This is a genomic window from Rhodobacter sp. NTK016B (genome assembly GCF_017303295.1).
GTDB lineage: Bacteria > Pseudomonadota > Alphaproteobacteria > Rhodobacterales > Rhodobacteraceae > Pararhodobacter.
This window is the reverse complement of sequence record NZ_JAFKOK010000021.1, coordinates 1-56,621: the sequence shown is the minus strand read 5'-3', so window position 1 is coordinate 56,621 and position 56,621 is coordinate 1. Positions and strand designations below refer to the sequence as shown.

At 66.0% G+C, this 56,621-nt stretch carries 49 protein-coding genes, 1 tRNA gene and 1 pseudogene (1 of these 51 running past the window's edge); 25 read left to right on the top strand and 26 right to left on the bottom strand.

Going from position 1 to position 56,621, the window contains the following annotated elements:
- The 5 genes and pseudogenes from JI664_RS21890 to JI664_RS21870 form a co-directional block, all read left to right on the top strand.
- Positions 1-402, top strand: partial view of an ABC transporter ATP-binding protein gene (locus JI664_RS21890; RefSeq protein ID WP_207015920.1) — the final stretch only. The gene continues 714 nt to the left of window position 1, outside the view; 402 of the gene's 1,116 nt are visible here — the last part of the coding sequence; its start codon lies beyond the left edge, outside the window; its stop codon occupies positions 400-402.
- Positions 392-958, top strand: a complete 567-nt coding sequence (locus JI664_RS21885) for a formyltransferase family protein (RefSeq protein ID WP_207015919.1) — start codon at positions 392-394, stop codon at positions 956-958. The genes JI664_RS21890 and JI664_RS21885 overlap by 11 nt, the downstream gene beginning before the upstream one ends.
- 134 nt (positions 959-1,092) lie before the next feature.
- Positions 1,093-1,293, top strand: coding sequence for a hypothetical protein (locus tag JI664_RS21880; RefSeq protein ID WP_207015918.1), 201 nt, complete (start codon positions 1,093-1,095; stop codon positions 1,291-1,293).
- Positions 1,294-1,442: 149 nt separating this feature from the next.
- A pseudogene (locus JI664_RS21875) lies at positions 1,443-1,547 on the top strand (IS481 family transposase); the annotation flags it as partial.
- A gap of 134 nt (positions 1,548-1,681) precedes the next feature.
- On the top strand, positions 1,682-4,606 hold the full coding sequence (locus JI664_RS21870) for a valine--tRNA ligase (protein ID WP_207015917.1): 2,925 nt from the start codon (positions 1,682-1,684) through the stop codon (positions 4,604-4,606).
- Positions 4,607-4,657: 51 nt separating this feature from the next.
- On the opposite strand, the gene JI664_RS21865 is transcribed toward JI664_RS21870, so the two are convergent.
- From JI664_RS21865 to JI664_RS21855, 3 genes are all read right to left on the bottom strand, one after another.
- Positions 4,658-5,968, bottom strand: a complete 1,311-nt coding sequence (locus JI664_RS21865) for a DUF3422 family protein (protein ID WP_207015916.1) — start codon at positions 5,966-5,968, stop codon at positions 4,658-4,660.
- 143 nt (positions 5,969-6,111) lie between these two features.
- Positions 6,112-7,065 carry a YcjF family protein gene (locus JI664_RS21860; RefSeq protein ID WP_207015915.1) on the bottom strand — a complete coding sequence of 318 codons (954 nt, stop codon included), beginning with the start codon at positions 7,063-7,065 and terminating at the stop codon, positions 6,112-6,114.
- Positions 7,066-7,068: 3 nt separating this feature from the next.
- Entirely contained in the window at positions 7,069-8,457 is a 1,389-nt protein-coding gene (locus tag JI664_RS21855; RefSeq protein ID WP_207015926.1) for a YcjX family protein, read from the bottom strand.
- Between the two features lie 123 nt (positions 8,458-8,580).
- Between JI664_RS21855 and JI664_RS21850 the strand changes: the two genes are divergently transcribed.
- Entirely contained in the window at positions 8,581-9,402 is an 822-nt protein-coding gene (locus JI664_RS21850; RefSeq protein ID WP_207015914.1) for an SDR family NAD(P)-dependent oxidoreductase, read from the top strand.
- A 104-nt stretch (positions 9,403-9,506) separates the two neighbouring features.
- Positions 9,507-10,274 carry a tRNA pseudouridine(38-40) synthase TruA gene (truA, locus tag JI664_RS21845; protein ID WP_207015913.1) on the top strand — a complete coding sequence of 256 codons (768 nt, stop codon included), beginning with the start codon at positions 9,507-9,509 and terminating at the stop codon, positions 10,272-10,274.
- A gap of 162 nt (positions 10,275-10,436) precedes the next feature.
- Here the strand turns inward: truA and JI664_RS21840 are convergent, their stop codons facing one another.
- The 4 genes from JI664_RS21840 to JI664_RS21825 all read right to left on the bottom strand — a co-directional run bounded on the left by JI664_RS21840 (position 10,437) and on the right by JI664_RS21825 (position 17,132).
- The gene (locus JI664_RS21840) at positions 10,437-13,916 is read right to left on the bottom strand and encodes a DNA translocase FtsK (RefSeq protein ID WP_207015912.1); all 3,480 of its coding nucleotides are present in this window, start codon (positions 13,914-13,916) and stop codon (positions 10,437-10,439) included.
- A gap of 7 nt (positions 13,917-13,923) precedes the next feature.
- Positions 13,924-15,102 carry an aminotransferase class I/II-fold pyridoxal phosphate-dependent enzyme gene (locus JI664_RS21835; RefSeq protein ID WP_207015911.1) on the bottom strand — a complete coding sequence of 393 codons (1,179 nt, stop codon included), beginning with the start codon at positions 15,100-15,102 and terminating at the stop codon, positions 13,924-13,926.
- A 253-nt stretch (positions 15,103-15,355) separates the two neighbouring features.
- Entirely contained in the window at positions 15,356-15,916 is a 561-nt protein-coding gene (gene rsmD, locus JI664_RS21830; protein ID WP_207015910.1) for a 16S rRNA (guanine(966)-N(2))-methyltransferase RsmD, read from the bottom strand.
- 10 nt (positions 15,917-15,926) lie between these two features.
- Positions 15,927-17,132: an NAD(P)/FAD-dependent oxidoreductase gene (locus JI664_RS21825; protein WP_207015909.1), complete on the bottom strand. Its 1,206-nt coding sequence runs from the start codon at positions 17,130-17,132 to the stop codon at positions 15,927-15,929.
- A gap of 103 nt (positions 17,133-17,235) precedes the next feature.
- On the opposite strand from JI664_RS21825, the gene JI664_RS21820 reads away from it, so the two are divergent.
- Positions 17,236-17,721, top strand: coding sequence for a peroxiredoxin (locus JI664_RS21820; protein WP_207015908.1), 486 nt, complete (start codon positions 17,236-17,238; stop codon positions 17,719-17,721).
- Positions 17,722-17,820: 99 nt separating this feature from the next.
- On the opposite strand, the gene JI664_RS21815 is transcribed toward JI664_RS21820, so the two are convergent.
- From JI664_RS21815 to JI664_RS21785, 7 genes are all read right to left on the bottom strand, one after another.
- On the bottom strand, positions 17,821-18,714 hold the full coding sequence (locus tag JI664_RS21815; RefSeq protein WP_207015907.1) for a mechanosensitive ion channel family protein: 894 nt from the start codon (positions 18,712-18,714) through the stop codon (positions 17,821-17,823).
- A 144-nt stretch (positions 18,715-18,858) separates the two neighbouring features.
- A complete protein-coding gene (locus tag JI664_RS21810) occupies positions 18,859-19,158 on the bottom strand; it encodes a 4a-hydroxytetrahydrobiopterin dehydratase (protein WP_207015906.1) in 300 nt (99 codons plus the stop codon).
- 18 nt (positions 19,159-19,176) lie between these two features.
- A complete protein-coding gene (locus JI664_RS21805; RefSeq protein WP_207015905.1) occupies positions 19,177-20,352 on the bottom strand; it encodes a GNAT family N-acetyltransferase in 1,176 nt (391 codons plus the stop codon).
- A gap of 69 nt (positions 20,353-20,421) precedes the next feature.
- A complete protein-coding gene (locus JI664_RS21800) occupies positions 20,422-21,201 on the bottom strand; it encodes a glycerophosphodiester phosphodiesterase family protein (RefSeq protein ID WP_207015904.1) in 780 nt (259 codons plus the stop codon).
- Positions 21,201-21,665 (bottom strand): RidA family protein, encoded by a 465-nt coding sequence (locus tag JI664_RS21795; protein WP_207015903.1) that lies wholly within the window; start codon positions 21,663-21,665, stop codon positions 21,201-21,203. Before JI664_RS21795 ends, JI664_RS21800 begins: the two co-directional genes overlap by 1 nt.
- Before the next feature lie 446 nt (positions 21,666-22,111).
- Positions 22,112-23,410 (bottom strand): HlyD family type I secretion periplasmic adaptor subunit, encoded by a 1,299-nt coding sequence (locus JI664_RS21790; RefSeq protein WP_207015902.1) that lies wholly within the window; start codon positions 23,408-23,410, stop codon positions 22,112-22,114.
- On the bottom strand, positions 23,403-25,106 hold the full coding sequence (locus JI664_RS21785) for a type I secretion system permease/ATPase (protein WP_207015901.1): 1,704 nt from the start codon (positions 25,104-25,106) through the stop codon (positions 23,403-23,405). Before JI664_RS21785 ends, JI664_RS21790 begins: the two co-directional genes overlap by 8 nt.
- Before the next feature lie 109 nt (positions 25,107-25,215).
- Here JI664_RS21785 and JI664_RS21780 point away from each other — a divergent pair, with 109 nt between their 5' ends.
- Together JI664_RS21780 and JI664_RS21775 are read left to right on the top strand one after the other, a co-directional pair.
- On the top strand, positions 25,216-25,953 hold the full coding sequence (locus JI664_RS21780) for an MlaA family lipoprotein (protein WP_207015900.1): 738 nt from the start codon (positions 25,216-25,218) through the stop codon (positions 25,951-25,953).
- Positions 25,931-26,548 carry an MlaC/ttg2D family ABC transporter substrate-binding protein gene (locus JI664_RS21775; protein WP_286174236.1) on the top strand — a complete coding sequence of 206 codons (618 nt, stop codon included), beginning with the start codon at positions 25,931-25,933 and terminating at the stop codon, positions 26,546-26,548. Before JI664_RS21780 ends, JI664_RS21775 begins: the two co-directional genes overlap by 23 nt.
- 105 nt (positions 26,549-26,653) lie before the next feature.
- Here the strand turns inward: JI664_RS21775 and JI664_RS21770 are convergent, their stop codons facing one another.
- Positions 26,654-28,882, bottom strand: a complete 2,229-nt coding sequence (locus tag JI664_RS21770; protein WP_207015898.1) for a transglycosylase domain-containing protein — start codon at positions 28,880-28,882, stop codon at positions 26,654-26,656.
- Between the two features lie 282 nt (positions 28,883-29,164).
- Here JI664_RS21770 and JI664_RS21765 point away from each other — a divergent pair, with 282 nt between their 5' ends.
- The gene (locus JI664_RS21765; RefSeq protein WP_109532723.1) at positions 29,165-29,503 is read left to right on the top strand and encodes a P-II family nitrogen regulator; all 339 of its coding nucleotides are present in this window, start codon (positions 29,165-29,167) and stop codon (positions 29,501-29,503) included.
- Positions 29,504-29,531: 28 nt separating this feature from the next.
- Positions 29,532-30,884: an ammonium transporter gene (locus tag JI664_RS21760; RefSeq protein ID WP_207015897.1), complete on the top strand. Its 1,353-nt coding sequence runs from the start codon at positions 29,532-29,534 to the stop codon at positions 30,882-30,884.
- Between the two features lie 143 nt (positions 30,885-31,027).
- Here JI664_RS21760 and JI664_RS21755 read toward each other — a convergent pair whose 3' ends face one another.
- Positions 31,028-32,062 (bottom strand): LacI family DNA-binding transcriptional regulator, encoded by a 1,035-nt coding sequence (locus tag JI664_RS21755; protein WP_207015896.1) that lies wholly within the window; start codon positions 32,060-32,062, stop codon positions 31,028-31,030.
- Between the two features lie 250 nt (positions 32,063-32,312).
- Here JI664_RS21755 and JI664_RS21750 point away from each other — a divergent pair.
- Positions 32,313-32,389 (top strand) — tRNA-Arg (locus JI664_RS21750).
- A gap of 299 nt (positions 32,390-32,688) precedes the next feature.
- Here JI664_RS21750 and JI664_RS21745 read toward each other — a convergent pair.
- The 5 genes from JI664_RS21745 to JI664_RS21725 all read right to left on the bottom strand — a co-directional run bounded on the left by JI664_RS21745 (position 32,689) and on the right by JI664_RS21725 (position 39,550).
- The gene (locus tag JI664_RS21745) at positions 32,689-34,377 is read right to left on the bottom strand and encodes a carbamoyltransferase family protein (RefSeq protein ID WP_207015895.1); all 1,689 of its coding nucleotides are present in this window, start codon (positions 34,375-34,377) and stop codon (positions 32,689-32,691) included.
- Positions 34,374-34,631, bottom strand: coding sequence for an acyl carrier protein (locus JI664_RS21740; RefSeq protein WP_207015894.1), 258 nt, complete (start codon positions 34,629-34,631; stop codon positions 34,374-34,376). Before JI664_RS21740 ends, JI664_RS21745 begins: the two co-directional genes overlap by 4 nt.
- Complete coding sequence (locus JI664_RS21735) at positions 34,628-36,826, bottom strand: cytochrome P450 (protein ID WP_207015893.1); 2,199 nt, start codon at positions 36,824-36,826, stop codon at positions 34,628-34,630. Before JI664_RS21735 ends, JI664_RS21740 begins: the two co-directional genes overlap by 4 nt.
- Before the next feature lie 237 nt (positions 36,827-37,063).
- Complete coding sequence (locus JI664_RS21730) at positions 37,064-38,050, bottom strand: hypothetical protein (RefSeq protein ID WP_207015892.1); 987 nt, start codon at positions 38,048-38,050, stop codon at positions 37,064-37,066.
- A gap of 423 nt (positions 38,051-38,473) precedes the next feature.
- Positions 38,474-39,550 carry a calcium-binding protein gene (locus JI664_RS21725; protein ID WP_207015891.1) on the bottom strand — a complete coding sequence of 359 codons (1,077 nt, stop codon included), beginning with the start codon at positions 39,548-39,550 and terminating at the stop codon, positions 38,474-38,476.
- A 296-nt stretch (positions 39,551-39,846) separates the two neighbouring features.
- Between JI664_RS21725 and rpsO the strand changes: the two genes are divergently transcribed.
- From rpsO to JI664_RS21705, 4 genes are all read left to right on the top strand, one after another.
- Positions 39,847-40,116: a 30S ribosomal protein S15 gene (gene rpsO, locus JI664_RS21720; protein WP_207015890.1), complete on the top strand. Its 270-nt coding sequence runs from the start codon at positions 39,847-39,849 to the stop codon at positions 40,114-40,116.
- Positions 40,117-40,258: 142 nt separating this feature from the next.
- Complete coding sequence (locus JI664_RS21715; protein ID WP_207015889.1) at positions 40,259-40,918, top strand: potassium channel family protein; 660 nt, start codon at positions 40,259-40,261, stop codon at positions 40,916-40,918.
- A gap of 98 nt (positions 40,919-41,016) precedes the next feature.
- On the top strand, positions 41,017-42,351 hold the full coding sequence (locus tag JI664_RS21710; RefSeq protein WP_207015925.1) for a TrkH family potassium uptake protein: 1,335 nt from the start codon (positions 41,017-41,019) through the stop codon (positions 42,349-42,351).
- Positions 42,352-42,490: 139 nt separating this feature from the next.
- Positions 42,491-43,657 (top strand): HWE histidine kinase domain-containing protein, encoded by a 1,167-nt coding sequence (locus JI664_RS21705; RefSeq protein ID WP_207015888.1) that lies wholly within the window; start codon positions 42,491-42,493, stop codon positions 43,655-43,657.
- 7 nt (positions 43,658-43,664) lie between these two features.
- On the opposite strand, the gene JI664_RS21700 is transcribed toward JI664_RS21705, so the two are convergent.
- Positions 43,665-44,288, bottom strand: coding sequence for a nuclear transport factor 2 family protein (locus JI664_RS21700; RefSeq protein ID WP_207015887.1), 624 nt, complete (start codon positions 44,286-44,288; stop codon positions 43,665-43,667).
- A 113-nt stretch (positions 44,289-44,401) separates the two neighbouring features.
- Positions 44,402-45,634 carry an aminopeptidase P family protein gene (locus JI664_RS21695; RefSeq protein WP_286174235.1) on the bottom strand — a complete coding sequence of 411 codons (1,233 nt, stop codon included), beginning with the start codon at positions 45,632-45,634 and terminating at the stop codon, positions 44,402-44,404.
- Between the two features lie 375 nt (positions 45,635-46,009).
- Between JI664_RS21695 and pnp the strand changes: the two genes are divergently transcribed.
- Positions 46,010-48,145, top strand: a complete 2,136-nt coding sequence (gene pnp, locus JI664_RS21690; RefSeq protein ID WP_207015886.1) for a polyribonucleotide nucleotidyltransferase — start codon at positions 46,010-46,012, stop codon at positions 48,143-48,145.
- Positions 48,146-48,369: 224 nt separating this feature from the next.
- Here pnp and JI664_RS21685 read toward each other — a convergent pair whose 3' ends face one another.
- Positions 48,370-49,476 (bottom strand): aspartate-semialdehyde dehydrogenase, encoded by a 1,107-nt coding sequence (locus tag JI664_RS21685; RefSeq protein ID WP_207015885.1) that lies wholly within the window; start codon positions 49,474-49,476, stop codon positions 48,370-48,372.
- A gap of 285 nt (positions 49,477-49,761) precedes the next feature.
- Positions 49,762-51,273, bottom strand: a complete 1,512-nt coding sequence (locus JI664_RS21680; protein ID WP_207015884.1) for a hypothetical protein — start codon at positions 51,271-51,273, stop codon at positions 49,762-49,764.
- Positions 51,274-51,430: 157 nt separating this feature from the next.
- Here JI664_RS21680 and JI664_RS21675 point away from each other — a divergent pair, with 157 nt between their 5' ends.
- From JI664_RS21675 to JI664_RS21660, 4 genes are read left to right on the top strand one after another with little or no spacing between them, the layout of a single operon-like run.
- Complete coding sequence (locus JI664_RS21675) at positions 51,431-52,198, top strand: SDR family oxidoreductase (protein WP_207015883.1); 768 nt, start codon at positions 51,431-51,433, stop codon at positions 52,196-52,198.
- The gene (locus JI664_RS21670) at positions 52,195-52,821 is read left to right on the top strand and encodes an enoyl-CoA hydratase/isomerase family protein (RefSeq protein WP_207015882.1); all 627 of its coding nucleotides are present in this window, start codon (positions 52,195-52,197) and stop codon (positions 52,819-52,821) included. The genes JI664_RS21675 and JI664_RS21670 overlap by 4 nt, the downstream gene beginning before the upstream one ends.
- A gap of 32 nt (positions 52,822-52,853) precedes the next feature.
- The gene (locus JI664_RS21665) at positions 52,854-53,210 is read left to right on the top strand and encodes a hypothetical protein (RefSeq protein WP_207015881.1); all 357 of its coding nucleotides are present in this window, start codon (positions 52,854-52,856) and stop codon (positions 53,208-53,210) included.
- A gap of 38 nt (positions 53,211-53,248) precedes the next feature.
- Complete coding sequence (locus JI664_RS21660; RefSeq protein WP_207015880.1) at positions 53,249-53,731, top strand: copper chaperone PCu(A)C; 483 nt, start codon at positions 53,249-53,251, stop codon at positions 53,729-53,731.
- Positions 53,732-53,761: 30 nt separating this feature from the next.
- Here JI664_RS21660 and JI664_RS21655 read toward each other — a convergent pair whose 3' ends face one another.
- Positions 53,762-54,388, bottom strand: a complete 627-nt coding sequence (locus tag JI664_RS21655) for a TetR/AcrR family transcriptional regulator (protein WP_207015879.1) — start codon at positions 54,386-54,388, stop codon at positions 53,762-53,764.
- Between the two features lie 89 nt (positions 54,389-54,477).
- On the opposite strand from JI664_RS21655, the gene JI664_RS21650 reads away from it, so the two are divergent.
- From JI664_RS21650 to rpmB, 3 genes are all read left to right on the top strand, one after another.
- The gene (locus JI664_RS21650) at positions 54,478-54,855 is read left to right on the top strand and encodes a hypothetical protein (RefSeq protein WP_207015878.1); all 378 of its coding nucleotides are present in this window, start codon (positions 54,478-54,480) and stop codon (positions 54,853-54,855) included.
- 90 nt (positions 54,856-54,945) lie between these two features.
- Positions 54,946-55,965 (top strand): methylmalonyl Co-A mutase-associated GTPase MeaB, encoded by a 1,020-nt coding sequence (meaB, locus tag JI664_RS21645; protein ID WP_207015877.1) that lies wholly within the window; start codon positions 54,946-54,948, stop codon positions 55,963-55,965.
- Between the two features lie 105 nt (positions 55,966-56,070).
- Entirely contained in the window at positions 56,071-56,352 is a 282-nt protein-coding gene (rpmB, locus tag JI664_RS21640) for a 50S ribosomal protein L28 (RefSeq protein WP_207015876.1), read from the top strand.
- Positions 56,353-56,621 lie beyond the last annotated feature (269 nt).

Here is a 56,621-nt window from a genome sequence, read left to right as displayed (position 1 = left end):
GCGGGGTTCGTCGAAGGGGCACCGGTGGCCCATCTTGCGGTCTCGACACGCCCCGGGCTGAAAGAGGCGCGCGCCTGCCGGCTGGTCATCATGCCGGAATGGCAAGGAGCCGGGCTTGGACTGCGCTTTCTCAATGAAATCGCCGCCCTCTGGCGCCGGGGTCTGAACCGTTACGAAAAGCCAATGCCGATGCTGTTCCACACCTCCCACCCGGGCCTCTGCGCGGCGCTTCGGCGCGATCCGCTCTGGGCGCAGGTTTCCGCGCATCTGGTGGGTGAGGCTCGCGCGAAATCGGCCGCTTCGCTGGCGGCCGCCCGGCTTCGCAAGGGCCGCCCCGCGAACTCCGGAGGCGGCTACGGGGGACATTTCCGAGCCGTACAGGGGTTTCGCTATGTCGAGTAATCCACCGCGCATTGCCGTTCTCGGGACCCGCTGGCTCGGGGCGGAGATCCTAACGCGTCTGCACGCGCACGGCTTCGACCTGGCGCTGCTGACAACGAGCGACCAGGACCGCGCCGCCTCGGCCGCACGCGCGCTCAAGATAACGGTAACCGTGAAACCCGATGCAATCGCCCTGATGGCGTCGGATTTCCCGTGGCGGCCGGATCTTATCCTCTGCGCTCATTCCTTCCGGATCGTGCCGGGCTGGGCGATCTGGTGGTCGCGGCTTGGGGCTATCGGCTACCACCCGTCGATCCTGCCCGCCCACAAAGGCCGGACCTCGGTCGAAGACACCGTGAGATCCGGCGCGCGGATGACAGGCGGCACGGTGTATTGGCTGACCGACAGCGTCGATGGCGGGCCTCCCGTCGTGATCCGGAAAGAGGGGGTTTCAAGGCGCCTTCAACACCGGGTTCAAATCCTTCCCAACGAGACGGCCGGGCAACTCTGGCGCCGTGCGCTGGCGCCTCTCGGGGCGCAGATGCTGGAGGAAGCAGCGCTCGGTCTCCTGCTTTGAAGATGCCCGTCGAAGCGCGTTCGCCAAGGATAAGAATGTGCTGGGAACGCCATGAAAACAGCAATCTCCGAGCCATTCAATTCCGGCTCCGGGCCATTATCTATAGGGTATCAGAGTGAAGAGGAGCGGCACCCATGGCCTTCGTGAAAACCACCCCCGGACACGCGTGCAAAGTGGCCGAAGGCTTCGACGCCCGCTGGGCCTGGTCGCAGGCAAACTCGATCGTCAAAGAGGCCCGCGACCCGGACGGTTTCACGATCGCCTATTATGACGAAGAAGGCTGGTTCGTGCATGCCTCGCTGGCGGGGTTGGATATGAGGGAGGTGGCGGCCTGAGCGGCGCAAGGACGTAGCGTCTCTGCCTTTTTCAGCGTCTCGGCTTTCCCGGCCCCGCCCACGGCGGGGCCTTTTCATCTCCGGGCCTGACACCAAACGCGTTCGCTGAAACTATTCCTGTCACGGCCTGAAAAAATTTTTGTCACGCTACACTCAGCCGTCTCACGCCCTACGAATACATCTGCAAAATCTGGACTTCAGAGCCAGACAGGCTCAATGTCGGTCCGATCCACCAGATGCCGGGACTGAACACCTATGGGGTCCTGGGGTGGATCCCCCGGCCTCTCCATCCCGCGCGCCTGTCGGAACGCAGCGCCACTCTTTCCCTTTCAGCCCGGCCCCGCTAAACAGCGCGAAAGCCCGCCGAACGCCGTGAGGGAAGACGAAGATGACGATGGACAAGACCTTCAACGCCGCCGAGGCCGAGGCGCGGATCGCCGCCCTTTGGGAAGAGCGTGGCGCGTTCAAAGCCGGCGCCAATGCCAGCCGCGACGAGAGTTTCTCGATCATGATCCCGCCGCCCAACGTCACGGGCAGCCTGCATATGGGACATGCGTTCAACAACACGCTGCAAGATATCCTTGTGCGCTGGCACCGGATGCGGGGCTTCGACACGCTCTGGCAGCCCGGACAGGACCATGCCGGCATCGCCACGCAGATGGTGGTCGAACGTGAGCTGGCCAAGGACAAGTCGAATGCGACCCGCCGGGAAATGGGGCGCGAGGCGTTCACCCGGAAGATCTGGGAATGGAAAGCGCAATCGGGCGGCACGATCATCGGTCAGCTGCAGCGGCTGGGCTGCTCGCTCGACTGGTCGCGCAACGCGTTCACCATGTCCGGCGCTCCGGAAGCGCCTGCGGGTGAGGAAGGCAATTTCCACGACGCGGTGATCAAGGTCTTCGTCGACCTTTACAACAAGGGCTACATCTATCGCGGCCAGCGGCTGGTGAACTGGGACCCGCATTTCGAGACGGCGATCTCGGATCTTGAGGTCGAGAACACCGAAGTCGCGGGCCATATGTGGCACTTCAAATACCCCCTCGCGAATGGTGCGACCTACGAATACGTGGAGCGTGACGAGGATGGTCGCGTCACCAAGCGCGAGACTCGCAATTACATCTCGATCGCCACGACCCGCCCCGAGACCATGCTGGGCGACGGCGCGGTGGCCGTGCATCCGTCGGACGAGCGCTACAAGCCCATCGTCGGAATGCTGTGCGAAATCCCGGTGGGCCCGAAAGAGCACCGTCGCCTGATCCCGATCATCACCGACGAGTATCCCGATCCCGATTTCGGCTCGGGCGCGGTGAAGATCACCGGCGCGCATGATTTCAACGACTATGCCGTCGCCAAGCGCAACAACATCCCGCTCTACAACCTGATGGACACCAAGGCGCGCATGCGGGCCGATGGTCTGTCCTACGAGGAAAGCGCGCAGATCGCCGGGGCCATTGCGCGCGGCGAGCGCGCGGCGGGCGATGTCAGCCAGATCAACCTTGTCCCCGAAGAGCTGCGCGGTCTCGACCGCTACGACGCGCGCAAGGCCGTGGTCGAGGCGATCAATGCCGAGGGGCTGGCAGTCACCTATCTGAAGAAAACCATCGACCCCGAGACCAAGGCCGAGGACCTGAGCCGCGAGCCACTGGTCGAGGAAAAGCCGATCATGCAGCCTTTCGGCGACCGCTCGAAAGTGGTGATCGAGCCGTTCCTGACATGGCAATGGTTCGTCGATACGTCGAAGATCGTGGGCCCTGCGCTGGATGCCGTGCGCAAGGGCTGCGAAGCCGATCGCAACGGGACTTTCGACCCGGAGGCGGGCTATACCCGCATCCTGCCGGAATCGGGCGAGAAGGTGTATTACCACTGGCTGGAGAATATCGAGCCTTGGTGCATCTCGCGCCAACTGTGGTGGGGGCACCAGATCCCGGTGTGGTACGATGACGAGGGCAACCAGTATTGCGCGCCCTCGGAAGCCGAAGCGCAGGCGATGGCGCCCGGCAAGGCGCTGCGCCGTGAAGAGGACGTCCTCGACACGTGGTTCTCGTCGGGCCTCTGGCCGATCGGCACACTGGGCTGGCCAGAGCAAACCCCGGAACTGGCGAAGTATTTCCCCACCGATGTGCTGATTACCGGGCAGGACATCCTGTTCTTCTGGGTCGCGCGGATGATGATGATGCAGCTGGCCGTCGTCGATCAGGTGCCGTTCCACACCGTCTATCTGCATGGCCTCGTGCGCGACGCCAAGGGCAAGAAGATGTCGAAATCGGTGGGCAACGTCATCGACCCGCTGGATATCATCGACGAGTTCGGCGCCGATGCGCTGCGCTTTACCAATGCGGCGATGGCCAGCCTTGGCGGGGTGCTTAAGCTCGATACCCAGCGCATCACCGGCTATCGCAACTTCACCACCAAGCTGTGGAACGCCACCCGCTTCGCCGAGATGAACGGCGTGTTCGAGGGCGCGCCCGCGGCGCAGGTGCCGCAGCCGCAGGCCACCGCCAACCGCTGGATCATCGGCGAAACCGCGCGCACGCTGGCCGTGGTCAACGAAGCCTTCGCCAATTTCCGCTTCAACGATGCGGCGAACGCGCTTTATGTCTTCGTCTGGGGCAAGGTCTGCGACTGGTATGTCGAATTCGCCAAGCCGCTGTTCGACGGCGATCAGGCCGATGAGACCCGCGCGACGATGCGCTGGGTTCTCGATCAGTGCTTTGTCCTGCTGCACCCGATCATGCCCTTCATCACCGAAGAGCTGTGGGGCCTGACCGGCCCGCGCGACAAGCTGTGCGCCCATGCCGACTGGCCGGACTACACGACCGATATCGCCGATGCCGCAGCCGATCGCGAGATGGGCTGGACCATCGGCCTGATCGAAAGCATCCGCTCGTCGCGCACGCAGATGCGGGTCCCGGCGGGGATGAAGCTGCCGATGCTGGTGGTGGATCAGGACGAAACCGCCAAGACCGCCTATGGCCGCAACAAGACGCTGATCGAGCGCCTTGCGCGGCTCGACGGACTGCATGAGGATGCCGAGATCCCCAAAGCCGCGCTGACCGTCGCGGTCGAGGGCGCGACCTATGCGCTGCCGATCGAGGGCGTGATCGACATCACCGCCGAGGCCGACCGGCTGGAGAAATCGCTGCAAAAGCTCGACAAGGAAATCGGCGGGCTGAGCGGTCGGCTGAACAATCCGAAATTCGTGGCCAATGCCTCGGAAGAGGTGGTCGACGAGGCGCGCGCCAATCTGGCCGAGCGGTCAGACGAAGCCGCGCGCCTGCGCGAGGTGCTGGAAAAACTGCGCGCAATGGCCTGAGGCGAGCGTGACGGAACGGAAAAAAGGGGGGCTTCGCGCCCCCCTTTTGCGTCAATGCAGCTTGGACCGGATGCGCCGCAGCGCCAGCCAGACGGCCAGCACCACGACCGGCGTGACAAGCGCATAGACCGATGTCTTGCTCAGCCCCACGGGTTCGGCCAGCGGCGTCACCATGTTCGACACCAGCCCCACCGCGTAATAGCTGATCGCCACGACCGACAGTCCCTCGACCGTGTGCTGCAGGCGCAGTTGCAGATCAGCGCGGCGGTCCATGCTTTGCAGCAATTCGGCATTTTGCGCCGAGCGCGCCACCTCGACCTGCGTCGACAACAGCCGCCCCGCCCGCATCGCGCGTTCCGACAGCAGCGCCAGCCGGCTTTCCGCCGCGCGCACCGTGCGCATGGCCGGATTCCAGCGGCGGCGCATGAATTCGGCCAGCGTCTGGCGCCCTTCCAGCCGGTCCTCGCGCAGCACCTCAATGCGGTCATGCACGATGGCCTCATAGGCGCGCGTCGCCCCGAACCGGAAGGACGAGGCCATTTCCAACCGCTCCAGTTCAGCCGAGACCGCGATCAGCGCGCCCAGAACCGCCTCGGCATGGCTGGCGCCGCCGGCCATCTCGGCCTGCAGATCGCCCAGCCGCCGGTCCAGCGCCCCCATCTGTTGCGAGACCTGCCGCGCGCGGGCCAGCCCCAGCATGGACATCGCGCGATAAGTCTCGATCTCGCAGAGCCGCTGCACGATCCGGCCCACCCGGCGCTGCCCGGTCTGGGGCCGGACAAAGATCGCCATGCGCAGATGCCCGGCCGGATCAATGCGGAAATCCGACGCCACGATGGCTGTGCGATCAAGGACATAGACGGCGGCAAGGCTTTCGGCCACGAACCAGTCGTCCAGCTTCGGACGGATCGCCGCCGTGTCGCAGGCGCCGCCGCTGAGCGGCATTTCCTCGATACGAAACAGAATAGAGGTGACGCGCATCCCCGGTACCCGCGCCAGCCAGTCGGCGGGAAAAACGTCAAAGGCGGCGGGATCGAAGGGCCGCTCTGTCAGCCCCTCGGAAAACGCCATCCATGTCGTCATCTCGGTGTGGTTTTCCCATTTCAGCCCGTGGCGCCCGGCCTTGACCGAATGATGCGTGGCATCGGGCGGGGGATGCGACACCCCGTGACGGTCCAGCAGATCCAGCATATGCGCCCGGTCCTCGCCCCGGTCGCGCGCCACCGCCTCGTGCGGGGCTTTGACCGCCAGAAAAACGGCGGTCGAGGGCACGGGCACCACCGGCGAGGGCCGGGCGTGCAGCTCGTTGGTCAGCGCATAGCGCAGCGGGTGGTCCTGCAAGGGAGGCGTGGCGGGGGGCATAGGCAAACCGGCTGTCGGAACAAGGTTCGCCCATAAGGACGGCTCGGACAGCGCGAGAAAAGGCCGCTTTGCGTCGCAGCCCGGCCATGGCGCAGTATGCAATCGTGTCCTTGTAAATCGGCAACAATGCGATCAGCGCGGCCCTAGCCCCGGTCGAACAATCCCCGCAGCGCATTCGCCGTGACCGTCGTGACCGCCGGTTTACGCCCCATGCGGAAGGGAAGCGGGCGGCACAGCTCCATCGCGGCCAGTCCCACGCGGGCGGTCAGCGCGCCGTTGACCACGCCTTCCCCAAAGCGCCGCGAGAGCTTTGACAGCAGGCCCCCGCCGGCCAGCGACCCGACCAGATCGTCGCCCACCGCGACCATGCCCGTGGCCATCAGATGCACCGCCACCGACCGCGCCAACCGCCAATTGCCGAAGGTGCCGGGCCGCCCACCATAGATCTCGGCGATCCGCCGGATCATCCGCAGATTGGCGGTCAGCGCCGCTGCGACATCGGCGAAAGCCAGCGGGATCAGCGCGGTCGCCAGGGCCACCTGCCGGGCCGAGGCCTGAATTTCCATCTGCGCGCGCTGATCGAGACCGATCAGCAGATGCGCCTCGGCCCCTTCGATCACCGCCTCGGCGTCCAGCGCTTCTTCGGTCGGGTCCTTTGCCCCGTACAGCGCCGCGACCGAGGCCGCCACGGCGCGCGCCTCGGTCAGGTCGCCCATGCCGACGGCCTTCTCGGCACGGATGCGGATCGCGTCTAGCCTGCGCACCCGCAGATAGCCCAGCGCCTCTTTCCCCGCCCAGAGGATCAGCGCTACGACCAGCGCAATCGACAGCGCGGCAGCGAGCCAGCCCAGCACCGGCACCCGCTCGATCAGCCGCGCGGCGAAGTCCCACGCAGCCACGCCCAGCATCAGCGAGACCAGCGCACCGCCCACGCCCAGCACCCAGCGCCCGGGCCCCGAGGATCGCCCTTTGGCCATGCCGGCCACCGCCATCTGCATCGCCGCGCCTTCGGGCGGGCTGTCGATCTCGGGTGCGCCCGCCACGTCGGCGTGTCCCTCGGCCTCGTCCAGCTCAATCAGAATGGGTCCGTTGCTCATGCTCTATACCAGCCTGTCGCCAATCAGGAATTCCGCCGCCGCATCCAGCCGGATATGCGGCAGCCCCTGCCCCGGCAGCCGGCTCTGCACCGGCGGCGCGAAGTGCATCACGCCGTAATCGCCCTGCAGCCAGCGCTCGGCCCCTTCGCGCGCAGGCGACAGCAGCCGTGTCGGATCGTCGGGCAACGCACCCGCATTCACCGCCACCTGCCGCCCGTCCAGCAGCCGCCCGCGCACCGTCTCGACCTCGCGTCCGCCATGCGCGCGGGTCTCTTCCACCGTGGCCCGCAACGCGGCGATCGACATCGCCGCCGTCTCGGCGCCCGAGAACCGCGCCTTGTCGCGCGCCTCGCGCAGCATCGCTTCGGCCAGCGCGGTCAGCCGCGCATGCTGGGAATGATGCAGATGGTCGGCCTTGGTCGCGGCGAACAGCAGCTTCTCGATCCGCTTGCCACGAAGAAGCGTGCTGAAAAAACCGTTCGCGCCGGGACGGAAGGCCGCCAGCACCTCGGCCATCGCGCGGCGCTGATCTTCCAGCGCGGCGGGGCCCCGGTGTACGGCCTCGAGCACGTCGATCAGCACCACCTGCCGGTCGAGCCGCGCGAAATGCGTCTCGAAGAAAGGGCGCACGACCTGCGCCTTGTAGGCCTCGAAACGCCGCGCCATCTCGCGCGCCAGCGAGCCGCGTCGCCCTTCGCTCGCGGGCAGGGGTGCAAAGGTCAACACCGGCGAACCTGCCAGATCGCCGGGCAGCAGGAACCGACCGGGCGTGCAATCCGACCAGCCATTCTCGCGCGCGGTCACAAGGTAATCGGTGAAGCGCCGCGCCAGCCCCTGCGCCTCGGCCTCGTCGAACCGGGCCTCGGGATCGACACCGTCGAGTGACGCGCGAAACGCTCCGGCCTCGGGCCGGTGCGGCAGACGCGCCATCACCTCGGCCGACCATTCGGCATAGCTTTTGCCCATCAGGCCCAGATCCAGCAGCCATTCGCCCGGATAATCGACGATATCCAGATGCAGCCGTCGCGGCCCGGTCAGCCCGCCGAACATCCCCGTCGGCGCCAGCCGGAAGGACAGCCGCAGCTCGCTCACCGCCCGTGTGCCATCGGGCCAGCGCGGATCGTCCCCCGTCAGGCTGGCCAGATGCGCCTCGTAATCGAAGCGCGGCAGCGTCATGTCGGGCTGCGGCTGCAACCAGGCGCCCTGCACAAGGCCTTGCTGCACCGCCCGCATCCGCTGCATTCGCCCCGGCTCCATCAGGTTGTGCACCAAAGCGGTGATGAACACGGTCTTGCCCGCCCGGCTCAGGCCGGTCACGCCGAGCCGCAGCACCGGCTCGAAAAAGGCCTCGGAGACGGTATCGCCCAAGGCCTCGATGGGGCGCGTGATCATATCGGTCAATGAGGGGGGCAAGCCGGTGCTCCGAAAACGTTCTGTCAAAAGAATAGGCAGCCGGAGGGGGGATTTGAAGGGCGCCTCTTGCCCCACCCCACCCTGCGGCATTAGCTGGGCGCCATGAAAACGCTTCTCTCCATCGGCCACGGCTATGCCGGCCGCGCCACCGAAGCCGCGCTGGGTCCCGGCTGGCGCCTTCTGGGCACCTCGCGCACAAAGGGCGCCGCCGCCGTGCACTGGCCCGACGAAGCCGCAACCGCGCTGGCCGAGGCCACCCATGTGATAAGCTGGGTCGCCCCCGACCGCGAAACCGGCGAGGATCCAATCCTGCCGCTGATCGCCAGCCAGCCGATGCCACGGCTCGAATGGCTGGGCTATGCGTCGGCCAGCTCGCTCTACGGCGATACCGGCGGCGCCTGGATCGACGAAAGCGCCCCTGACCGCCCCGATACCGGCAGAGGCACCGCCCGGCTGAAGGCCGAAGCGGGCTGGCGCGCCCTTGCGGAAAAACACCGCCAACCGCTCTGCGTGCTGCGTATCGCCGGGATCTACGGACCGGGGCGCTCTTCCTTCGACGCGCTGCGCGAAGGCCGCGCCCAGCGGGTGGTCAGAGCCGGGCAGGTTTTCAACCGCATCCATGTCGAGGATCTGGGCCGCATCGCCGCCGCCGCCGCCGAAACCCGGCTCGACGGCCCGCTCATCGTCTCGGACGACGAACCCGCGCCCAATGCCGATGTCATCGCCTTCGCCGCCTCCCTTCTCGGCATGGACCCGCCGCCAGAGATCCCGTTCGAAGAGGCCACGCTCTCGCCCATGGCGCGCAGCTTCTGGGCCGACAACAAACGCCTGCGCTCGTGCCGGATCGGGCCCGAGCTGAAGCTCGCGCTCAACCATCCGACCTATCGCGACGGGCTCAAAGCAATCCACGCCCGCGAAACCTGATCCCGAACCGCCCGCATCTTTAATCCACAAATATCCTGGGGGGTGAGGCGCAATTGCGCCGAGGGGGGCAAAGCCCCCCTTCCCTCCTCCCCGACAGAGCCGCCATGCCCCGTTTCGCTTTCCGCATCGAATACCTCGGCACACCGTTCAACGGTTGGCAGCGTCAGGACGGTCAGCCCTCGGTCCAGCAAGCCATCGAGGAGGCGCTCGCGCGTCTCAACCCGTCCGAGCCGCGCATCGCCGCCGCCGGGCGCACCGATACCGGCGTGCATGCGACCGGACAGGTCGCGCATGCCGATCTCGACCGCGACTGGGATCCGGCGCGGCTGCTCAAGGCCGTGAACCACCATCTCAAACCCGCACCCGTGGCGATCACCGCATGCGCCCGCGTGACCGGGGATTTCCACGCCCGTTTCTCGGCCGTCGAGCGGCGCTATACGTTCCGACTCGTCGCCCGACGGGCGCCCGTCGTGTTCGATGCGGGGCAGGTCTGGCAGGTGCGCCACCGGCTCGACGTGACGGCGATGCGCGCGGGCGCTGCGCATCTTCTGGGCCTGCACGATTTCACCACCTTCCGCGCCTCGCTGTGTCAGGCGAAATCGCCGGTGAAGACCCTCGACGAGATCACTATCGAAGAGCATCCCTATCCCGCCGGGCAAGAAATCCGCTTTCACCTGCGCGCGCGCAGCTTCTTGCACAATCAGGTCCGCTCGATCGTCGGCACGCTGGAACGCGTGGGGGCCGGGTCGTGGGATCCCGATCGCGTCAAACAGGCGCTTGAGGCGCGCGAGCGCGCCGCCTGCGGGCCGGTCTGTCCGCCGCAGGGGCTGGTGCTGACCGGCGTGGGCTATCCGCAGGACCCGTTCGCCTGAAACGCTCAAAGCCCCAAACGCCGAAACCCTGAACGTTGAAGCCCTGAACGCCAGACGCCCGGTCCATCGACCGGGCGCTGAATTTCTGGCGCTGTCTTTCTGGCGCGCAGGCGCGCGGGGTGTGTGGGCGGGCGCGACGCCTGCGCGCCGCCCCGCTTGGCCCTATTGCATCTCGGGGATCAGGATCTCGCGCTTGCCGACATGATTGGCCTGACTGACCACGCCCTGATCCTCCATCTGCTCGACCAGCCGCGCGGCCTTGTTATAGCCGATGCCCAGCTTGCGCTGGATATATGAGGTCGAGCATTTGCGATCCTTGGCGACGATCGCCACCGCCTGATCGTAAAGCGCATCCTCGCCGCCCGAATCCCCGCCCAGGCCCAGAACCGCGTCGATATCCGCCTCGCGGTCGCCTTCGGGCCCTTCGACCACGCCGCCGACATAGTCGGGCGGGCCGAAGCTCTTGAGATGCTGAACGACTTCCTCGACCTCGCTGTCGGACACGAAGGGCCCGTGCACGCGGGTGATCTTGGCACCGCCCGCCATGTAGAGCATGTCGCCCATGCCCAGAAGCTGCTCGGCCCCCTGCTCGCCCAGAATGGTCCGGCTGTCGATTTTCGAGGTCACCTGGAAGGAAATCCGGGTAGGGAAGTTCGCCTTGATCGTGCCGGTGATAACATCGACCGAGGGCCGCTGCGTCGCCATGATCAGGTGGATGCCCGAGGCCCGCGCCATCTGCGCCAGACGCTGGATGCAGGCTTCGATCTCTTTGCCCGCAACCATCATCAGGTCGGCCATCTCGTCGACGATCACCACGATGAAGGGCAGCGCTTCGGGCGCGAATTCCTCGGTCTCGAAGACCGGATCGCCGGTCTCGTCGTCGAAGCCGGTCTGCACCGTGCGCTTGAACATCTCGCCCTTGTCCAAGGCCTCGCGCACGCGGCCGTTATAGCCGTCGATATTGCGCACGCCCATTTTGGACATCTTGCGATAGCGTTCCTCCATCTCGCCCACGACCCATTTCAGCGCCACGACGGCCTTCTTGGGATCGGTGACGACGGGGCTGAGCAGGTGCGGGATGCCGTCATAGACGCTGAGTTCCAGCATCTTCGGGTCGATCATGATCAACCGGCATTCGGCGGGCGTCAGCTTGTAGAGCAGCGACAGGATCATCGTATTGATCGCCACCGATTTACCCGAGCCCGTGGTCCCCGCGATCAGCAGGTGCGGCATCTTGGCGAGGTTCGCCACCACCGCCTCGCCGCCGATATCCTTGCCCAGAGCCAGCGGCAGACGCATGGTCGAATCGCCGAAATCACGGGTCGCCAGGATCTCGCGCAAGACCACCGTGTGACGGTCGGCATTGGGCAGTTCGATACCGATGACCGAGCGTCCCGGTACGGTCGAAACGCGCGCCGACAGCGCCGACATCGACCGCGCGATATCGTCGGCCAGACCGATCACCCGGCTGGCCTTGAGACCGGGCGCGGGTTCCAGTTCATACATCGTCACGACCGGGCCCGGCTTGCACGAGATGATCTCGCCGCGCACGCCGTAATCTTCCAGCACGCTTTCGAGCATCCGCGCGTTCTGGTCGAGCGCGTCATGCGAGATGATCTGCCGTTTTTCCAGCGCCGGGTCGCGCAACAGCGCGAGCGGCGGCAATTCGAACCCGTCTTCGGCGGGTTCGAAGGCCAGCGAGGGCTGCGCCTCGGCCTGCGCGCGGCGCGACGGCGCGGGCGCGCGGTTCGGGGCTTGCTGCACACGGCTGGCCACGGGGGCCGCAACCGGCGCACTAGGCGCGCGCGGCGCGACGGACGCGGCATAGGCGTCGAAATCGTCATCGTCCAGATGCGGATCGAACGGATCGTCCTCGTCATCGAGCAGCGGAGCGGCGTCGGGCTGCGGCGCGAAACGCGACGGCGCCGGTGCGGTGGCGCCGGGATAGCTGGCCGGGGCGGGCTGATAGCCGAAGGCATGGCTGAAGCTGTAGCCCTGCGGCGGGGTCGGCGCGGCTCGCGCGGCCGATTGCTGCGCCGATTGCGGGGTAGGCGCGGCCTGCGGCGCGGGCGCGATGCCCGTGGCGACGGGAGCCGCCGCTTGGGCAGCGGTCAGCGCGGGTTCACGGCGTTGGACACCGGCCTCAGGCGCAGCGCGCGCGGCCTCGGCGGCAGCGCGGGCAGGATAGGCATCCGGATCGAACCGCAGCACCGGCTTGGCACGCTTGCGCGAGCCCATCAGCTCGGCGATGCGCGCGCGAAGGCCCTCGGGACTGGGCGGGGTCGCTTCGGCCAGCGCGGCAGGGCCCTGTGGCTCGATCAGCTCGCCGTCGGGCATCGACCATTCCGCGGGCGGCATGTCAGGCTCGGTGCGGCGGCCCAGTGCCGAGACGCGGCTCAGCAAACCGCTACGCTCGTCACCGCGCGGCGGCTGGCCCCAGGCTTGCGGCGCCGGTTCGGGTGCATATTCGGGCGCCGGGGCGGCTGCAGGAGCGGTCGCGCGATGCTGTGGCGTGTAGCGCTGGCCATAGCCCTCTGCCCGAGAGCCCTCGGCCCGCACGGGCTCGCGCGGCGCCTCGCGCATGGGCTCATAAGGATCGCGGCCATGGGGCTCGGGCTGACGGGTCGAAAGCGGCGGCTCGACATGACCCTGCGCGCCGTGACCCGGAATGCCGTGACCCTGAGCCCGGCCCCGCACCGGCTGCGCCGGGCGGTAACCGCCTTGGGGCTGAGGCTGGGGCTGAGGTTGGGGTTGCGGCGCCATGCGCGCGGGCTGCGGGTCGTAACGCGGATCGGTGCCGTAATCGGGCCCGTATTCCAGCGGGTAATCGTCGTCGTGGTCGATCGGGTAATCCGGCGCGTAGCCGCCCTGCGGCTCGCTCCAGCGCTGATGCTGTGCCAGCGCCTGCTCGGCGGCGGCGCGCGCCTGCGCGCGGGTTTCGCGGCGATGCTGCCAGCTTTCATGCCCTTTCAAAGCCAGACCGCCCATGCCCCGCGCCGACAGGCCCAGAAGCGAGCACAGACCCGCATAGCTGAGGATCAGCCCCGACAACAGGAACTGCCCGATACGCTTGAGTTCCGGCAGGGTCGAGCCCAGAACGTAGAGATACAGCGCCACCGTCGCGGCGAAACTGAGCAGCGTGACGAGGTTGGCCACGAAGGCGGTCATCGGCAGCGCCGTCATCACCGCCGCCAGCACCGTGTCGCCGAACATGCCGCCCTGACCGTGATCGACGGTCCAGCCCGCCCCCGGCACCAGCGAGGACAGCCATACCGCACCCACGGCGATCGCCACCGGCGCGAAGAACGAGCGGTGCAGCACGTATTCCTCGCCCTGATGGATGACCAGCCGCAGGCCCCAGACGCAGAACGACAGCGCGATCCCCCACGCGCCCAGACCGATGATCTTGGTCAGCGGCGCGGCAATGGCGGCGCCGACCCGGCCTAGCGCGTTGTGCACGGGCGCGTCGGTCGCGGCCATCCAGGTCGGGTCCTCGGGCGAATACGAGCCCAGGATCAACGCCAGGATCAGGCCCAGGCCGATCAGGCACAGGCCCAGCAATTCCTTGCCGCGCTGGGACAGGATCGCCTGCAGGCGGCTGTCGATCAACGGGTCGCGGTTCGGAGTGGGGAAGCTGGCCATCGGATCCTCACGTATACAGACAGTTGCGCAGCAGGGTCAGTCCCTGACGGGTCTCGTCGGCATTGTTGACGAGCGCCACGCGGATATATCCCCTGCCGGGATTGCCGCCCTTGGTATCGCGCGACAGATAGGCGCCGGGCAGCACGCGCAGCCCGGTCTCCTGCCACAGTTTCAGCGTGGCCTCTTCGCCATCGGCGACGGGAAGCCACAGGAAAAAGCCCGCTTCGGGCGGCATATAGGCGTTAAGCCCGCCGAAGACCTCATCGGCGATGCGGTACTTTTCCTGATAGAGCGCGCGGCTTTCGGCCACATGCGCCTCATCCGACCAGGCGGCGGCGGCAACCGCCTGAATCGGCATGGGAACCGGCGCCCCGGCATAGGCGCGAAGCTGACGGATGGCGCGCGCGGATTTCGGCCCGGCAGCCAGAAAGCCCGCGCGCAGACCCGGCAGGTTCGAGCGTTTCGAGAGCGAATGAAAGGACACGACCCGTTCAGGATCAGCGCCGACCCGCGCGGCCACTTCCAGAATGCCGGGCGGCGGGGCGTCGCGGTAGATCTCGGAATAGCATTCATCCGCGAAGATGCGGAAATCGTGCTTCTCGGCCAGCGCCAGAAGCTCGGCCCAGTAATCCTGACTGGCGACCGCGCCCTGCGGATTGGCGGGCGAGCACAGATAGGCGATCGTCACCCGGTCGAGCAATTCAGCAGGCAGCGAGGCGTAATCGGGCAGATGCCCGGTGGCCGAAGTCGCGGGGACATAGACCGGCTCGGCGCCGACGGTCAGCGCGGCGATGGCATAGACCTGATAGAACGGATTGGGCGTCAGGATGACCGGAGTGGCGCCGTTCTTGCGCTCGGGCGAAAGCGCGACGGCGGCGTTGAACAACCCCTCGCGCGTGCCGTTCAGCACCATCAGCCGGTCCTGCGCGACATCGACACCGTAGCGCCGCTTCAGCCAGCCGGAAATCGCCGACAGAAGCTCGGGCGTGCCTTCGTTCGTGGGATAGCGATTGAAGCCCGCCAGATTCGCGGACAACACCTCGCCCACGAAGGCGGGCATCTGATGGCGCGGTTCGCCGATGGTCATCGCCATCGGCTCGCCACCCGGGGTCAGGTGATCGAGAAGCGCGCGCAGGCGCGGGAATGCGTATTCCGGCAGGTTCGAGAACCGCTGGGGAAAATCCATGGATGCCTCTGCTCGACGGGATCGTGGCGCCCCGTTTTTTTCAACGATAACCCGTGAGGGGCGATTGGTCCAGAAAAAGCATGGGGATAACGGGCGCTTGTGGCTTTTGCGTCGCGCCCCGTGAGACCCGGTCGCGCGCGCTTCGCGACCGGGTGGCGAGGGGGCCGCCGCCCCCTCGCGCTCCCCTGCCCGGGGAGGGGACACGCCCCCTCCCCGGACCCCACCCGTGAGTATTTGGGGCAAAGTGAAAGGGTCAGGGGGCGCGCAGAAGCGTGATCCAGGTCTCGCCGTAGCGGCGCTGATCGAGGGTTTCGAAGCCTTCGGGCGCGGGCTGTGGGGCGTTCTCTTCCCACACGATGATGGCCCCGGGGGCCAGCCAGCCACCACCCATGGCGGAGGCGAGCGCCTGTTGCCCCAGCACCTTGCCATAGGGCGGGTCCATGAAGACGAGACCGAATGTGGCGCCGCGATTGGCGCCGAGATCGGTGGCGTTGCGACGATAGAGACGGGTCATTCCCATCGCCTGCATGGCCTCGATATTGGCGCGGATGAGGGCCCGCGCGGCGGCGCCGTCATCGACCAGCGTCACCTGTGTGGCGCCGCGCGACAGGGCTTCGAGCCCCAGCGCGCCGGTCCCCGCAAATAGGTCGAGCGCGCGCTGGCCGCTGACCAGATCGCCCCATTTGCCCTGACAGAGCATGTTGAAGAGCGCCTCGCGCACCCGGTCCGAGGTCGGGCGCAGATGCGCCTGCGCATCGCCCGCCCCGATCTCGGCCAGCTTCAACCCGCGCCGCGCGCCGCCGACGATGCGCATCAGGACGCCCTCATGCCTTGAGCAGCGCCTTCAGCTCGGTCGCCGGATCGGCGATTGCGGCCGGGTCGGGGCTTTTCGCCATTTCCAGCAGCCGCTTGCCCACCATGTAACCGCGCGGATCGTTCATCGCGTCGACCGCGAGGAAGGTATCGCCCTTGTAATACCAGTGGCTGCGCGCGCCGCCGGTATCGCGGGTGACGATGCGGTCATAGCCGGTATTGAGGCCCGCGATCTGCAGTTTCATGTCGTATTGATCCGACCAGAACCACGGCATCGGCACATAGGGCTTTTCCGCGCCCATCATGTTGGCCGCGACCGCCTCGGCCTGATCGATGGCGTTCTGCACACTTTCCAGCCGGATCCGGTTACCGCGATATTCGAGACTGGCGCAATCGCCCGCAGCCCAGATCGAAGCATCCGAGGTGCGGCCGTAATCGTCGGTGCGGATGCCGTTCTCGATCACCAGCCCGGCCTCTTCGGCCAGTTCGGCGCCCGGGATGATGCCGATGCCGACAATCGCGAAATCCACGTCCAGATGCGTGCCATCCGCAAGCTCGGCGCCATCGACATGGCCCTCGCCGGTGAGGCGGGCCAGACCGGTGCCCTCGCGGATATCGACGCCGTGCGAGGCATGCAGCTTGCGCATGTCGTCGGCGGTCTCGGGCGAGGCGACGCGGCCGAGGATGCGCGGCGCGGCCTCGATCAGCGTGACCTTGAGACCCTTGAGCGCGGCGACGGCGGCGGCTTCGAGGCCGATATAGCCCCCGCCCACGACCAGAAGCCGTTTTCCTTCGGTGAAATAGGGCGCCATCGCGTCGATATCCGACAGACGGCGCACGCCGAACACGCCGTCGAGGTCGCCGCCGATCGCGGCGGGCAGGCGGCGCGGCTCGGAGCCGGTGGTCAGCGCGAGCTGTTCGTAGCCGATCGCCTCGTCGCCCAGAAAGACCTGCTTGGTCGCCGGGTCGATCCGCGTCACCTTGGCATCGGTGCGCAGGGTGATGTTGTTATCGGCGTAATAGGCCTCGGTGCGCAGGAAGAGACGGTCGAGCGCCATGTCGCCCAACAGGTATTTCTTCGACAGCGGCGGGCGCTGATAGGGGGGCACCGGCTCGTCGCCGATCAGCGTCAACGCCCCTTCATAGCCCAGCCCCCGCAGTTTCGCGACCAGCGAAGACCCGGCCTGCCCGGCCCCGATGACGACGATTCCACCCATTCCCCGTTTCCTTCCTGTCCGTTGTCGACTGGCGCACTGGAACGCCACTTTCCTGGATATATATCCCCGTCCATCGAGGTAACCCAACAGGAGAGCGCATACCATGACCATTTCCACCGGCGAAACGCTGCCCGATGCCAGCCTGCAGAAAATCGGCGCCGAGGGGCCGGAAGCGGTTTCGGTCAAGGATCTGACCGAAGGCCGCAAGGTCGTGATCTTCGCGGTGCCGGGCGCCTTCACGCCGACCTGCCACTCCGCCCATGTGCCGAGCTTCGTGCGCAGCATGGATGCGCTCAAGTCCAAGGGTGTGGACGAGGTGATCTGCGTTTCGGTCAACGACGCCTTCGTGATGAAAAGCTGGGGCGAGGCCACCGGCGCCGCCGAGGCGGGCATCACCATGCTGGCCGACGGGATGGGCGAATTCACCGAGAAGCTGGGCCTGTCCTTCGACGCACCGCCCGTGGGCCTGAAGGGCCGCTCGAAGCGCTATGCGATGATGGTCGATGACGGGGTGGTGAAGGTCTTTCACCCGGAAACCGGCTCGGGTTGCGAGATTTCGGGCGGTGAAGCGATGGTCGAGGCGCTCTGAGCGCGCTCCCAATGCCGTCGCCTGAACGCGGTGGCGTGGAAAAAGACGAAGGGGCCGCACCATCGGGCGGCCCCTTTTGCGTGTCGGTGGCCGGTTTGCTCAGCTCTCGGCTTTCTCGGAAAGCTCGGGCATCGCGGGCGCTTCGCCGCCGGCCATGACCAGCGTGCGATAGGGGAAGGGGATTTCGATCCCGGCCTCGTCCAGCGCCTCTTTCACCCGGCGCTTCATATCGGCCTGATAGTAGAAATAGACGCCCGCATCGACCCAGACCCGGACCAGGAAATCGACCGAGCTGTCGCCGAGATTATTGACCTGAATCCACGGCTCGGGGTCTTTCATCGAGCGCTCATCGGCCATGATCGTATCCAGGATCACCGTCTCGGCCTTTTTCAGATCCGAGCCATAGGACACCCCGAACGTCCATTCCGCGCGGCGCAGCGGGTAGACCGAATAATTCTCGATCGTGTTACCCCAGACTTCGGAATTGGGAATGATCACCTGCGTGTTCCCCATCGAAGCCAGCTCGGTATAATTCAGCGAGATATCCTTGACCGTGCCCATCTCGTCGGCGATCTCGACAAAATCGCCGACCTTGATCGGGCGGAACAGGATGATCATCACCCCCGCCGCGACATTCGACAATGTCCCCTGCAACGCCAGACCGACGGCCAGACCCGCAGCGCCCAAAGCCGCGACGAGCGAGGTCGTTTCGAGCCCGAAGCGGTTGAGCACGAAGATCACCGTCACCGCCATGATCGCGTAACGGGTCAGCGAGCCGAGGAAGTTGAACAGCGTCGTGTCGAGGCTGCTATGCTGCGCACCAAGGCCGCGAATGCGCCGGGCCGCCCAGCGCCCGATCAGCATGCCCACGAACAGGATGGCGATGGCGGCCAGCACGTTGCCAAGGATCGAGGCCAGGAATTCCACCGTCAGCACATCGCCGATGGTCACGCCCTCGGCGATCTGGAAAGACATGAAATCAGACAAATTCATAAGTGCGGTGTCCCCTAAGCTTGCAATACAGCCCCCCGACTTAGCCCACCCGCAGCGGATGTCGACCGCCTAACGGGGCAAGGGGACACACAAAACCACACACGCAGCCCGCCTGTCGGGGCAGACGGGCCGCGCCCTGCGGGCCTAAAGCGCCGCGTCCATCGCCTTTGCCAGCGCCACGTCCAGCTCGGTCAGGCCCTTCACGTCATGCGTGGTCAGGCTCACCTCGACCCGGTTGTAGACATTCGACCAGTCGGGGTGATGGTCGAGCTTTTCGGCCGCCAGCGCCGCGCGGGTCATCCAGCCGAACGCAGCGCTGAAATCCTTGAACTTGAAGCTGCGGCGGATCGCATCCGCCTCGGCGTCATGGGTCCAGCCCGCCGCTTTCAGTGCCTCAAGCGCCTCATCGCGTTCGCTGCCCGCCAGTTTCGAAGGTCGTGCCATGTCATGCTCCTTTTCGCATCAGGTGCCGCCGCCTTCGGGCCCCCGCCGGAAAGGCGCGAAGCCCTCGAGCAGGCGCATCTCGTCGCCGACAGCCGCTGTCTCGGCCTTCAGGTAGTCCTCGACCGCGGCACGGAAACGGGTATCGGGGAACCAGTGCAGCGAATGCACCTCGTTGGGCAGATAGCCGCGCGCCAGCTTGTGTTCGCCCTGCGCGCCCGCTTCGACGCGGCTGAGGCCATTGGCCAGCGCCCAGTCGATCGCCTGATAATAGCACAGCTCGAAATGCAGGCAGGGATGATCCTCGACGCATCCCCAATAGCGCCCGTAGAGCGTCTCGGCCCCGATGAAGTTTAGCGCGCCCGCGACCCAGCGGCCCTCACGCTCGGCCAGAACCAGCAGGACGTCGTCGCGCATCGTCGCGTGGACCTCGTCGAAGAAGGCCCGCGTCAGATAGGGCGTGCCCCATTTGCGACTGCCGGTATCCTGATAAAAGGCCCAGAACGCATCCCAGTGTTCGGGCTTCAGATCGTCGCCGGTCAGCGCATGGATCGTGCCACCGAATTCTTGCGCCTGCCGCCGCTCGCGCCGGATCGTCTTGCGCTTGCGCGAAGACAGCGCCGACAGGAAGCCGTCGAAATCGCCGTAACACTCGTCCTCCCAGTGGAATTGCTGGGTGACACGGTGCAAAAACCCCTCCTCCTCGCCCAACGCCGCCTCTTCTGCCGTGCAGAAGGTGACATGCGCCGAAGACAGCTGGTTCGAGCCGGTGATCTCGGCCAGCGCGCGCAAAAGAACGGGTTTCAGCTCGGCCGGGGCCAGCAGACGCGGCCCGGTCGCGGGGGTGAACGGCACCGCCGCCTGCAGCTTGGGGTAATAGCGCCCGCCCGCCCGGTGCCACGCATCGGCAAAGGCATGGTCGAAGATGTACTCGCCCTGACTATGCCCCTTGGCGTAAAGCGGCATCGCGGCCAGCACCTGCGCTTCGTGGCGCACGACGAGATGCTTCGCCTCCCAGCCCGTGCCCGGCCCGACCGAGCCCGAAGCTTCCAACGCCTGAAGAAAACGATAGGTGGTGAACGGATCGAGCGGCCGCGCGCCCGGCACAGCCCCGCTCAGCGCGTCCCATGCGGGAGCGCCGATCTCGCTGATCGCGTCGACAAGCGTGATATCCAAGCTGATCCCCAAACCGGCCATTCCTGCCCCCAAAACTGGGCGCGGGACGGCGCAGGTCAACCCCGCCGACGCGCCGAACAGCCGATCGGGTCAACCGATCTCGGCGGCGTAGCCCTCGAAGGTGATGTTCTGGGCCACCCGCCGCGCCACCGCCTCATCCTCGGGCGACTTGACCGTCCAACACAGGATCGCCGCACCCTGCGCCTTCAACTCAGCCACGCGCGGATTGTTCAGATCGTGCCAGTCATGCGAAAGGAAACTTGCCTCCACAGCGTCGAAATCCGCGATTGCGGCCAAGCGCCGGCGGTGTGCCTCGGCCTCGGGGCCGGCATCCTCGGGCCAGTGTTCGCGCGGGAAGGCATAGGTCGTCAGGCCGCGCGGCACCTCGGGCGCCAGCCGCTGCAGATGGGCCACCGAAGACGGGTTGAACGACATCACCGCCACCGGCCCCTCGTATCCGCGCAGCGCCGCGGCAGCGGCGGCTTCGAGCACACCATTGGTCGGCCCCATCACCCCCGACTGGTCCTTGATCTCGACCAGCAGCGGCACCCGGCCGCCGATCTCGCTCAGAACCTGCCGGAAGGTCGGGATCGGCTCGGGGCTCGCCCGCACGCGGATGCGCCGCAACTCGGCGGCCGAACGCGCATTGACCGGGCCGGTATCCAGCGTCAACCGCTCCAGAGTGTCGTCATGGAATACCATCGCTTCACCGTCGGCGGAGACCTGAAGGTCGATCTCGATCCCGTAGCTCGCGCGGATCGCCGCCCGGATCGCGGGCAGCGAGTTCTCGGGCCGGCGGGCAGTGGCATCGTGATAGGCGCGATGCGCGATCGGCAGGCGGAGAAACGCCTCAGGGAGCGGCGCGCGCATCAGGCGAGCTCGAAAATCGCCTCGATCTCGACCGCTACGCCGAGCGGAAGCGAAGGCGCACCGACCGCCGAGCGGGCATGGCGACCGGCCTCTCCCAGCAACTCGACCAGCAGGTCCGAGGCCCCGTTGACCACTTTCGGCTGGTCGGTGAAATCGGCGGTGCAATTGACGAACGCGGTCAGCTTGACGACGCGCGCCAGCTTCGCCCAGTCGCCGCCCATCGCCTTCTTGCATTGCGCCAGCAGAGACAGCGCGCAGGCCCGCGCGGCCTCGGCGCCCTGCTCGGTGCTCAGATCGGCGCCCAGCTTGCCGGTGATCAGCCCGTTCGCCCCCATGCTGACCTGCCCCGAGACATAGACATGCTTGCCCGAGATCACGAACGGCACGTAATTCGCCGCCGGTGCGGGCGCATCGGGCAGCGTCAGGCCAAGCTCTTGAAGGCGGGCATCGATGGCATGGGTCATGGCAGGCTCCTGTTGGGCACGCGGCACGGTGCCGAAATCGGGTGGCCGCGCTGCCCGCCGGGCAGCGATCGGCGCGGGTCGTGATGGCCGGATCGCAGGGTCCGGCCGCGTCTCCCGGCATGCGCCGGGTCGCGGCGGAGAAAAGCACGTTTGCCCGGTTTCGAAAAGCCCCGGATTGGCCCGCCCCGCCCCCGATCGGCAGCGACTTGATGGACTGCACAGGCGGCGCCCCGATGCCCGACGATGGCGCGCACCCCGGTGACAGGACCGGGGGATCCTCCCCCGGACCCCCTGGGATATTTGGAGATTAAAGATGGGGCGTAAAGACTCTGTTAACCCTGCATCTTTGATCCATAAGTATCCTCGGGGGGTGAGCGCGTCAGCGCGAGGGGGGCAGACAGCCCCCCTGCTCCGGGCGTCTTTAGCGCGCCAGAGTTGGGGGGCAATCACGGCTCTCGCAGGGCGCGCACGAAATGGTCGCGCAGCGGATCGACCAGATAGGCGAGCGGCGTACGTTCGCCGGTGGCGAGGAAGGCCTGCACGCTCATCCCCGGAATGAGCGCGTCGCGGCCCAGAACGGCCAGCGTCTGCGGCGAAGGCTGGATATCGGCGCGGAAATACTGGGCGCCCGTCGCCTCGTCGACGAAGCTGGCAGCCGAGACGTTGGTCACCAGCCCTGTCAGATCGGGCAGGTCGCGTCCTGCCAGTCCGGGGAACCGCAGATAGGCCAGTTGCCCTAGCCCGATATAGTCCACATCGTCGGGTCGCACGCGCACCGTCAGGACCGGATCGCTTGGCGGGGTGACGATCTGCATCACCTCCTCAGCCGGGCGCAGCACGCTGTGCGGGCCGAGTTGCGCCAGCCGGTGGACCACGCCTGCGGTCGGTGCGCGCAGATCGTTCGCGTCGAGCCGCGCCAGCAGCGTCGCGCGGCGGGCATGGAGGTCGATCAGCGCAAGCCCGGTATCGGCGTAATCCTGTTCGGCGCTTTCGCGTCTGGCAGCGATCATCGCGGCCGATTGCATGGCGATCTCGGCCACCTGCCCGCGCAATTCCTGCTCGAGCGCGTTAAGCGCCACGCGGTCGCGCGCCAGCTGGGCACGGGCGCGGGCCAGCATGGTGACCTGCGACGCCACGGCCAGCCCCTGCGCGCGTAGGGTCTCTTGGTTGCGCAGCTCGGTCTGCAGGATCTCGGTCTCGGCGGCGAGTTCGGTGCGCTGATCGATAAGGCCCTGAAGCTGCGCCTCGGCCTGCCGCCGCCTTTCGTGCAGCTGCGATTGCTGGCGCTCGAACGTGTCGCGGCGCGCATCATAGAGCCGAAGCTGCGCGCCCAGCGCGGCGATGCGGGCGCGGTCGCGCATCTCATCGAGCGTGACGGTGGGGAAATCCAGCCCGTCGCGCTCGGCCCGAAGGCGAACGAGCCGCGCCTCAGCCTCGACGATCTGCTGTTCGACCGGGTCGAGCGCCGCGCGCAAGTCGGACCCGTCGAGCCGAACCAGAAGATCGCCCGCCCCGACCTCCTGCCCTTCTTGCACGTAGACCGCCTCGATCACGCCCCCCTGAACATGCTGCACCGGGTGGCTGTAGGGCGCGACCGCGACCGTGCCGATCGCCACCACCGCCGAGGTGATCGCGGCCTTCGCCGCCCATCCCGCCAGCCCCAGCACAAGCACCGCGCATGACGTCAGGCCCAGAACGAAGGGGCCGCGCGGATCCATTTCGGCGACGTCCTGTCGGTCAGTCATGGCGCCGCGGCCCCCCGCCCTGCCCGACGACCGCCATGTGATTGCGCACCATCTCGCGCAGGATGATGTCGCGCGGGCCGAAGCCGGTCTGGATGCCGCTGTCGAGCACCAGAAGATCGTCGCATTCCGAGACCGAAGTCGGGCGCAGAGCCGTCACCACCACCACCGCCCCGCGATCTTTCAGCGCACGCACGGCGGCGTTGAAGGCGCTCAGCCCGTCAGCGTCGAGATTGGCGGCGGGTTCGTCCAGAACCACCAGCACCGGGTCTTTGTAGAACGCGCGGGCCAGCCCGATGCGCTGCATCATGCCCCCTGACATATGCGCGACATCGGGTTCAGTCGATGTGTTGTAGCCGTCGGGCAGGTTGACGATCGCGCCATGCACGCCGGCGAGTCGGGCGGCGGCCTCGATCTCGTCTTGCGTGGCATCGGGATCGTGGCGCGAGATCGCTTCGCCGACCGTACCGGGAAGCAGATCGAAGCGCTGGGGCAGGTAGCCGATGCGGGTGATCGGCACCCGCGCCAGCGATACCTCGCCCAGCCGCATGACCCCGGCCGAGGGCGGCACCGCGCCGGCCAGCACGCGCGCGAACAGGCTCTTGCCCGATCCGCCTGGCCCGATCACGCCCAAAGCCGTGCCCGGCGGGACCGAGAAGCCGTTGATCCGCAGCACCGCTTCGCGGCGGCCCTGCGGTACGACAATCAGCCCGCGCACCGAGAGCATCCCGCTGACCGGGGCGTCGACCGGCTCGACCGCGCGGCCCGTGGCGCGCAGAAAGGAATCGAGCCGCCGCCAGCCGCTGAACGCGACGTGCAGCGAGCCCCAATGCGCGGCAAGCTGTTCGACCGGTGCCAACGCGCGGCCCAGCAGGATCGACGAGCCCACCATCAGGCCCGCCGACAACTGATCGTCCAGCACCAGCCACGCGCCCAGCGCCAGCGTCGCCGATTGCAGGAACAGCCGGAACGTGCGGGCCAGAGCGGTCGAGCGCACCGAGCGGTCGGCGGTGCGCAACAGCGCCGAGAGCGAATCGCGCCGGTAATCGCGCCAGCGCGCCAGCACTTCGGGCGTCAGCGCGGCAACGCGGTCGCCGCCCTGCGCCTCGATCGCGATCTGCAGCCGGTCGGCGGCATTCGATTGCATCCGCGCATTGCCCAGAAGCTTGCGTTGCTGCAGATGCCCCGACACCGCCATCAGCGCCAGCGCCAAGCCGCCGCCCAGTGCCAGCCATCCCAGCAAAGGGTGAACGAAGTACAAAAGCAGCAGGAACAGCAGCGTCCAGGGCAGATCGAGCAGCGCCAGCGCCAGCGACGAGCCCAGCACCCGCTGGATCGTGTCGAGATCCTGCATCGCCACCGCCGCGCGCGGATCGGGCGGATCGCGCAGCCGGGCACGCAGGCTGGCTTCGAAGACCCGTTCTTCCAGTTCGTGACGGATGCGCGCACCGACCCGGGCCAGCAATTGCGAGCGGGCCGTATCGATCCCGGCCATCATCGCGAACAGGAAGGCGACCAGCGTGAACAGCACCAGCAGCGTCGCCGCCGAGCGTCCGGTCAGGACCCGGTCATAGACCTGCAGCATGAAAATAGGCCCGGTCAGGACAAGAAGGTTCGAAACCGCCCCAAAACCCAGCGCCGCGCCCCACAAGGCGCGCGTTTTCGACGTCCAGTTGCCTGCCGTGATACTGTTCGGCATCATGGTACCCCAACACGTGGGAAAGTGCGTTTACACTTGTAACCTTCCCCTTTTAAGACACCTCTAAGCGGAAGATGTTCGCATCCGGTAAATTCCCAGGAGGAACGACATGACCAGACCCAGACTTGGTGCAGCGGTTGCGATCACTGTTTTGCTTCTGGCCGGATGCAGCCCGCTCGGGCCGTCCGAGAGCGGCTACAGCGACCCGTACGAATCGACCAACCGCGCGTGGTTCGACAACAATCTCGCGCTGGCTCAGGCGATCACGCCGGGCGATGCGGAAGACGAGGCCGAGGCCCCCGCGCAGCCCGGCCCGGTGCGCCGGATGGTCAGCAATTTCGGCGCCAATCTCGGGCTGCCTTCGGTCATTCTCAATGACTTGCTGCAGATCCGCCCGGATCGCGCGGCCGAGAATACCGTGCGTCTGGTGATCAATACCACGGTGGGTCTGGGCGGTCTGTTCGACCCGGCAACCCGCGCCGGCGTCTATGGACGGCGCACCGATTTCGGCGAGACGATGTATCGCTGGGGCGCGGCCGAGGGTCCCTACATGGTGCTGCCGGTGATCGGCCCGACCACCCAGCGCGACGCCTTCGGGCGTATCGTCGATATCGCCATAAATCCGTTGCGCTACGCGCTTGCACCCGACGAGGCGGCCTATGCCACGGCGGCAAGGCTGGCCGGTCGCGTGGCCGAAGCGGGCGAATATTCCGAGCTGCTCGACGCGAATGTGATCAACACGGCCGATCCTTATGCGCAGGCGCGTCTCCTCTATCTGCAGACGAGGCGCTATCATCTGGGCAGCGACGCCGAGGAGGACTTCATTGACCCATACGCCGATTTCTGACCCGACCCGCCGCGCGCTTCTGGCCGGTTTTGCCGCCACTGCCGCGCTGCCTCTGATCCCCAACCCCGCCCGAGCGCTGAGCCAGGGCCAGGCATCGTCGCTGATCGGCGAGGTGATGGCCGAGGTGCAGAGCATCATCAATTCCGGCGGCTCCGAGCCGCAGATGATCGCGCGGTTCGAGACGCTGTTCAGCCGCTATGCCGATGTGCCGGTGATCGCACGCTCGGCGCTGGGGCCGCCCGCGCGCGCGGCTTCCGCAGCGCAGCTTTCGGCCTTTACCGACGCTTTCCGCAGCTATCTGGCGCGCAAATACGGCCGCCAATTCCGCAGCTTCATCGGTGCCACCACGCAAGTCGAAGGCGCGCGTCAGGTGCAGTCGGTGATCGAGGTGCGCTCGACCATGCTGATGCGCGGCGAGGCGCCGTTTACCGTGCTCTGGCACGTCTCGGATCGCTCAGGGCGCCCCCTTTTCGTCAATATCATCATTGACGGGGTGAACGTGCTGGCCGCCGAACGGCAGGAAATCGGCACGCTGCTGGAACGGCGCGGCGGCAATATCGACGCGATGATTCAGGACCTGCGTAGAGCGGGATAGCCCTGCGCCGGTCTGGCGATGCCGGTTCTGACTGAGCCGCCTCCGCGTGATGCATCCTCTGAACGAAAAAAAGGCCCGCACCGTTTCCCGGTGCGGGCCTTTTTGTCAGTTGCCGCCCAGAATACCGCCCAGAAGATCGCTGATCGCGTCACCCAGCGAGCCGCCGCTGCCCCTGACCTGCGTACCCGGCGTGCCGCGCGTGGTCGGCGGTTCGAGATCGGCGTTGGGCTGGCGTGGCACGATCATCGGCAGCGGGTGCAGCGGCACGTTCTGATTGATCCGCACCATCGTCTCGCGCCAGATCTCGGCGGGCAGCCCGCCCCCGGTGACCCCGGTCAGCGGCGCGTTGTCGTCATTGCCCATCCAGACACCGACGACGAAATCCGCCGTGAAGCCCACGAACCACGCATCGCGCGCGCTGGTCGTGGTGCCGGTCTTGCCCGCCGCCTCGCGTCCGTCGGGCAGACGTGCACGACGGCCGGTGCCGTAATCGGCAACGATCACCTGATGCATCATCCAGATCAGCCGCTGCGCCGCGTCCTCGGAGATCACCCGCTCGCCGATGCCCGAACCGATCGTCATCAGCGGCGCCGATTCCCCGGCGAGCGTGAGCGAGGTGAAACCGTAAGGCCGCACCGAACTGCCGCCGTTCAGGATCCCTGCATAGGCCGCCGTCATGTCCAGAAGCGTCGATTCCGACGCCCCGAGCGCCAGCGCAGGCCCTTCGGCCATGTCCGAATCCAGCCCGAACGCATTCGCGGCCTGCCGCACCCTTTCGCGCCCCATCGCTTCGGAAATCCGCACGGCGGGAATGTTCTGCGAGCGTGCCAGCGCCTCGGCCAGGGTCATCATGCCAAGGAAGTTGTTGCTGTAATTGCGCGGCGACCACGGGCCCGATCCGGGCACGGTGATCGTCAGTGGCGCGTCCTCGACCATGTCGAAGGGCTGGTAGCCGTCATCCATTGCCAGCGCATAAACGAAGGGCTTGAAGGCCGAGCCCGTCTGTCGCCGCGCCATGAAGGCCCGGTTGAAGCCGCCCACCGTATAGCTGCGCCCGCCGACCATCGCCCGCACGGCACCGTCGGCGGACATCACCACCACCGCCGCTTCGGCTTCGGAATCGTCGCGCACCTGCGCGTCGAACACGGCCGCGACCGCGTCCTCGGCCGCCTGCTGGATGCGCTGGTCCAGCGTCGTCTGGATAACCACGTCCTCGGTCGTGTCGCGCGTCAGATAGGCCGGGCCGGTCTGCATCACCCAATCGGCGAAATAGCCGCCGATATGGCTTTCCGCCGCTTCGTGCAGCGTTGCCGGGTTGGCGCGCGCGCGGTCGTATTGCTCGTCCGTCAGGTAGCCCTGATCGTGCATCAGCCCCAGCACCACGGCGGCGCGGTTCTGCGCGCGCTGCAGGTTGCGGGTCGGTGCGTAATAGCTGGGCGCGGGCAAAAGGCCCGCCAGCATCGCCGATTGCTGCGGGTTCAGATCATGCGCCGAGACACCGAAATAGCGCTCGGCTGCGGCTTCGAACCCGCGCGAGCTGGCGCCGAGGAAGGCGCGGTTCAGATAGATCGAGAGGATTTCGTTCTTGCTGTAATGCAGCTCGAGCGCGAAGGCATAGGGCAGCTCCTGGATCTTCCGCCAGATCGTGCCCTCGCGGCAATCGGCCTCGTACGCGGCCTCGTCGGCCCATTGATCGGGGTCGAAATCCTGACCCAGACACAGAAGCTTGGCCACCTGCTGCGTCAGCGTCGAACCGCCCGCGCCCCGGAACGGCCCCCGCCCGGCCGCGATATTCGAGGCAATCGCACCGGCGATACCGCGCGGGCTGACGCCGAAATGCCAATAGAAGCGCCGGTCTTCCGACGCGACCACGGCGTTGCGCAGATGCTCGGAGACCTCGGACGCATGGGTAAAGCCACCAAAGGACTCGCCGCGCCACGCGAAGACTTCGCCATCGGCGTCGCGCATCGTCACCGAGCCGCGCGCGCGCCCGTCGAGCAGCGCGTTCACGTTGTCAGGCAGCGTGGTATAGAAATACCCCGTCGCCACCGCCATCACGAGCGTGACCACCAGCGTCATCCGCCAGGTGAAGCCCCAGACGATCCGCCAGATGAATCTCAGGATGTTGCGCAGGAACCGCAGGATCGGATTGCCGGGCTTGCGCGGGGGGCGTCCGCCGCCACCGCCGCTGCGCCCGCGCCCGCCACCCTTGCCGCCGCCAGAGCCACCGCTTTTCCCGCTGCCCGTCGCTCTGCGGGCCGTGGCCTGGGGCCGCGCGGCAGGCGTTCGCCTGTCCGCGACCAATGGAGGACGCCGAGTTCCGTTCGATGCCATGCGCGAGCCTGCCCGTGTTCCGTCTTATGTTCCGCTTCTTCGTGTCGCGTAACATACCCCCCGACAAGAGGATTGTCAGCGTGCGGAAACACTGCGATTCGCCTTCGTGATACGCACATTTTTTAATCACGCGCGCCCATTTGTTCATTTTTTGAGCAGTTTTGCCGGATTCACGGCGACTTCTTGCCCATCGATGCGTTGCGCCCGGCCCACTTTCTGAGCGCTATGAGCGCAGGACGCGCCCCGTTCAGGGCGCACCGGGACCGCAATAAGGGGGCACACGTGAAGTATATCATTGCAGCGATCAAGCCGTTCAAGCTGGAGGAGGTGCGCGAGGCGCTCACCGCCATCGGCGTCCGCGGCCTGATGGTCACCGAGATCAAGGGCTTTGGAACGCAGTCGGGTCACACCGAGATCTATCGCGGTGCGGAATACGCCGTGAACTTCGTTCCGAAGGTCAAACTGGAAATCGCCGTTCCGGACAGCCTGGCTGACGAAGTCGTCGAGACCCTGTCGCGCACGGCGCGCACCGGAAAGATCGGCGACGGCAAGGTCTTCGTGCTGGATCTGCAGCAAGCGACACGCGTGCGCACCGGCGAAGCCGGCGACGACGCGCTTTAAGTGGTAGGGAACAAGGGAACACACCGTGATGGACTTTAAGAAAATCCTTCCCCTGGCGGCGCTGGTGGCTTCTGTGCCGCTTGCGCTCTACGCTCAGGACACGACCGTGGCGGATGTCGCCGTCGAGGTCGACATGACACCGCCGAACGAGGAAATCGGCTATATCTTGACCACCTTCATGTTCCTCGTGGCCGGTTTCCTGGTCATGTGGATGGCGGCGGGCTTCTCGATGCTCGAAGCGGGCCTCGTGCGCTCGAAGAACGTCACGATGCAGTCGCTCAAGAACGTGTCGCTCTTCGCTTTCGCCGCCGTCATGTACTATCTCGTCGGCTATAACCTGATGTATCCGGGCGACGCCTGGACCATCCCGGGGATGCTGGGCGCTTTCGGCCTGACCGGGCTTGAGCCTGTCGGCCTCGCCGAGACCGATACCGACCTGACCTATGCCTCGGTCGGCTCGGACTTCTTCTTCCAGCTGATGTTCTGCGCCACCACGGCCTCGATCGTTTCGGGCACGCTGGCCGAGCGGATCAAGCTGTGGCCGTTCCTGATCTTCACGATCATCCTGACGGGCTTCATCTACCCGATCCAGGCGTCGTGGAAATGGGGCGGTGGCTTCCTTGACGCCGATTACGGCTTCCTCGACTTCGCCGGTTCGACCGTCGTGCACTCGGTCGGCGGCTGGGCGGCTCTGGCCGGTGCGCTGATCCTCGGTCCGCGTCTGGGCAAGTACAAGGACGGCAAGATCAACCCGATGCCGGGCTCGAACCTGACCCTCGCCACGCTGGGTACGTTCATCCTGTGGCTCGGCTGGTTTGGCTTCAACGGTGGTTCGCAGCTCTACATGGACACCGCCGCCAACGTCGCCGACATCTCGCGCATCTTCTCGAACACCAACACGGCCGCTGCCGGTGGCGCCATCGCCGCGCTGATCCTGACGCAGCTCATCTACAAGAAGCCTGACCTTACCATGGTGCTGAACGGCGCTCTGGCGGGTCTGGTGTCGATCACCGCCGAACCGCTGACCCCGACGCTGGGTTCGGCCACGCTGATCGGCGCCTTCGGTGGTGTTCTGGTCGTGCTGACCGTTCCGCTGCTCGACAAGCTGAAGATCGACGACGTTGTCGGCGCCATCCCGGTGCACCTCGTCTGCGGTATCTGGGGCACGCTCGCGGTGGTGATCACCAACCCCGACGCCACGCTCTTCGGTCAGATCTTCTCGATCATCGTCGTCGGCGTGTTCGTCTTCGTGGTTTCGGGCATCGTCTGGCTGATCCTGAAAGCGACCATGGGTCTGCGCGTCTCGGAAGAAGACGAGATCATGGGTCTCGACAAGGCCGAGCTGGGGATGGAAGCCTATCCCGAATTCTACCGCGGCTGATCCTCTCCTCATCCGCATGATACCGACCCCCGGGCCACGGCCCGGGGGTTTCCTTTTGCGCCCCGCCCTCCGCCTACCGCCCATCGCCCAACGAAAAACGCGCCCGGCAAGGGGCGCGTTTGTTTCGGTCCGGCTTCGGGCGATCAGCGGCGGATCGTATCCCCCGCTTCAAGCCGCGGCGTCAGTTCGATGCGGTGACCGCCGATCACGCCATCCTCGAACCCCTTACCCGCAATGATCGAGGCCGCCCGTTCGCCGATCTCATGCCGGCAGGCGTCGATCGTGGCCAGCTGCATCGGCAGCCCGTCCAGAAAATCGGTGCCGTTGAAGCCCGCAAGACCCAGCTTGCCGGGAATGTCATAGCCCTTATCAAGACAGTAAAGCAGTCCGCCCGCGCCGATCATGTCGTTCGAATAATACAGGAAATCCAGATCCGGCGAGCGCGTCAGGATCGTCTCGGTCAGCTCGCGCCCCTTCTTCAGCGCGGACCCGCCCGAATAGAATTCGGTATCCGCGATCTCGATCCCGTGCTCGGCCAACCCCTCGGTCAGACCGTCGAACCGTTTGCGCGCGCGGTGGTCGTCGGCCATCTTGGTGCCAAGGAAACCGATCTTGCGATAGCCGGCGGCGACGATCGCCTCGGCCATCTGCCGCCCGGCATTGCGATGCGAGATACCCACCACGCTGTCGATAGGCTCGCCATCGGAATCCATGATCTCGACGATCGGAATGCCCGCATTCTCGAGCATCGCGCGCGCAGCCTCGGTATGCTCGAGCCCGGCGATGATCACCCCCGAGGGTCGCCACGACAGCATCTCGTAGAGCACCTCTTCCTCTTTCTCGGGTGAGTAATTCGTCACCCCGAAGACCGGCTGCAGACCGCTATCTTCCAGCGCCTTGGACACACCGCTCAACACATCGGGAAACACCATGTTCGACAGCGACGGCACGATCACCGCGACAAGGTTCACCTGCTGCGAGGCCAGCCCCCCGGCGATCTTGTTGGGCACGTATCCCAGCGAGCGCGCGGCGGCGATGACCTTCTCGCGCGTGGCGGGCGAGACATCCTCGCGATTGCGCAAAACGCGGCTCACCGTCATTTCGGACACACCGCAGGCTTCGGACACATCGCGCAGTGTCAGGGGACGGCGGTTGTCGCTGGAACGTGGAATTGCCATGAGTTCTGATCCCCTGTCGGGATACCGTCGCCAGCATCCCCCTATCGCCAACATACATACAATTCTTGTAGAACGCCCGGAACGACGGTGTCAAAGCCTTGAATGCACGGCTGATAGCGCACACAATCGCCGCGCTCCGCTGCGGATCCGCCCGCACAGGGCCACTGCGTGCCCCGCCAACCCGGCGACACCGCCATTTTCCGCCCGCCCCCTTGCCTTGCCCGCCTCAAGCCGCAATAGAGAACGTGGCGGCCCCGTGGCTCAACTGGATAGAGCAGCCCCCTCCTAAGGGGCAGGTTACAGGTTCGAATCCTGTCGGGGTCACCAGGAATTTTGGCTAATTCGGGCCTTCCGTGTTTTCCGTCTGGTTCAACGACGCGAAGCAGACCTGTCTATTTCGTCAGCCGCCAAAGTGTGACGCGCAATGCCTGGTGAGACTCGCGTTTCGGTCGAGCATGTTATCGAGGGGCGGGTTTCAGGCGAGATCATGGGCGGAGAATGGCGGGTCGGAGGGTCCGGCAGAGACGGCAGCGACATTTGTGGGCATGATCCAAACGCACCAGAGAGAGCGATCCTGAAGACCGGCGATCCCCGGCCGGTTCAGGACCGCGCTCTGCCCTCTGTCGTCAGGTCTCTTTCTCGAAAAGAGTGTCTTCAAGCACGATACCATCCATCCCCGAGGTCATCAGCACCGCAATCGCGTCTTCAACGGAATGCACGATCGGCTTGCCCATGATGTTGAAACTGGTGTTCAGAACCACCGGCACGCCTGTGAGGCGGCCAAAGGTGTCGACCAGATCGTCGAGCCACGGGTTGCTGTCGGCGCTGACCGTTTGCAGCCGGCCGGTGCCATCCTCATGCACAACCGCAGGAACCTGATCGCGGCGAGACGGGCGCCAGCGTTTGGTAAAGGACATGTAGGGCGACGGCTGGGCGTTTTCGAACCATTCGTCCGCGTTGGCGTTCTGAATGATCGGCGCAAAAGGACGATAGGCCTCGCGTCCCTTGATGTCGCGGTTGAGACGGTCCTTCATATTGGCGGGGCGCGGATCGGCGAGGATCGATCGGTTGCCCAGCGCCCTCGGCCCGAATTCGGCCTGCCCCCGGAAGACCCCCAGGATCTTACCCTGAGCCAACCGCCCGGCAATGCTCGGCGCCGATTGGCCGGTCAGGTCGGTGGCAATCAGCGGCCCGGCCCCGTGTCGGGCCTTGGCAAGGGACGTGTCGGGCGCCCTTGTGCCCAGATAGGCCGATCCGGTCCCCATCGGCAGGGCGTCGTGACCCTGATCCTTGGCCCGGGCCAGAAGCGCCGCGCCGACCGCGTTGCCGTCATCCGCAGGGGCCGAAGGGACAAACACGCTGTCAAACCCGTGCCGCTCTGCGATCGTGCCATTATAGGACGAATTGAGCGCGCAGCCCCCTGTCAGGATCAGGTTCGCCGCGCCCGGTGTTTCAGCGGCGCACGCGGCCAGAACCTGATCCGCCACCCGCGCAAACGCGGCCTGACCCGATGCCGCAAGATCGGCTGCTTGCATGATCGGATCCGAGGGCGTGCGTGCGTGGCGGGCCACCTTGGCCTGAACCTCGGCAAGGCGGGTCTCGTCGCCGAACTGTAACCGCCCCCGATCCACGAGCAGCAGGCTGGACAGGCTGTCGACCAGTTCGGGGATGGGCTGACCAAAAGCCGCCAGCCCCATCACCTTCCATTCTTCCCCCAGCCGCCAGTCGAACCCGCATGCGCCGGTGATCCAGGCATAGAACGTACCCAGACTGCCCGGCCCCCAGGATCGCCACCGGCGCTTGAGCACGCGGGCCTTCATGTCGAAGACGGATACCGATCCGGCCTCGCCCTCGCCATCCATCACCACGCAGAGGGCATCGGAAAACGGCGACTGATAGGCCGCCGCGGCCGCGTGGCACAGGTGGTGATCGAACCGCATCACCTCGGGCATTTCGGCGCTCAGGCCCAGCCGCAACAGGGTAGCCCCGGCATTGGATTGCGCCGTGGCTTGCAGGCTGCGCAGCCACAGACCGTCGGTCGCCGGAAGAAGCGTGTTGGACACCTGCACCGGCAGATCGCCCTTGATGAAGGTCCAGCTGCTGGCAACGACAAGCCTGTCTGCGGCCGAGTCGAAACCGCACTGGTTCAGGGCTGCCGACAGATGGGACACATGGTCCGGGGCCAACCCCCAGGCGCGTTTGTCCTGCAGGAAGCGCTCCGTCGCCTCGGCAAAAACAACCTGCCCCTCGGCATTGACCAGCGCCAGCGCCGGATCATGCCCCGAGGTCGACAATCCCAGATACCATGTGGTCATTTCGTGGAAAGACCGTCCAGAACAGCCTGCGAAAAGCTCCCCAGCGTTTCATGTTCAAAAATCATGGACGGGTTGATTTCGGTTTGAAACTCGTCCTCGACTTCGCCGGACAGGATGACGGCGTCGATGGATTGCAGACCGAGGTCCAGCAGAACCGAGTCGGCGCCGAGCTGCGAGGCCTCGGTGCCGGTGAATTTGGCGATCCGTGCCTGAAGAAAATCCTGAATGTCGGACAGGGTCGTTTTGGTCGTCATGTGTTTTCCTGGTTCTGAGCTGTGCGAGAAATACGACAGGGTAGCGCGGACATGGCCACTGTCTGTGACATGGCAAAGTAACGCTGCTGTTGAGGCAGAAGGGTGATGTCGGGGAACCGCTGGAACAATCGCGGCAGCGCGGATTTCAGCACGCGCCGCGACAATGCGGCCCCCACACAGCGATGCAATCCATGCCCGAAGGCGAGATTCCCGACCGCCGTGCCGCGGTTGATCGACAGCAATTGCAGACGCAGCGTATCGTTCTTGGCCACGGGCACGCCATCCACCGTGCCCGCGTTTCGCGCCATCCGGTAGATGTATTTGGGCGAGGCGCAAATCGACATAAGCTGTTCGAAATTCTGATCGATCCAGACCGGATCGGCGGGATCGCCGCTGCCGTCACTGGACTGGGTCAGAACCCAATGCGCCATGTTGCCCAGCGTATGGGCCAGATTGAAGCTGGCGCCATACAGGACCAGAACCAGCGCTTTCTTGTCGCGCAGCGTGAAATCCGGCATTTCCTGCTCGGCCATGACCTGCAGGAGAGACGGGTTCGCCGCCCCTTCGGGGATCTCCATCGTGTCCAGCAATTCGGTGAACACGCCCTGAAGCCTGCGCAATTCCCGAAGCGGCAGCCAGGGTTCCAGCACATCCTGCAACACGGGCGCGAGTTCGTTGAAGCGGGCGCTGTCACGGGGCGCTATGCCCAGCATGTCCTGCGTCGATCCATGAAAGACCGGATCGGCAAAATCGCGGATCAGGTCGGGTACCTGCGCCTGCGCCAGCTGCGCCAACCCGGCGTCGATCGCCGTCTCGATCCGGGGTTGCCATCTGTCCAGCCGGTTGTTCCCCAGATGCCCGGCGACGACGCGGCGCAACACTGCGTGGCGCTCGCCCGACATGAAGAACATCGCGTTGCGCGCGATGGTGATCGCCGGATCGAGGTCAAGATCGACGCGTTCGCCCAGCGCCTTCAAATGCGTTTCCATCGCCGGGGGCATGAAATCGGCATCGCGATTGACCACATTACGCGCGGCCTCCAGCGATTTGATATCCACCAAGCGGGCCGTGACCTGAACCGATTGGCCGTCGCGTTCACAGGGCAGGGCCAGCAGCGCGTGCATCATCGGCGACACCTGAAACTGTGCGCGGTCAACATGCAGGCACAGGTTCGGGAACCGCCGCGCAAGTGCCGTCAGGGCCGATTTGAAGACCATGCGCGACAGGGCTTCACCCGGGCATTTGTGCGCCCCTGCGCCAAATGACAAGAGACCCAGTCGGGCATGTTCCCCCCGGCTGTCGCGCAGCGCGTTGTTGCAACTGGCGACATCCACGACGGCGGGGACGCCCTTGTGAAACGGGCAACCGCCTATCTCGGTGTCGCGGGTCGGCACCCGCACCATGGTCAGCGCCGACGGATAGCTCGAGAACAACTGGTCGAGATTGTCATCGACCCATCCCGGCTGCGCGACCTGTTGCCAGGTCTCCTTGGGGCGGCGCAGCAAACCGTAAAGCGCAAGCCCGAGCGATTGCGCCATGGTAATCCCGCTGACCAGAACGAAGGCCGCCTGCGCGTGCTGAATCTCGATACTGCTGCCGGGGCCGGAATTTTCCTTCAGGAAGCGTTTGAAAGACGGCGGATGCTGATCGCCCGCCGGCTCGTCTTGTTCAACCTTCTCAAGAATATACTCGCAGGCGGCATTGATCCTGCGCAGCTCCGACAGAGATAGCAGCGGATGGGAAACCACGCTGTTTACCCGGCGCATGCTGTCATACAATTGGTCCGTCGCATCGGGGGCACAGCCGATGAAACGGGTCATGAAAGACATCAGCGCGGGGCGGACGAAGTCGCCGATCAGATCGGGGTCGCTGGCCTGCGCCAGATGTTCAAGCCCGATCGCCACGGCCTCATCAACGCAGCCCTGCCATTGGTCAATCGCTTTGTTGGCAAAGAAGGGCGCGAACAGGCGGCGCATCACCAGATGGGGCTGCTGATCTTGAAACATCAGCGAGTTTTCGACCAGTCGCCGCAGCGCGCCGAAATCCTCGCCCGTCCGCGTCTGCAGGATATCCAGATAATCGCCCATTGCCGCGATGACAAAGTCGTCGGCATTGCGCAGCAGACTGGTTGCGACGGACGGGTCGGTCAGGAACTTTTCCCGGTCATCCAGGGCCTGAAAATCAGCGAGTGCCATCAGAAATCCGCTCTCATTTGGGGGGTAGCAAGCGATAAGGCGCGGTAATGACACACTGCCGGATTCTCCAGCTTACGGGCGGTTGTAGCGCGCAACGGTGCGCGAGTTCAACCGCAGGCAGATCACCCCCGTGCCCCGCCAACCGTGTGCTTGGTCGCACGAAGATGCTCGCCCATCTGGCGGCCCGAGGGCCTGTCCTGAGTTGATCTGCCCGCCGGGCCATCTGCCCTTATATCGTCAGCGTTCAGCGACAATCTCAGCCCTCCGCACCTGCGACAGATCACTTTGCCAGCTCAGCGGCCCGTCATCCGGCCGGCACAGAAACAGCTGTAGTGTCCAGTTTCCCGGCTCTTCCGGGGCAGTCAGGGAAACCGAACAGGTTCGTTGCGCCTTGCGCAGATCATGCACGACGGTTTTCTGGATACCGCCCGGTGTCAGGGGGAGCCACAACGCATAGATTTTGGTGTCTGCACTCAAGTTATCGGGACAGGTCAGCTGGACCGCTATCGTCTGATTTGCAAGGATAGTTTCACCCGGGCCCATAGACCAGACCGGTCCCGTTTCCAGACTCGGGACAGGCAGTCTTTCTTCTGACGACATTTCTTCGATTAGGACTGCCGCGAGATTTCCGACGGAATTCTCTCGAAAATACGTCCCGTGACCGCCCGGGATGATCTTGCAGCGAATGCTCTCGTACATGCAGCGCCATTGCGGCCAGGGATTTTCTCCGCGCAGGAACGGGTTGTAGTGTTCGCTTGTTTCGCCAAACAAAAGCACACAGCGCGTTGGCAGGGGCATGAAGGGCGTCCACTCAAGGCAGAAATAGGCGCGGACGTTCTTTCCCTCGGACAACAGCAATCTGGCGATGTCCACCGCGATTGTGGCACCTTGGCAGTTTCCACCAACCCAGCAGGTGGACAGATCAAAGTGGCTCAACAGCCCCCTTACATAATGCTGTGCGACTTCCGTATCTTCTGCGATCGCCTTCTTGTTGTGGTCCGAAACGATGTTGAGGGAACGTAAGGCGATCAGCGGCTGATCCGGCCCCAAGGCCCGCGCCAGGGCGGCGGGTTCGTGTTCAGCGTTGAAGCACCAGATAAGAGGAGGCCGTGTGCCGTCTTTGTTCAGAAGGCGAATCAGTCCCTCGTCGGTATCGACAACCTCGCCATCCCAGTTGCGCACGAAGTTCCGCAGCAATCGTATTTTTCTATCGAGCGGGTTCATCTGAGAGCCATTGACCGTGAACGGTGGCCTGCACCCGACATCACCGCCCATCCGTTGGCATCATCGGAACGCGGCTGAAGTCTGCGCAGCCCAACTTTTCCATCGCGCCGCCAGTCATGTTCCCGTTCCCAATTCGAGGAACAAACAAACTTACCTAGGGCGAGCGGTGGAGCGAGGGTTTTGTAAGCAAATACAAATACACGACAACCAGGGCATACTATGTCAACGCGCCGGGTTTGCCAATCGCCTGTCTGCCCATGATGCCCATGCTGTGACACCGTTTCGCTGCGCGCGGTCTCAAAGCAAAGGCTTAAGGCTGCTAAGCGCTGACAGGACCGCAACGGGTCCTCCTCTGCCGCTCGCCCGAGACGTGATTGTCTCTGACCACCATTCGGTGTCTGCTGGCGTTTGGATCGGTGGCACCTATCGCTGCGTGAGCACGATATCGTCTGCGCCCAGTGTCTCGATCCCATGTAGCAACGCCACGGCTTCACCATTGACGAACACGCGCAAGAGGCCGTCCACCGCGTCATAGCGGGTGGTTACCGCAGGCGGGTCGCCCTGCCCGTCCCAGGCGATCGCGATCTGGTCGGTGCCCGGTTCGAAATCGGTGATCACCGCCGGGTTGGCGCCGTCCAGCCAGTGGTCCAGCGCGAAGGTGTCGTGACCTGCGCCGCCGCTGGCCCAGTCATTGCCGCCCAGATGCAGAGTATCGTCGCCATCGCCGCCATTCAGATAGTCCCGCTCGCCGTGATCGTAGCCGCCGTCGAGATCGTCGTCGCCGGAACCGCCCATCAACAGGTCGCCGCCCTCGCCGCCGTCGAGCGCATCATTGCCCGCGCCGCCTTCCAGCGTGTCGTCGCCCTCGCCGCCATTGAGGGTATCCGCGCCTTCGCCACCGGTCAGAGAATCCGCGCCCGATCCGCCGTCGAGGATATCGTCGCCCCCCTCGCCGCGCAGATCATCCGCACCGTCATCGCCGGTCAGCGTGTCGTCACCGCCGCCGCCCAGAAGCGTATCGGCCCCCGCGCCGCCGTCGAGCGTGTCATCATCGCCCAACCCGTCCAGCCAGTCGTCGCCCGCGCCGCCAAGGATCGTGTCCTGCCCGTCGCCCCCGGTGACGGTTTCACCCTCGTCGCCGAGCGGGAGATAGGCGCCGGCGGGGGGGATCGGCGGGTCGTCGGAACTGATGAATTCCCCTTCGGCGCCAGGACCGGAGAATCCTTCCGAGGTGCCGGGATCCGCCTGCCCGCCAGCCGCATCGGGACCGGCCGGGGCGCCGCCGGTCTCATCCGTGAACGGATCGTCCATGGGAAAATCGCCGACGTCATCCTCCAGCGCTGAGAGCAGCAGATCGCCCTGCCCTTCCGGTGCCGTCGCGGCATCATCGGGGCCAGCATCGGCATCGGGATCGGTTTCGTCCAAGTCCGCTGGACGCACCATCATGTCGGTCACGCCCGCGGCAACCGCGACGCCCAGCAATCCCAACAGCATCCACATCGCACACCCCTTACACCACCGCCGACACCCGACAGGGTGCAGTCAAACCGGGAACGCTGAACAAAACGCGATTTTCGGGACGGACGCATCGGAAAACTGAGAAGCTGGTTAACGCCGCGCCGGCATCGGCGCCGCCGCGCCCCGACGCGGCCCAAACGTGGAATCCGTTTGCGCTCTGACCGGCAATCGCCTATATGCGCGCATCCTCGCCCCGCTTCCGGGGTCAGGAGCCTCCATGGGCCTGTGCTGGACGACATCCCGGCCTGCGCCTTAACCTTTTGACACAGGAGACCCCGATGTCGATTACCGTCGAAGAAAAACAGCGTCTGATCAAGGAATTCGGCACCAAGGAAGGCGACACCGGTTCGCCCGAAGTGCAAGTTGCCATCCTGACCTCGCGCATCACCACCCTGACCGAGCACTTCAAGACCCACAAGAAGGACAACCACTCGCGTCGTGGCCTTCTGATGCTCGTGGCCCAGCGCCGCAAGCTGCTGGACTACCTCAAGGCGAAAGAGGTCGCTCGTTACCAGGACCTGATCGGCCGCCTCGGCATCCGCCGCTGAGCCCCCGACCGAACGACCGAACGCCCGCCCTCCGGCGGGCGTTTTCGTTTGTGGCCCGCTCTAATCCCGGACTTGACACGCGACTTGACACGCGGGCTTCTGCGGCGCAGCGTGCGCCTCGTTTCCGCAACGGAGAGAACACATGGCCGGGGGAACACGCAGTTTCGCCGTGATCGGACTGGGCGCTTTCGGCAGCACGGTGGCTACCGAACTGACACGGTTCGGCAACCGGGTGATCGGGCTCGACCTCGATGATCGAAGGGTCAGCCAGATGACCGCCACGCTGTCGAGCGCGGTGATTCTTGACACCACCGACGAGGGTGCGCTGCGCGAGGCGGGGATCGACCGCTACGACGTGGCGCTGGTGGCGATCGGCGACGATCTGGAATCCAGCATCCTGACGGTGATGAACCTCAAGCTGATGGGCCTGAGCGAAATCTGGGTCAAGGCCGCGAACAAGGCCCATCACCGCATCCTGTCCAAGCTGGGCGTCGACCGCGTCATTCAGCCCGAACAGGAGATGGGCCGCCATATCGCCCAGATGCTCAACAACCCGGCGCTGCAGGATTACGTAAGCCTCGGCAATGGCTATAGCGTGGTGAATATCGTCGTCCCCGAGCATCTGGCCGGGCGCCACATGACCGCGCTGGGTCTGGGCACGACCTATGACCTGCGGCTTCTGGGGGTGATGCGCGGCTCGGAATTCCGCCACGCGGCCGAGGATTCGCTTCTGGAAACCGACGACAAGCTGATCGTGCTGGGCAAGCGGCATGATTTGCGCAAGTTCGGGGATTCGCTGTGAAATCCAGCAATTCTAGCGGGCGCGATGGCGAGCAGGCGCGCCGCCCCGGCCCCCTGCGCGCCCTCTGGTGTCGGCTGCATGGCCCGCAAACACGGCGGATGTGGCGGGCGGTGACGCTGTGGCTGGGCCGCTTCCCGCCGCCGCTGATCCTTGCGCTGCTCTATGCGCTGTTGATCGCCGTCGGCGCGGCGCTGCTGATGCTGCCCATCTCGCGCAATGCGCCGATCTCGTGGGAGGACGCGATTTTCACCGCCACCTCGGCCGTCACCGTGACCGGGCTGGTCGTGTTCGACGTGGGCACCACGATGACTTGGTTCGGACAGGCGGTGATCATGGCGCTGATCCAGCTGGGCGGGCTGGGGCTGATGACCTTCGCGGTGCTGGTTCTGGCCGCGCTGGGGATGCCGTTGGGCATTACCGGGCAGGTCTTTCTGCGCGAGGATCTCAACCACAACACCATGCATCACCTGACACGGCTGGTCGCGGTTATCCTGCGCGTCGTCGTGGTCTGCGAACTGGCCGGTGCGCTGTTTCTGTCGCTGACCTTCGTGCCGCGGCTGGGGCTTCTGGAGGGCGCATGGGCGGCGCTGTTCCACTCGATCTCGGCCTTCAACAATGCCGGATTCTCGACGTTCGCCGATGGTCTGGTCGGCTATGCCACCGACCCTGTGGTCAACCTCTTCATCCCCGCACTCTTCATCATCGGCGGCATCGGCTATGTGGTGCTGCAAGACGTGTTGGGTCCGCGTCCGGCCCGCGCATGGACGTTGCATACCAAGGTCATGCTGCTGGGCACCGGCATCCTGATCCCGTGGTCGGTCGCCTGTTTCGCGGTGCTGGAATGGAACAATCCCGGCACGCTGGGCCAGTTCGACAGCGTGGCCGCAAAGCTGGTGGTCAGCTGGTTTCAGGGCGTCACCACGCGGACGGCGGGCTTCAACACCACCGATATTGGCGCGATCCATGACAGCACGTCGATGCTGTTCATCTCGCTGATGCTGGTGGGCGGCGGCCCGGCCTCGACCGCGGGCGGGATCAAGGTCACGACCTTCGTGGTCATGCTTCTGGCCACCATCGCCTTCTTCCGCCGCCAAACCCAGCTTCACGCCTTTGGCCGCTCGATCGGGCTGGAACAGGTGCTCAAGGTCATGGCGCTGACGGCGATTTCGGTGCTGGTAATCTTTACCGCCGTGTTCCTGATGACGGCCTCGCATGACGGGCATTTCCTCGACATCGCGTTCGAGGTCGCATCGGCCTTCGGTACGGTCGGCCTGTCGCGCGGCTTTACCGGCGAGATCAACGATTTCGGACGGGCGGTGATCATCCTCGTCATGTTCCTTGGCCGCGTCGGGCCGCTGACGCTGGGCTTTTTCCTGGCCACCCGCAGCGTGCCGCGCCTGCGCTACCCCGAGGCGACGATCCATCTGGGTTGAGCGTGTGGCTTGACCGGGCGCCCTTCGGCGAGAATGATTGCCCCTTTCCGCCCGTTTCGGCATGTTTCATCGTCTCTTTCCAGCATGGCCGTTGTGCCGTCTCTTTTCGCCGGTTGCCGCGCCTGCTAGACCAAGCTCCATGACCACGTCCGACCGCATTATTTCGGCGCAGCACAAGTTTCCCGCCTCGGTGGGCTCCGAGCACGACGCCGCGCTTGCCGATGAAGAGCGCCTGACATCGCTGGCCAATAGCGGCCTGATGGACAGCCTGCCCGAGGACGTCTTCGACCGTGCCTCGCGCCTTGCCAGCCGCCTTCTGGGCGTTCCGATTTCGCTTCTGTCGCTGGTCGATTCAAGCCGGCAATTCTTCAAATCCGCCACCGGGCTGGACGAACGCCTGACGGAAACGCCGCTCAGCCACAGCTTTTGCCAATATGTCATCTCGGTGGACAGCGCCCTTGCCGTCGATGACGCGCGCACGCATCCGCTCTTGAGAGCGAATGGCGCGGTCGGGGATCTGGACGTGATCGCCTATCTTGGCGTGCCGGTTCATGCGCCCGATGGCGCGGTGCTGGGATCGTTCTGCGCGATCGACACCCAGCCGCATTACTGGACCGAGCAACAACTCGCCGATCTGCGCGACCTTGCCGCCATCGTCGAGACCGAGATCGCGCTGCGCCATTCGCTGGACGAACGCCAGTTGCTGATCGACGAGCTGAACCACCGCGTGAAGAACCTGTTCTCGGTCGTCACCGGCATTGTCCGCATGAGCCAGTCGCAGGGCGAATCCCCCGCCGACCTGCACCAGCGCCTTCTGTCGCTGTCGCGCGCGCATGACCTGATCGCCCCGGCCATCCATGCCGACCGCCCGGCCGAGCAAGGCACGGATCTTGCGACGCTGCTCGACACGCTGCTGTCGCCCCATGCCAGCGGGCCCGAGCGGATCGTGCTGTCCGGCCCCGAGCTGATGCTGGGGCCGAAATCCTCGAACGCGATGACGCTGGCGCTGCACGAACTGACGACGAATGCCGCGAAATACGGCGCGCTGTCATACCGCGCGCCGAACGGTCTGCTCAAGGTGACATGGCACGCCGAGGGCGCGGATATCGTCATCGACTGGGTCGAACAGAACCTGCCCGACGACACGACCGAAGGCGACATCCCGGCGCCGCGGCATCATGGCTTCGGCTCGAAACTGCTGGCGATGACGGTCAGCGCGCAGCTTTCGGGCCGGATCGAGACGACGCGCGACGGCGACCGGCTCACGCACCGGCTGACCCTGCCGCGCGACGTGCTCGCGCGCTGAGGCCACTTTACTCGACCAGTCCGGCAGGCTCGGCACCTGACAACCAAGCATCACCCTGCGCATAGAGTCGCTCGACCTCGGGGCCCGTCAGGCCCGGCATGCCCTTCTCCTTGACCTTGAAACCGGCCTGAGTTTGCAGGTAGCCCAGATGCCGGTAGCCCACCGGGAACCGCGCCAGCAGCGCAGCGTCCAGCGTGACCGAGGCGCCGGGTTCGACCGGGTCCATGCGATCCTTCTCGTAGATCGGCTGACGGCGCACGAAACCCCAATTCCCCGCCCGCTTTTCGAGGAAGTCATAGAACCGCCCCGTCGCGGTGACATCGACCATCACGCCATGCACCTCGGCGCGCTGGCTTATGGTCATCTTTGTCTGCGCGATGGCCCGCGCACCACGAATAGTGCTGATATGGCCCAGATTGGCGTGGATGATCGAGACGCCGTTTTCAAAGCCCTTGCGCCGCGCGGCCAGAAAATCCGCGCCCGAGGCCTGAAACCACGTCGCCGCCATCACGCCGTCGTCGTGCCAGACCTCGGCGAAAAGGTCCCACAGCCCGCTGTCACTGGCGATGATCCACTGATCGACCAGCTCCCGGATCGCCAGCTTGTCGGCGAGGGTATCGGTATCGCTCATTCGTCTCTCTCCTGCCCTGTCGGGCGTAGGCTAGGGCAAGTCGCGCAACGGATAAAGCGCCCGGTTGGGACGGGGCGCAGGGCGGCATCAGCCCCGCCCCGTCCCTGCCGCGCTCAGGCGATGACGTTGGCCTCAGGGCCATAGGGGAAGCCGGTGATGTTCTCGGCCCCCGCGCTGTGCACGACCAGAATGTCGTGCTCGCGGTAGCCGCCCGCGCCGGGCGTGCCCTCGGGCAGCCAGAGCATCGGCTCCATCGACACGACCATGCCGGGTTCCAGCACCGTGTCGACATCCTCGCGCAATTCCAGCCCGGCCTCGCGCCCATAGTAATGGCTCAGGATGCCAAAGGAATGGCCGTAGCCGAACGAGCGGTATTGCAAGAGCCCCTCATCGGCGAAGAACCGGTTGAGTTCGTCGCAGATGGCCGAACACGAAACTCCCGGTCGAATCAGCGACAGGCCCAGTTCATGCGCGGCCACATTCGCGCGCCACAGCCGAAGGGTATCGGTATCCGGCTCGCCCAGAAACAGCGTGCGCTCCAGCGCGGTGTAATAGCCCGAGATCATCGGAAAGGCGTTCAGGCTCAGCAGATCCCCGCGCCGCAGGACCCGTGTCGTCACCGGGTTATGCGCGCCGTCGGTGTTCAGCCCTGACTGGAACCACACCCAGCTGTCGCGCAGCTCGCTGCCGGGATGGGCGCGGGCGATTTCAAGCTCCATCGCGTCGCGTCCCGCCATGGCCACATCGATCTCGCGCACGCCCTCGGCAATCGCGGCGCGGATCGCCGCGCCGCCCAGATCGGCGATGCGCGCACCCTCGCGGATCAGCGCGATCTCGCCGGGCGATTTCACCATGCGCGCGGCCATCGTCGCGGGTGCCACGTCGATCAGGTCCGGCGCGTCCAGCATCGTGTCGAGCGTCTCGCGCGCGCTGAGCGTGAGGTGATCGCGCTCGATCCCCAGCCGCCTTGTGGCGCCGGTCAGGGCCCCCACCGCGCGCCAGTAATTATCGCGCTGCCAGTCGGTATAGATCACGTTGTCGCAATGACTTCGCCGCCACGGCTGGCCGCCGTCGATATTGGCGCTGACCAGCGTGCAGGCCTGCTGCGTGACGACCAGCCCATAGGGCCGACCGAAGCTGCAATACAGAAAGCCCGAGTAATAGGCGATGTTGTGCATCGAGGTCAGCAGCACGGCGGGCAGGTCCATCCGGACCATGATCGCCCGCAGGCCGGAAAGGCGGCGGGCATATTCGCTGTCGCTGAACGGCAGGGCCACCTTGTCGCCGTTATGGCAGGTGAAGGCTTCGGGTCGCCGGGCCATGGAAGGCGGAGCTATCGGCGTCATCGGGTCATCCTCGTCAAAGGACCGGACGCGATGAGAGGCGCCCGGCGTCTCATCCGGGCGTGCAGGACAATCCCTCATCGGAACGATGAGCGCCGGCCCGGTCGAGGGGGTGACGCCATCACCCCGGGGCCAGCCGCAAAAGGCTAACTCGGCGCCCCGCGCCAATCAACGGCTATGGTGAAGCCGGGGCCGCTCTTGCGACACCCTATCGCACGCGACGGCTTTCCAAGATCGCCGTTTTCCTGTATGGCCCCGCCATCTGTGACGTGACGCATCGACCCCGGCGTGATGCAGAGAGATAGGGGTCGGCGGCAATGGGGCCGCCATAGAAACGGGAGCCCCGCAGGGGCGGGTTTGCTCCCTTGAGGAAACTGAATGTTCAATATCACCAAGAAATCGATCCAGTGGGGCCAAGAAACGCTCACGCTGGAAACCGGGCGTGTTGCCCGTCAGGCTGACGGCTCGGTCATCGCCACGCTGGGCGAGACCTCGGTCATGGCCAACGTGACCTTCGCCAAGGCGCCGAAGCCGGGTCAGGATTTCTTCCCGCTGACCGTCCATTATCAGGAACGCACCTATGCCGCCGGCAAGATCCCCGGCGGCTTCTTCAAGCGTGAAGGCCGTCCCTCGGAAAAAGAGACGCTGACCTCGCGCCTGATCGACCGTCCGATCCGTCCGCTCTTCGTCGAAGGCTTCAAGCACGAAGTGCTGGTCGTCACCACCGTGCTGTCGCATGACCTGGTGAACGAACCCGACATCGTCGCGATGATCGCCGCCTCGGCCGCGCTGACGATCTCGGGCGTGCCCTTCATGGGCCCGATCGCCGCCGCGCGCGTGGGCTTCGTCGATGGCGACTATGTGCTGAACCCCGAATGCGACGACATGGTCAAGCTGCGCGAGAATCCCGAGCAGCGCCTCGATCTGGTCGTGGCCGGCACCGCCGACGCGGTGATGATGGTCGAATCCGAAGCCTACGAGCTGTCGGAAGCCGAGATGCTGGGCGCGGTGAAATTCGCGCATGAAAGCTATCAGCCGGTGATCGGCCTGATCATCGACTTCGCCGAGGAATGCGCGAAAGAGCCCTTCGACTTCGAAGCGCCCGATTACGCGGCCATCCTGTCCCGCATCAAGGATCTGGGCGAAACGCAGATGCGCGCCGCCTTCGGGATCAAGGACAAGCAACAGCGCGTCAACGCGATCTCGGAAGCCCGCGCCGCCATCAAGGCGCAGCTGTCCGAAGACGAGCTGGCCGATCCGCAACTCGACACCGCGATGAAGAAGCTGGAAGCGTCGATCCTGCGTGGCGACGTGATCAACGGCGCCCCGCGTATCGATGGCCGCTCGACCACCGATATCCGTCCGATCGTGTCGGAAACCTCGGTCCTGCCGCGGACCCACGGTTCGGCGCTGTTCACCCGGGGCGAAACGCAGTCGCTCTGCGTGGCGACGCTGGGCACCGGCGACGATGAGCAGTTCGTGGATGCCCTGACCGGTACCTACAAGTCGAACTTCCTGCTGCACTACAACTTCCCGCCGTATTCGGTCGGCGAAGTGGGCCGTATGGGCTCGCCGGGCCGCCGCGAGATCGGCCACGGGAAACTCGCGTGGCGCGCGCTGCAGGCCGTCCTGCCCGCCGCGACCGACTTCCCCTACACGATCCGCATGGTGTCCGAGATCACCGAGTCGAACGGCTCGTCCTCGATGGCCACCGTCTGCGGCGGTTCGCTGTCGATGATGGATGCGGGCGTGCCGCTGAAAGCGCCGGTCGCCGGCGTGGCGATGGGCCTGATCCTGGAAGACGACGGCCGTTTCGCGGTGCTGACCGACATCCTCGGCGACGAGGATCACCTCGGCGACATGGACTTCAAGGTCGCGGGCACGGAATCGGGCATCACCTCGCTGCAGATGGACATCAAGGTTTCGGGGATCACCTTCGAGATCATGGAGCAGGCCCTGGCGCAAGCCAAGGACGGCCGGATGCACATCCTCGGCGAGATGGGCAAATCCCTGTCGGCCCCATCGGGCTTCAGCCAGTACGCGCCGAAGATCGAAACGATGACCATCCCCACCGACAAGATCCGTGAAGTGATCGGGTCGGGCGGCAAGGTCATCCGTGAGATCGTCGAAACCTCGGGCGCCAAGGTCGACATCAACGATGACGGCGTGATCAAGATCGCCTCGTCGGATGCCGAGGCCATCAAGAAGGCCCACGACATGATCTATTCGATCGTGGCCGAGCCGGAAGCGGGCAAGATCTACACCGGCACCGTGGTGAAGATCGTCGATTTCGGCGCCTTCGTGAACTTCTTCGGCAAGCGGGACGGCCTTGTCCATGTGTCGCAGATCGCCAACAAGCGCCTGAACCATCCGTCGGACATGCTGAAGGAAGGTCAGGAAGTGAAGGTCAAGCTTCTGGGCTTCGACGATCGCGGCAAGGTGCGTCTGGCGATGAAGATGGTCGATCAGGAAACCGGCGAAGAAATCACCGAGAGCAAGGACGATTCCGAGTAATCGGTCGTTCCGCTCAGGGAAAGGAAAGGGCCCCGGCATCGCTGCCGGGGCCCTTTTTCGTTACCGGGGGCGGTGCGTGCAAGCACGCACCCTACAAGCCCGCACGGGATGGCTGGCTTCGCTTGCAGGTCCAGCGCGTTTCCCCGTTCGGCACGACGCGGCGACAGTCGGTCTGGTCACCCCGCTGTAGGGTGCGTGCTTGCACGCACCGGCCCCCGGTGCAGTCAGCGCGGCAACAGGGTCTCGGCGATCTGCACCGCGTTCAGCGCAGCCCCTTTGAGCAGCTGGTCGCCCACGACAAACAACGCCAGCGTCCGCCCCGAGGGATCGCCCAGATCCTCGCGCAGCCGGCCGACCAGAACGGCCTCTTGCCCGGTGGCCTCGACCGGCATTGGGAAGTGGTTGCCGACGCGGTCGTCGACCAGCCGCAGCCCCGGTGCCACGCCGATAAGCTGGCGCGCTTCTTCGAGAGAGATGGGACGATCGAACTCGACACTCACCGCCATGCCATGCGCGCGCAGCACCGGCACGCGGATACAGGTGATCCCCACCGGCAGATCCGGGCGCCCCATGATCCGCCGGGTTTCGGCCACGACCTTCTGTTCCTCGCCGTTATAGCCGCTCTCGGGATCGACCGCCGCGTTATGGCTGAAGAAGTTGAACGCATAGGGATAGGGCAGCACCTTGGGCTCGAAGGGCTGGCCTTCCAGATAGGCGCCGGTCGCCGCGCGCAGTTCCTCCATCGCCGCCGCCCCGGCGCCCGAGGCCGCCTGATAGGTCGCGACGTTCAGCCGCCGGATCCGCGCCGCCTGCGCCAGCGGCGCCAGCGCCACGGTCAGGATCGCCGCCACGCAATTGGGATTGGCAATGACGCCCTCATGCGCCGCCATCGCGGGGGCGTTCACTTCGGGCACGACCAGCGGCACGGCGGGGTCCATCCGGTAGGCCGAGGAATTGTCGACCACCACTGCGCCCGCCTTCACCGCCAGCGGCGCGAACCGGCGCGAGATCGTCGCGCCCGCCGAGAAGAACGCGACATCGACGCCCTCGAAACTGTCCTCGGTCAGTTCTTCGACGACGATCTCGCGGCCCCGGAACGGCAGCCGGATCCCCGCCGAGCGGGCCGAGGCCAGCAGCTTCAGCCGCGCTACCGGGAAATCGCGCGCGGTCAGGCTTTCGATCAGCTCGATGCCCACTGCCCCGGTCGCGCCGACGATGGCGACGACGGGATGCGCGGGCAGGCGGCGGTTGATCTGAGGCCGCGCGGCGGATGGCGCGGGCGCCTCTTGAGCGGGCTGCAACGAAGCAAGGGGATCGAGAAGGTCGGTCATCATCGTCTTCCTGTTACGAAGGACGAGACCGCTCTTTCCCTGCGCGCCCCGTCCGGTTTCCGGCGGGGCTTGTCGGGAATGTCAGTTCGATCTGTCGACCGCGCACACCCGAAGCACCCCCGCCGGAGCGGTGGTCATAATGGTGCGCTTGAGGGTCGATTGCGTGAACATGACGGGGCAGGTAGCACCGCCGCGCAGACCGATCAAGGGGCTTGTTGGCGGGATCGATACGCAAACGGCGCGCGGGGACCTGCCCGCGCGCCGTCGAAAGTCTTGAAGCGGTGATCAGAACGGCAGCGGCGCGCCATTCACGGTGATCTGAGCGCCGGGGCGGATCGCCACGTCCGAGCGCAGGTGATCCTCGCCCACCGAACGCGCGAAGCCGTTCATCATCATGCGCACGACGAAAAGCTGATCCTGCGGGATGACGCCCATCGCCTGCAGGCGGGTCAGCAGTCGCTCGCCGCCCACCAGATCGAAGGTGAAATCGCCGTTCGCCTCGGGCATCGGCCGTCCCATCTGCGCCATCAGCCCGCCGATCAGCTCGACCGCGCCCGAGCCGGTCAGCACGCTGTCGCCCACGGCAAGTCGCAGATCATCAAGACTGACGCTGCTGATATCCAGCGGCGGCACGTCGGAGTCGGCCCATTCCGGACCCAGTTCCTGCGTCAGGCGCCCCATCGCGCCCAGATCGAGCACCACCGACAGGCTATCGCCCGCGAACGAACCCGCGCCCATCATCGTCAGCAAGTCCTGCGAGATCTCGATATCGTTGAGCGCGAACATGTAGCGGAATTGCTGATCATCCGGCGTCACGATCAGCGGGAAGCCGAAGGCGACATCGGCACCGCCAAAGGTGGCGGCGCCCTGCATCGGGCCATAGCTGCCCGAAATCTCGGCGCTGCCGGCAGAGCCGGTCAGATCCACCCGTCCGTCCAGTGCGGCGATCCGCATCGTGCTCTGCGCGCCTTGCGTGTTCATCAGCAGCGGCACATCGTCCAGCGTCTGGCTCGAGCTCTGCTCGGACCCGGCGGTCGTGAAGTCCAGCACCGCCGAGAAGCCCGCGTCGAACGCCCGCGCCATCATGCCCGGCTCGTCCGAGAGCATGTCCAACTCGGTGCCGGCAAAGGTGATGCGCGGTGCGTCCATGGTGCCCGTCTGCGTGACCGTTGCGCCGTTACTGCGCGACGGATCGACGTATTCGATGTCATAGGTCACGCTGTCGGCGCCGAGACTGAAATCGAGCGAGCCTTCGCTGGTGGCCCGCAGCGAGGCGTCGAACGCGTCGAAATCCATCGCGAAACGGCCCGGCATCGGCGCGCCCTTGGCGCTGAGCGTGGGCAGCATCCGTGCGGCGAGGCTGGCGAAATCCATGTCCAGCACGGCGTTTTCGTCATCCACCATACCGACGATCTCGCCCGAATGCGTGACTTCGAATTCGCGTGTAACGCCGCGCCCGGTCTGCACCGCGACCGAGACGGTGGGTGCGGGGATCAGCGCGACCTGATCGCCGCGCGCCTCGATGCGCATCTGATCCATGCTGACGACCACCTCGTTGGGGTCGTTGGTCGGAAAGATCCGCACGCCCGACAGCGTCACGACGCCGCCTGCTTCGTTCACGCCGGTGGTGCTGATCGACAGCCCGGCCTCGCCCGCCAGCGTCTGCAGACCGTCCCAGGCCTCGCTCGCGCTCATCGACTGGGCTACCGCCGGCCCGCACAGAGCGATGGTCGCGACCAGCGCGGGCGCCATGGCCCCGCGCGCAACGGCCCGCATCGGTTTGGAAACGGTTTGCATGGTTGAAAAACTCCCTTTGGCCTCGCGGCGAATTGCCCGGATTCTGGCGTCCGGCCCCGGATGGTCAAGCGAAAAGCCACCCTCCGGGGATGGTCAGGCGTAAAACTGCGCGTTACCTAAGTTCGGACGATGCAGGACCTGCACAGGGAGATCCGACATGACCGACACGACCGACCGCGACGCTCAGCTCCGCGGCAAGGTGGTGCTGATCACCGGCGCCAGCCGTGGCATCGGCGCTGCCGCCGCGCGGCGTTTCGCCCGGGCCGGGGCGATCCTCGGGCTGGCTGGCCGCCCCTCGGCCGGGCTGAAGGCGGTCGCTCAGGAAACCGGCGCCACGCAACTGACCTGCAACGTCGCCGATGCCGGTCAGGTCAAGGACGCGGTCGAGCATATGGTGCGCGACCATGGGCGGCTTGATGTGCTGATCAACAATGCCGGTACGATCGACCCGATCGCGCTGATGGCCGGAGCGGACCCGGCGGAATGGGGCCAGCAGATCGACGTCAACCTGAAGGGCGTGTTCCACGGCATGTGGGCCGCCCTGCCGGTGATGCAAGCCGAGGGCGCGGGCACGATCCTGACCGTGGGGTCGGGCGCGGCCTATAACCCGCTTGAAGGCTGGAGCGGGTATTGCGCGTCGAAAGCGGGCGCGATGATGCTGACGCGGGCCGCACATCTTGAGGCAGGCGACCGTGTCCGCGTGCTGTCGCTGTCACCCGGCACCGTCGCCACCGACATGCAGCGCGCGATCCGCGATTCGGGCGTCAACGCGGTCAGCCAGATCGACTGGGAGACGCATATCCCGCCCGAATGGCCCGCCGAAGCGCTGTTGTGGATGTGCACGCCCGACGCTGACGATTTCCTTGGCGCCGAAGTGTCCCTGCGCGACGAAAGCGTGCGCAACCGCATCGGGCTTGCCCGATGATCCGGCGCGAGGATGATGGCGCGCTGACGATCCTGTCGCTCGACCGGCCCGACAAGGCCAATTCCCTGACGCGCGCGATGATGCTCGACCTGATCGGCCATCTGCGCGACGCCGGAAAAACGCAGAAAGCCGTCATCCTGACCGGCACGGGCAAGGTGTTCTCGGCCGGGGCCGATCTGGACGAGGCGCGCGCCGGTCTTGCCACCGATCCGGTCTGGGAAGAGCTGTCGGGCACGATTGCCGCGCTGCCCTGCCTGACCATTGCCGCGCTCAACGGAACGTTGGCGGGCGGCGCTTTCGGCATGGCGCTGGCCTGCGACATCCGGCTTGCGGTGCCCACGGCCAAGTTCTTCTACCCGGTGATGAAGCTGGGCTTTCTGCCCCAGCCCTCGGACCCCGCGCGCATGGCCGCGCTGATCGGGCCGGGCCGCGCGCGGCTGATCCTGATGGCGGGCGCCCGGGTCGAGGCACCCGAGGCGCTGGCCTGGGGCCTTGTCGACCGGCTGGAAGCGCCCGAGGCCTTGCTCGACGCCGCGCGCGCCCTGAGTGCCGATGCCTGCGCCGCGCCCGAAGGCCATGCAGGCCGCATCAAGGCGCTGATCCCGCGCGTTTGGTCGCACTAGCCGACCCGCCCGCTGCCGCTTATACATCCCCCATGCGCGCCCTGATCCGCAGCCTTCTTCTGATCGGCCTTGTGCTGGGCTTCGTCACCGGATCGGTGGCGATGGCCTCGGCGCATTACCAGATGCGCGGCGCCGGACAGATCGTCATCTGCACGGGTTTCGGTGCCACGACGATCACGCTGGACGCCAATGGCAACCCGGTCGACGACAAGCGCATCCTGTGCCCCGAATGCACGCCCGCGCTGGCCGCGCTGACCGAAACCACGACGCCGCTGCCGGTCCTGACGGGCACGCTGACGCCCGTGACCTATGTGCGCCGCGACATCCCCATGCCCGCGCCCGAAGCGCCGGTTCACCGCCATTCCCGCGCGCCCCCTGTCCCGGTCTGACCCCTTCGTTTCAGACCCTTTCAAGACAGGACAAGCCAATGATCCGCATCCTTCCGCTTGCCGCCACCGCGGCCCTTTTCGCCATGCCCGCCCTCGCCTGCGACGGCTTCGGGGCGCATGACGCCTATGCCCGCTTCTCGACCTCAATGTCGCAATCGGGCGCGGCCTTCATGGTGCTGCACAACCACGGCACCGAAGACTGCCACATCACCGGCGCGCGCAGTGACGTGGCCCAGCGCACCGAACTGCACACGCATGAGATCGGCGAGAACGGCGTCGCCCGCATGATCCATGTCGAAGAGGGCTTTCCGCTGCCCGCCGATGGCGAGCTGGTGCTTCAGCGCGGCGGCGACCATGTCATGCTGATGGGCCTGAACAGCCCGCTTGAGCAGGGCGAGACCTTCGACCTGACGCTGATCTTCGCCGATGGCAGCGAAAGCACCTTCCCGGTGACCGTCGACAACGAACGGATGCCCGGCCAGATGCCCGAAGGCGCGGCGATGAACGGCCACGACCATTAAGCGCTTGGGCGGGGGCCTTGGGCCCCTGCCCTACCGATCCCCGGCCAGCACCCGCTTCCCCGGCGCGTAGAGCCGCCCCAGCAGGTCCAGTGCCAGCCGCCCGCGCGCGGTGCGCGCGGCCTCGTCCGGCGCCTCCATGCGCCCGATCACCCGGCGGATCTGCGTGTCCCCCACCAGAAGCCCCAGATAGACCTCGCGCACGGCCTCGAGATCGCCGAAAGCCAGCGCCCCCTGCGCCCGCGCCTGCTCCAGCAATTGTCCGATCAGCGGGGCTATCGTCTCGCGTCCCTCCTGACCGATGGCGCGCCCCAGCTCGCCGGTCGGGTCCGCCGCCGCCGCCCGGTTCAGCGCCACGGCCCGCTCGCCTGTCAGGACTGCCAGCAAGGCAGGTCCCACGCGCCCCAGCGTCGCCAGCGCATCGCCGCCACCGGCTATCTGCGCCCCCAGCATGGCGCGCACCTCGTCCGCATTGCGCCGCACCAGCGCGTGGAACAGGCCTGTCTTGTCACCGTACCAATTGTAAAGCGTCTCGTTCGACGCTTTCGCCCGCCGCGCAATGGCCAGCATCGACGCCCCGGCATACCCTTTTTCTTCCAACACGGCATAGGCTGCCGCCTCGATCTGCGCCTGCCGCGCCTCGCGTGTCTCGTCGCGCATGAACCCCTCCGGAAAACCGTTGACAGAATCCGTAACCACAATTACGGATATTAGCAACCGTACATACAATTACGCCAAAGGAGGCTCCCATGAACCAGACCCATCGCCAAGCCTATGCCGCGCTCGCCGCCCTCGTGATCCTGCAGGTGATCATGCTGGGATCGCTCTATGCAGGCGTGGCGCCGCATCCGCCCGCGACGATCCCGCTCTTCGGCATGGGGCCATTTCTGGGCGCCGCCGTGGCCGCCGCCGTCGCCGCGATGATCCTCGGGCCTCTGGACAGCCGCGCCGGGCGCGTGCTTGCCGCGCTGGCCGCCCTCGCCGCGCTCGCCTCGTTCGGGCCGCAGAAATATCTCGACGCGCAGTTCCCGCTGATCTGGCCTGCCGTGATCTCGGCCCAGATCGCCGCGATCACTGTGTTCGCCGCTCTCGTCACCAGCCGCCAGCGCCGCACCGCCGCCGCCTGATCCCGGCACGACAGTAACGATGCATACAGGGGGCTTCGGCCCCCTGTCTGCACTCTGGACAGAGCCCGCCCCAGCGGGCAAGGAAGGGGTATGAGCGACAGCCCCCCTTCCGACCTCGCCGCGCGCATCCTAGCCACCGACCGCCGTGCCCTTGCCCGCGCGATCACGCTGGTCGAATCGACCCGCCCCGATCACCGCGAGCAAGCCACCGCGCTGCTGACGGAACTGGCCGGCCATGGCCGTCAAGCGCTGCGAATCGGTCTCTCGGGCACGCCGGGCGTCGGCAAATCCACTTTCATCGAAAGCTTCGGCACGCTGCTGGCCGACAAGGGGCTGAAGATCGCCGTCCTCGCCGTCGACCCGTCGAGCGCACGCACCGGCGGCTCGATTCTGGGCGACAAGACACGGATGGAGCGCCTGTCGCGCAACCCCAACGCCTTCATCCGCCCCTCGCCCAGCCAGTCGCATCTGGGCGGCGTCGCGCGGCGCACGCGTGAGGCCGTGGCCCTGTGCGAGGCCGCGGGCTTTGACGTGGTGCTGATCGAAACCGTGGGCGTGGGCCAGTCGGAAACCGTGGTCGCCGAGCTCAGCGACGTGTTCGCGCTGCTGCTCGCCCCGGCAGGCGGGGACGAATTGCAGGGCGTCAAGCGCGGCATCATGGAAGCCGCCGACCTGATCGTGATCAACAAGGCCGACGGCGACCTCAAAGCCACCGCGACCCGGACCTGCGCCGATTACGCGGGCGCGCTCAGACTGCTGCGCAAACGCCCGCAGGACGCGCCGGGTTTCCCCAAGGCGATGACCGCCTCGGCGCTGAACGAGGAAGGGCTCGAAAACGTCTGGCAGCAGATCACCGAGCTGGCCGAATGGCGCAAGGACAGCGGGTTCTGGCAGTCGCGCCGCGACGAACAGGCACGCCACTGGTTCAATGAAGAGGTAAAACAGGCGCTTCTCGCCGGTCTCGACCGCCCGGCTGCGCGCGCGAAAATGGCCGAACTGGCCGATGCGGTGGCCCAGGGCGATACCGCTGCAGCGGCCGCAGCCCGCGAGATGGTCGCCGCGCTGCCCGGTTTGCGCGAATCCCTTGACGAGGGTGCCAATTCCGCCTAATACGCCCCACGAGTTTCCGGGCCCTGCCATGCAGTGGCCTCTGACGTTGACGGCGCCCCCGCTTTCGCAACCCGGCGCCCGCCTGATAATGACGAGGATGACACCATGTCGCGCCGCTGCGAACTGACCGGTAAGGGCCCGATGTCGGGCAACAATGTGAGCCACGCCAACAACAGGACCAGACGGCGCTTTCTGCCGAACCTGGTCGATGTGACCCTGGCGTCGGAAACCCTTGGCAAAAGCTTCAAGATGCGTATCTCGGCCTCGGCCCTGCGTTCGGTCGACCACCGCGGTGGCCTCGACGCGTTCCTCGCCAAGGCGAAGGATGTCGAGCTTTCGGACCGCATGCTCGCGGTTAAGAAAGAGCTGGCCAAGGCCGCGGCCTGATCCACGCGCTTCCCGATCGTTTTCGGAAGGCCCCGCTTCGGCGGGGTCTTTCGCGTTGTGCACCGCGGACACGAAGAAAGGGGGCTGTCTGCCCCCTCTTGGCCTGCGGCCAATTCACCCCCAAGGATACTTCCGGATTAAAGATGGGCCGTTAACGCGCCCTTTACCCTTATCTTTGATCCAGAAATATCCACGGGGGAGGTCCGGAGGGGGCGCGTGCGTCCCCTCCGGGCGGGTGCGGGCGGCAGCCCGCCGGGCCGAGGGGGCTC

Bases quoted from the DNA above. Each gene is read 5' to 3' on its own strand.
- JI664_RS21885 (WP_207015919.1), top strand. From the start codon at position 392: ATGTCGAGTAATCCACCGCGCATTGCCGTTCTCGGGACCCGCTGGCTC.
- JI664_RS21880 (WP_207015918.1), top strand. From the start codon at position 1,093: ATGGCCTTCGTGAAAACCACCCCCGGACACGCGTGCAAAGTGGCCGAA.
- JI664_RS21870 (WP_207015917.1), top strand. From the start codon at position 1,682: ATGACGATGGACAAGACCTTCAACGCCGCCGAGGCCGAGGCGCGGATC.
- JI664_RS21865 (WP_207015916.1), bottom strand. From the start codon at position 5,968: ATGCCCCCCGCCACGCCTCCCTTGCAGGACCACCCGCTGCGCTATGCG.
- JI664_RS21860 (WP_207015915.1), bottom strand. From the start codon at position 7,065: ATGAGCAACGGACCCATTCTGATTGAGCTGGACGAGGCCGAGGGACAC.
- JI664_RS21855 (WP_207015926.1), bottom strand. From the start codon at position 8,457: ATGATCACGCGCCCCATCGAGGCCTTGGGCGATACCGTCTCCGAGGCC.
- JI664_RS21850 (WP_207015914.1), top strand. From the start codon at position 8,581: ATGAAAACGCTTCTCTCCATCGGCCACGGCTATGCCGGCCGCGCCACC.
- truA (WP_207015913.1), top strand. From the start codon at position 9,507: ATGCCCCGTTTCGCTTTCCGCATCGAATACCTCGGCACACCGTTCAAC.
- JI664_RS21840 (WP_207015912.1), bottom strand. From the start codon at position 13,916: ATGGCCAGCTTCCCCACTCCGAACCGCGACCCGTTGATCGACAGCCGC.
- JI664_RS21835 (WP_207015911.1), bottom strand. From the start codon at position 15,102: ATGGATTTTCCCCAGCGGTTCTCGAACCTGCCGGAATACGCATTCCCG.
- rsmD (WP_207015910.1), bottom strand. From the start codon at position 15,916: ATGCGCATCGTCGGCGGCGCGCGGCGCGGGTTGAAGCTGGCCGAGATC.
- JI664_RS21825 (WP_207015909.1), bottom strand. From the start codon at position 17,132: ATGGGTGGAATCGTCGTCATCGGGGCCGGGCAGGCCGGGTCTTCGCTG.
- JI664_RS21820 (WP_207015908.1), top strand. From the start codon at position 17,236: ATGACCATTTCCACCGGCGAAACGCTGCCCGATGCCAGCCTGCAGAAA.
- JI664_RS21815 (WP_207015907.1), bottom strand. From the start codon at position 18,714: ATGAATTTGTCTGATTTCATGTCTTTCCAGATCGCCGAGGGCGTGACC.
- JI664_RS21810 (WP_207015906.1), bottom strand. From the start codon at position 19,158: ATGGCACGACCTTCGAAACTGGCGGGCAGCGAACGCGATGAGGCGCTT.
- JI664_RS21805 (WP_207015905.1), bottom strand. From the start codon at position 20,352: ATGGCCGGTTTGGGGATCAGCTTGGATATCACGCTTGTCGACGCGATC.
- JI664_RS21800 (WP_207015904.1), bottom strand. From the start codon at position 21,201: ATGCGCGCGCCGCTCCCTGAGGCGTTTCTCCGCCTGCCGATCGCGCAT.
- JI664_RS21795 (WP_207015903.1), bottom strand. From the start codon at position 21,665: ATGACCCATGCCATCGATGCCCGCCTTCAAGAGCTTGGCCTGACGCTG.
- JI664_RS21790 (WP_207015902.1), bottom strand. From the start codon at position 23,410: ATGACTGACCGACAGGACGTCGCCGAAATGGATCCGCGCGGCCCCTTC.
- JI664_RS21785 (WP_207015901.1), bottom strand. From the start codon at position 25,106: ATGCCGAACAGTATCACGGCAGGCAACTGGACGTCGAAAACGCGCGCC.
- JI664_RS21780 (WP_207015900.1), top strand. From the start codon at position 25,216: ATGACCAGACCCAGACTTGGTGCAGCGGTTGCGATCACTGTTTTGCTT.
- JI664_RS21770 (WP_207015898.1), bottom strand. From the start codon at position 28,882: ATGGCATCGAACGGAACTCGGCGTCCTCCATTGGTCGCGGACAGGCGA.
- JI664_RS21760 (WP_207015897.1), top strand. From the start codon at position 29,532: ATGGACTTTAAGAAAATCCTTCCCCTGGCGGCGCTGGTGGCTTCTGTG.
- JI664_RS21755 (WP_207015896.1), bottom strand. From the start codon at position 32,062: ATGGCAATTCCACGTTCCAGCGACAACCGCCGTCCCCTGACACTGCGC.
- JI664_RS21745 (WP_207015895.1), bottom strand. From the start codon at position 34,377: ATGACCACATGGTATCTGGGATTGTCGACCTCGGGGCATGATCCGGCG.
- JI664_RS21740 (WP_207015894.1), bottom strand. From the start codon at position 34,631: ATGACGACCAAAACGACCCTGTCCGACATTCAGGATTTTCTTCAGGCA.
- JI664_RS21735 (WP_207015893.1), bottom strand. From the start codon at position 36,826: ATGGCACTCGCTGATTTTCAGGCCCTGGATGACCGGGAAAAGTTCCTG.
- JI664_RS21730 (WP_207015892.1), bottom strand. From the start codon at position 38,050: ATGAACCCGCTCGATAGAAAAATACGATTGCTGCGGAACTTCGTGCGC.
- JI664_RS21725 (WP_207015891.1), bottom strand. From the start codon at position 39,550: ATGTGGATGCTGTTGGGATTGCTGGGCGTCGCGGTTGCCGCGGGCGTG.
- rpsO (WP_207015890.1), top strand. From the start codon at position 39,847: ATGTCGATTACCGTCGAAGAAAAACAGCGTCTGATCAAGGAATTCGGC.
- JI664_RS21715 (WP_207015889.1), top strand. From the start codon at position 40,259: ATGGCCGGGGGAACACGCAGTTTCGCCGTGATCGGACTGGGCGCTTTC.
- JI664_RS21710 (WP_207015925.1), top strand. From the start codon at position 41,017: ATGTGGCGGGCGGTGACGCTGTGGCTGGGCCGCTTCCCGCCGCCGCTG.
- JI664_RS21705 (WP_207015888.1), top strand. From the start codon at position 42,491: ATGACCACGTCCGACCGCATTATTTCGGCGCAGCACAAGTTTCCCGCC.
- JI664_RS21700 (WP_207015887.1), bottom strand. From the start codon at position 44,288: ATGAGCGATACCGATACCCTCGCCGACAAGCTGGCGATCCGGGAGCTG.
- JI664_RS21695 (WP_286174235.1), bottom strand. From the start codon at position 45,634: ATGACGCCGATAGCTCCGCCTTCCATGGCCCGGCGACCCGAAGCCTTC.
- pnp (WP_207015886.1), top strand. From the start codon at position 46,010: ATGTTCAATATCACCAAGAAATCGATCCAGTGGGGCCAAGAAACGCTC.
- JI664_RS21685 (WP_207015885.1), bottom strand. From the start codon at position 49,476: ATGACCGACCTTCTCGATCCCCTTGCTTCGTTGCAGCCCGCTCAAGAG.
- JI664_RS21680 (WP_207015884.1), bottom strand. From the start codon at position 51,273: ATGCAAACCGTTTCCAAACCGATGCGGGCCGTTGCGCGCGGGGCCATG.
- JI664_RS21675 (WP_207015883.1), top strand. From the start codon at position 51,431: ATGACCGACACGACCGACCGCGACGCTCAGCTCCGCGGCAAGGTGGTG.
- JI664_RS21670 (WP_207015882.1), top strand. From the start codon at position 52,195: ATGATCCGGCGCGAGGATGATGGCGCGCTGACGATCCTGTCGCTCGAC.
- JI664_RS21665 (WP_207015881.1), top strand. From the start codon at position 52,854: ATGCGCGCCCTGATCCGCAGCCTTCTTCTGATCGGCCTTGTGCTGGGC.
- JI664_RS21660 (WP_207015880.1), top strand. From the start codon at position 53,249: ATGATCCGCATCCTTCCGCTTGCCGCCACCGCGGCCCTTTTCGCCATG.
- JI664_RS21655 (WP_207015879.1), bottom strand. From the start codon at position 54,388: ATGCGCGACGAGACACGCGAGGCGCGGCAGGCGCAGATCGAGGCGGCA.
- JI664_RS21650 (WP_207015878.1), top strand. From the start codon at position 54,478: ATGAACCAGACCCATCGCCAAGCCTATGCCGCGCTCGCCGCCCTCGTG.
- meaB (WP_207015877.1), top strand. From the start codon at position 54,946: ATGAGCGACAGCCCCCCTTCCGACCTCGCCGCGCGCATCCTAGCCACC.
- rpmB (WP_207015876.1), top strand. From the start codon at position 56,071: ATGTCGCGCCGCTGCGAACTGACCGGTAAGGGCCCGATGTCGGGCAAC.